38 protein-coding genes are annotated in these 56,025 nt (G+C 75.1%); 19 read left to right on the top strand and 19 right to left on the bottom strand.

The genetic code is table 11. The features are described from left to right. The coding region (locus tag ACYVGT_RS22330; protein ID WP_460861795.1) for an ABC transporter permease at nt 1-1,623 on the top strand (1,623 nt) is incomplete at its 5' end. Between the two features lie 71 nt (nt 1,624-1,694). On the opposite strand, the gene ACYVGT_RS22325 is transcribed toward ACYVGT_RS22330, so the two are convergent. Together ACYVGT_RS22325 and ACYVGT_RS22320 are read right to left on the bottom strand one after the other, a co-directional pair. Further along, the gene (locus ACYVGT_RS22325; RefSeq protein WP_460861793.1) at nt 1,695-2,279 is read right to left on the bottom strand and encodes a GTP-binding protein; all 585 of its coding nucleotides are present in this window, start codon (nt 2,277-2,279) and stop codon (nt 1,695-1,697) included. 296 nt (nt 2,280-2,575) lie between these two features. Continuing rightward, complete coding sequence (locus tag ACYVGT_RS22320; protein WP_460861791.1) at nt 2,576-4,045, bottom strand: uracil-xanthine permease family protein; 1,470 nt, start codon at nt 4,043-4,045, stop codon at nt 2,576-2,578. 733 nt (nt 4,046-4,778) lie between these two features. Between ACYVGT_RS22320 and hisS the strand changes: the two genes are divergently transcribed. The 4 genes from hisS to ACYVGT_RS22300 all read left to right on the top strand — a co-directional run bounded on the left by hisS (nt 4,779) and on the right by ACYVGT_RS22300 (nt 13,034). Next, nucleotides 4,779-6,101, top strand: coding sequence for a histidine--tRNA ligase (hisS, locus tag ACYVGT_RS22315; protein WP_460861787.1), 1,323 nt, complete (start codon nt 4,779-4,781; stop codon nt 6,099-6,101). Between the two features lie 203 nt (nt 6,102-6,304). Then, entirely contained in the window at nt 6,305-8,704 is a 2,400-nt protein-coding gene (locus ACYVGT_RS22310; RefSeq protein WP_460861784.1) for a LuxR C-terminal-related transcriptional regulator, read from the top strand. A gap of 359 nt (nt 8,705-9,063) precedes the next feature. Further along, complete coding sequence (locus ACYVGT_RS22305; protein ID WP_460861781.1) at nt 9,064-11,700, top strand: LuxR C-terminal-related transcriptional regulator; 2,637 nt, start codon at nt 9,064-9,066, stop codon at nt 11,698-11,700. A 569-nt stretch (nt 11,701-12,269) separates the two neighbouring features. Then, nucleotides 12,270-13,034: an AMP-binding protein gene (locus ACYVGT_RS22300; protein WP_460861778.1), complete on the top strand. Its 765-nt coding sequence runs from the start codon at nt 12,270-12,272 to the stop codon at nt 13,032-13,034. 232 nt (nt 13,035-13,266) lie between these two features. Here the strand turns inward: ACYVGT_RS22300 and ACYVGT_RS22295 are convergent, their stop codons facing one another. Together ACYVGT_RS22295 and ACYVGT_RS22290 are read right to left on the bottom strand one after the other, a co-directional pair. Next, complete coding sequence (locus ACYVGT_RS22295; protein WP_460861775.1) at nt 13,267-14,229, bottom strand: alpha/beta hydrolase; 963 nt, start codon at nt 14,227-14,229, stop codon at nt 13,267-13,269. Nucleotides 14,230-14,456: 227 nt separating this feature from the next. Then, entirely contained in the window at nt 14,457-14,957 is a 501-nt protein-coding gene (locus ACYVGT_RS22290; protein WP_460861773.1) for an ATP-binding protein, read from the bottom strand. 338 nt (nt 14,958-15,295) lie between these two features. Here ACYVGT_RS22290 and ACYVGT_RS22285 point away from each other — a divergent pair, with 338 nt between their 5' ends. The 5 genes from ACYVGT_RS22285 to ACYVGT_RS22265 all read left to right on the top strand — a co-directional run bounded on the left by ACYVGT_RS22285 (nt 15,296) and on the right by ACYVGT_RS22265 (nt 22,076). Next, nucleotides 15,296-16,303 (top strand): ATP-binding protein, encoded by a 1,008-nt coding sequence (locus ACYVGT_RS22285; protein ID WP_460861771.1) that lies wholly within the window; start codon nt 15,296-15,298, stop codon nt 16,301-16,303. 524 nt (nt 16,304-16,827) lie between these two features. Continuing rightward, on the top strand, nt 16,828-18,417 hold the full coding sequence (locus ACYVGT_RS22280; RefSeq protein WP_460861769.1) for an ABC transporter substrate-binding protein: 1,590 nt from the start codon (nt 16,828-16,830) through the stop codon (nt 18,415-18,417). A 106-nt stretch (nt 18,418-18,523) separates the two neighbouring features. Next, nucleotides 18,524-19,477, top strand: coding sequence for an ABC transporter permease (locus ACYVGT_RS22275; RefSeq protein ID WP_460861766.1), 954 nt, complete (start codon nt 18,524-18,526; stop codon nt 19,475-19,477). After that, nucleotides 19,474-20,376, top strand: coding sequence for an ABC transporter permease (locus tag ACYVGT_RS22270; protein WP_460861763.1), 903 nt, complete (start codon nt 19,474-19,476; stop codon nt 20,374-20,376). Before ACYVGT_RS22275 ends, ACYVGT_RS22270 begins: the two co-directional genes overlap by 4 nt. After that, entirely contained in the window at nt 20,376-22,076 is a 1,701-nt protein-coding gene (locus tag ACYVGT_RS22265; RefSeq protein WP_460861759.1) for an ABC transporter ATP-binding protein, read from the top strand. Before ACYVGT_RS22270 ends, ACYVGT_RS22265 begins: the two co-directional genes overlap by 1 nt. 289 nt (nt 22,077-22,365) lie before the next feature. Here the strand turns inward: ACYVGT_RS22265 and pta are convergent, their stop codons facing one another. Further along, nucleotides 22,366-24,444 (bottom strand): phosphate acetyltransferase, encoded by a 2,079-nt coding sequence (gene pta / locus ACYVGT_RS22260; RefSeq protein WP_460861756.1) that lies wholly within the window; start codon nt 24,442-24,444, stop codon nt 22,366-22,368. A gap of 300 nt (nt 24,445-24,744) precedes the next feature. Here pta and ACYVGT_RS22255 point away from each other — a divergent pair, with 300 nt between their 5' ends. Together ACYVGT_RS22255 and ACYVGT_RS22250 are read left to right on the top strand one after the other, a co-directional pair. Further along, nucleotides 24,745-25,491, top strand: a complete 747-nt coding sequence (locus ACYVGT_RS22255; protein ID WP_460861754.1) for a hypothetical protein — start codon at nt 24,745-24,747, stop codon at nt 25,489-25,491. Between the two features lie 59 nt (nt 25,492-25,550). Next, on the top strand, nt 25,551-26,075 hold the full coding sequence (locus tag ACYVGT_RS22250) for a hypothetical protein (RefSeq protein WP_460861752.1): 525 nt from the start codon (nt 25,551-25,553) through the stop codon (nt 26,073-26,075). A 33-nt stretch (nt 26,076-26,108) separates the two neighbouring features. Here the strand turns inward: ACYVGT_RS22250 and ACYVGT_RS22245 are convergent, their stop codons facing one another. From ACYVGT_RS22245 to dxr, 5 genes are all read right to left on the bottom strand, one after another. Next, a complete protein-coding gene (locus tag ACYVGT_RS22245) occupies nt 26,109-26,954 on the bottom strand; it encodes a GNAT family N-acetyltransferase (protein ID WP_460861749.1) in 846 nt (281 codons plus the stop codon). 172 nt (nt 26,955-27,126) lie between these two features. Then, nucleotides 27,127-28,824: an alpha/beta hydrolase gene (locus tag ACYVGT_RS22240; RefSeq protein WP_460861747.1), complete on the bottom strand. Its 1,698-nt coding sequence runs from the start codon at nt 28,822-28,824 to the stop codon at nt 27,127-27,129. Nucleotides 28,825-28,989: 165 nt separating this feature from the next. Beyond that, nucleotides 28,990-30,147: a flavodoxin-dependent (E)-4-hydroxy-3-methylbut-2-enyl-diphosphate synthase gene (gene ispG / locus ACYVGT_RS22235; protein WP_460861746.1), complete on the bottom strand. Its 1,158-nt coding sequence runs from the start codon at nt 30,145-30,147 to the stop codon at nt 28,990-28,992. 292 nt (nt 30,148-30,439) lie between these two features. After that, the gene (locus ACYVGT_RS22230) at nt 30,440-31,792 is read right to left on the bottom strand and encodes a M50 family metallopeptidase (protein ID WP_460861742.1); all 1,353 of its coding nucleotides are present in this window, start codon (nt 31,790-31,792) and stop codon (nt 30,440-30,442) included. Nucleotides 31,793-31,839: 47 nt separating this feature from the next. Beyond that, a complete protein-coding gene (gene dxr, locus ACYVGT_RS22225; RefSeq protein ID WP_460861800.1) occupies nt 31,840-33,039 on the bottom strand; it encodes a 1-deoxy-D-xylulose-5-phosphate reductoisomerase in 1,200 nt (399 codons plus the stop codon). A gap of 237 nt (nt 33,040-33,276) precedes the next feature. On the opposite strand from dxr, the gene ACYVGT_RS22220 reads away from it, so the two are divergent. After that, the gene (locus tag ACYVGT_RS22220) at nt 33,277-34,305 is read left to right on the top strand and encodes a trypsin-like serine peptidase (protein ID WP_460861739.1); all 1,029 of its coding nucleotides are present in this window, start codon (nt 33,277-33,279) and stop codon (nt 34,303-34,305) included. An 87-nt stretch (nt 34,306-34,392) separates the two neighbouring features. Here the strand turns inward: ACYVGT_RS22220 and ACYVGT_RS22215 are convergent, their stop codons facing one another. The 3 genes from ACYVGT_RS22215 to ACYVGT_RS22205 form a co-directional block, all read right to left on the bottom strand. Further along, entirely contained in the window at nt 34,393-35,847 is a 1,455-nt protein-coding gene (locus ACYVGT_RS22215) for a sodium/glutamate symporter (protein ID WP_460861737.1), read from the bottom strand. A 593-nt stretch (nt 35,848-36,440) separates the two neighbouring features. Further along, complete coding sequence (locus ACYVGT_RS22210) at nt 36,441-37,865, bottom strand: aldehyde dehydrogenase family protein (RefSeq protein WP_460861734.1); 1,425 nt, start codon at nt 37,863-37,865, stop codon at nt 36,441-36,443. A 274-nt stretch (nt 37,866-38,139) separates the two neighbouring features. Further along, nucleotides 38,140-39,546, bottom strand: coding sequence for a cytochrome P450 family protein (locus ACYVGT_RS22205; RefSeq protein WP_460861731.1), 1,407 nt, complete (start codon nt 39,544-39,546; stop codon nt 38,140-38,142). 367 nt (nt 39,547-39,913) lie between these two features. Between ACYVGT_RS22205 and dacB the strand changes: the two genes are divergently transcribed. The 3 genes from dacB (at nt 39,914) to ACYVGT_RS22190 (ending at nt 45,813) form a co-directional block, all read left to right on the top strand. Continuing rightward, nucleotides 39,914-41,545 carry a D-alanyl-D-alanine carboxypeptidase/D-alanyl-D-alanine endopeptidase gene (gene dacB, locus ACYVGT_RS22200; RefSeq protein ID WP_460861729.1) on the top strand — a complete coding sequence of 544 codons (1,632 nt, stop codon included), beginning with the start codon at nt 39,914-39,916 and terminating at the stop codon, nt 41,543-41,545. A gap of 1,336 nt (nt 41,546-42,881) precedes the next feature. Beyond that, complete coding sequence (locus tag ACYVGT_RS22195; protein WP_460861726.1) at nt 42,882-44,660, top strand: hypothetical protein; 1,779 nt, start codon at nt 42,882-42,884, stop codon at nt 44,658-44,660. A gap of 220 nt (nt 44,661-44,880) precedes the next feature. After that, nucleotides 44,881-45,813 (top strand): 3-methyladenine DNA glycosylase, encoded by a 933-nt coding sequence (locus ACYVGT_RS22190; RefSeq protein ID WP_460861724.1) that lies wholly within the window; start codon nt 44,881-44,883, stop codon nt 45,811-45,813. Between the two features lie 548 nt (nt 45,814-46,361). On the opposite strand, the gene ACYVGT_RS22185 is transcribed toward ACYVGT_RS22190, so the two are convergent. Continuing rightward, nucleotides 46,362-47,009, bottom strand: coding sequence for a response regulator (locus ACYVGT_RS22185; protein WP_460861721.1), 648 nt, complete (start codon nt 47,007-47,009; stop codon nt 46,362-46,364). Next, on the bottom strand, nt 47,006-48,343 hold the full coding sequence (locus tag ACYVGT_RS22180; protein WP_460861718.1) for a sensor histidine kinase: 1,338 nt from the start codon (nt 48,341-48,343) through the stop codon (nt 47,006-47,008). Before ACYVGT_RS22180 ends, ACYVGT_RS22185 begins: the two co-directional genes overlap by 4 nt. A gap of 158 nt (nt 48,344-48,501) precedes the next feature. Between ACYVGT_RS22180 and ACYVGT_RS22175 the strand changes: the two genes are divergently transcribed. After that, nucleotides 48,502-49,659, top strand: coding sequence for a hypothetical protein (locus ACYVGT_RS22175; protein WP_460861714.1), 1,158 nt, complete (start codon nt 48,502-48,504; stop codon nt 49,657-49,659). A gap of 75 nt (nt 49,660-49,734) precedes the next feature. Here the strand turns inward: ACYVGT_RS22175 and ACYVGT_RS22170 are convergent, their stop codons facing one another. Both ACYVGT_RS22170 and ACYVGT_RS22165 read right to left on the bottom strand, forming a co-directional pair. Continuing rightward, complete coding sequence (locus ACYVGT_RS22170) at nt 49,735-51,399, bottom strand: serine hydrolase domain-containing protein (RefSeq protein WP_460861711.1); 1,665 nt, start codon at nt 51,397-51,399, stop codon at nt 49,735-49,737. Nucleotides 51,400-51,533: 134 nt separating this feature from the next. Next, nucleotides 51,534-52,181 carry a hypothetical protein gene (locus ACYVGT_RS22165; RefSeq protein ID WP_460861709.1) on the bottom strand — a complete coding sequence of 216 codons (648 nt, stop codon included), beginning with the start codon at nt 52,179-52,181 and terminating at the stop codon, nt 51,534-51,536. A gap of 234 nt (nt 52,182-52,415) precedes the next feature. On the opposite strand from ACYVGT_RS22165, the gene ACYVGT_RS22160 reads away from it, so the two are divergent. After that, entirely contained in the window at nt 52,416-53,303 is an 888-nt protein-coding gene (locus tag ACYVGT_RS22160) for a hypothetical protein (protein WP_460861707.1), read from the top strand. Nucleotides 53,304-53,392: 89 nt separating this feature from the next. On the opposite strand, the gene ACYVGT_RS22155 is transcribed toward ACYVGT_RS22160, so the two are convergent. Together ACYVGT_RS22155 and ACYVGT_RS22150 are read right to left on the bottom strand one after the other, a co-directional pair. Continuing rightward, entirely contained in the window at nt 53,393-53,713 is a 321-nt protein-coding gene (locus ACYVGT_RS22155; protein WP_460861797.1) for a nucleotide pyrophosphohydrolase, read from the bottom strand. Nucleotides 53,714-53,784: 71 nt separating this feature from the next. Next, nucleotides 53,785-54,696 carry a transcriptional regulator gene (locus ACYVGT_RS22150; RefSeq protein ID WP_460861705.1) on the bottom strand — a complete coding sequence of 304 codons (912 nt, stop codon included), beginning with the start codon at nt 54,694-54,696 and terminating at the stop codon, nt 53,785-53,787. A 305-nt stretch (nt 54,697-55,001) separates the two neighbouring features. On the opposite strand from ACYVGT_RS22150, the gene ACYVGT_RS22145 reads away from it, so the two are divergent. Next, the gene (locus tag ACYVGT_RS22145; protein ID WP_460861702.1) at nt 55,002-55,730 is read left to right on the top strand and encodes a hypothetical protein; all 729 of its coding nucleotides are present in this window, start codon (nt 55,002-55,004) and stop codon (nt 55,728-55,730) included. The last annotated feature ends 295 nt before the right edge of the window (nt 55,731-56,025 follow it).

Genomic DNA, 56,025 nt, shown 5'->3' with positions numbered 1-56,025 from the left:
GGGCGGCCGCTGGTCGCGCTGCTGCCGGTCGAGCTGCGCGGCGACGGCGCCGCGCCGGAGCCCCCGGCGGTCCCGGCCGAGCCGGTCGCGCTGGTGCTCGCCTTCGGCACCGGCTGCGCGGTGGCGATGGCCGGCGTGTGGGGACCGGCCCGCCGCATCCGCCGGGTGCAGCCGGTGGAGGCGCTGCGGGACGCCTCCGTCGACACGCACGCGATGACCGCCGGCCGCTGGGTGCTCGGCGCCGGCGCGGCCGCGGCGACCGCGCTGTCCGGGTACGGGCTGGCGCGGGCGGAGGGCGACGGCATGGTCCCGCTGTCGGTGCTGACCGGGATGGGCGCGATCCTCACCGCGGCGTTCCTGGCGCCGGTGGTGATCCCGCCGCTGGCGCGGCTGCTCACCGCGCCGCTGTCCCGCCTGCCGGGCGCCGGTGCGGTGCCGCAGCTGGTGCGGGAGAGCATGACGGCGTCGGTGCGGCGCACGGCGTCGCTGTGCGCACCGGTGCTGCTGACCGTCGGCCTCACCGGGGTCCTGGCCGGCCCGGTGGCGGTGACCTCGGCGGCGTCCGCCGCGGCCACGCTGCCCTGGACCGCCGCCGACGCCACGGCGACCGCGTCCGGCGCCGCGGCGAGCGGCGACGGCCAGGGCGGCGGCGGTGTCCCGGAGCGGCTGCTCGCCGCACTCGCCCGGGGCGGCGCGGAAGTCGCTGAGCTGCGGGAGATCGACGTGGCGCCGGTCGGTGCGGAGCCGGATGCCGCCCCTGCACTCGACGGGACCGCCCTGGCGGTCGACCCGGCCGCGATCACCGCCGCCATCGACCCGCCGGCCTCCGATGGCGCCTTCGCCGACCTGGCCCCGGGCGGTGCGGCGCTCGCCGAGGGGGACGCCGCGGCGCTGGGTGCGGCGGCCGGGGACACCGTCGAGGTCCGGATCGGCGCGGGCGGGGACAGCGTGCGGCTGCGCGTCGACGCGGTGCTCGCCGCGGGCCCGTGGAACGGCTTCAGCTACATCGCCCCGCCGGACGGCATCGGCGGCGGTCCGGTCCGGTTCGCCTATCTGGGCGCGCCGAGTGGCGCCGATCCGGAGGAGGCGCGCGCCGCGTGGGCGGAGGCTTCCGGCGGGGCCCCGGTCCGGATCGACGCGGCGGGTGCCGTGGAGCCGGGGCGGGAGGGGAACGACCGGCTGGTGCGCCTCTTCGGAGCGGTGCTGCTCACCGCGGTGCTGCTGAGTTCGTGCACGGCGATCGCGGGGACGCTGGTGATGTCGGCCGTCGACCGGCGGCACGACCTGGCCGCGCTGCGCCGCGCGGGTGCGTCGCGCCGGCAGGTGCTGGGTGCGGTTGCGGGCGAGGCGCTGGGGGTGACCGCGGTCGGCGCGCTGCTGGGCACCGGGGTCACCGTGGCCGTGCTCGCCGTCCTGAGGTCGGCGCTGACCGCCTGGGCGCCTGCGGTACCGCTGGCGGTGCCGTGGGGGCTGCTGCTGGGCCTCACTGCGCTGTGCACGGTGATCGCGCTGCCCGCGGCGGTGCTGCCGGTCAACGCTGCACTGCGCGCGGCCGACCGCGACGCGGGCCTGAACCGGCGGATGCGCAACCGGGCGCCCGCCGACCGGGGGCGGTCGCGCTGACGGGGCGACCGCTGCCGCAGGACGCTCCGAGAGGCGCCCGCACCGTTGCGCCAGGACCGGGGCGGGCCGCCTCAGGTCACCAGCTGGCCGCCGCGCTGACGCGCCTCCACCGCCATCGCACGCTTCACCAACGCCACCAACGTATCCAGCACCGACTGACGATCCCGCGCATCGCAGTGCACAATCGGCACACCCGCATCGAGGTCCAGCGCATCACGCAGGTCGTTATCGGCGTACGGCGACCCCTCCGCGAAGTCGTTCACCGCGATGAGGAACGGGAGGCGGTACTGCTTCTCGAAGTAGTCGATCGCCTGGAAGGAGTCCTCCAGGCGGCGCACGTCGACCAGGACGACGGCGCCCAGGGCGCCGCGCACCAGGTCGTCCCACATGAACCAGAAGCGCTGCTGGCCGGGCGTTCCGAAGAGGTAGAGCACCAGGTCGGTGTCGAGCGAGATGCGGCCGAAGTCCATGGCCACGGTGGTGCTCTGCTTGTCCGGTGTCTGGGACAGGTCGTCGATGCCGACGCTGGCGGCCGTGACGGCGGCCTCGGTGCGCACCGGAGGGATCTCCGAGATCGCGCCGACGAACGTCGTCTTGCCGACTCCGAACCCGCCGGCGACGATGATCTTGGTGGAGAGCTTCGGTGACTCGTTCACTGCGTCCTCAGGGTCCTCACGGCTCCGGCTGCGGCGAATCGGGCGGCTGCCCCGGCAACGGCCCCCGATCCAGCGGGGCCGGCCGGGCCTCGTGCGAGGCGCCGGCGGGACGGAAGCGCCGAAAACCGGGATCGCCCGCCACAAAAGGGATACGGCCCGCGCAGTTTCGCGCGGGAGGCCGTCCCCGTGAACCTAGCACCGTCAGGTCGCGCTGTGTGACCGGTTGGGAAGGTTCGCCGGAATCGCGGCGCGGGGCGCGCTTTCCCGCGCCGCGGCCCCGCGGGCGCGCGGGCAGGTCAGCGGCGCCCCGTGCCCGATTCGGGACCTTCGTCCCCGTACGGACTCGAATCGGACTCGGTGCCCCCGGATGGGTCCGCGGCGCCTTCCGCGCCGCTTTCCGCCCCCTCCACGGCGTCCACTCCGGTTCCGAGGACGGTGCCGGCGCCCCCGCCCGGGGTAGCGGACGGGCCGGCGGGCTCCGGCCGCATCGACTCCGGTGCCAGCCAGTAGAGCGCGTGGTATCCGGCCAGCGTGATGATCGTGCCGAGGGCGATGCCCTCGACCACGAACGCCTCGGTGAACTCCAGCTGCACGCCGCCGATGCCCGCGATGAGGCCGCCGGCCAGCGGCACCAGCACGATCGGGTTGCCGAAGTCGACCCGGTTCTCCACCCAGATCTTGGCGCCGAGCAGGCCGATCATGCCGTAGAGCACGACCGTGATACCGCCGAGCACGCCCTCGGGGACGGCGGCGATCAGCGCGCCGAACTTGGGGCAGAGACCGAACAGCACGGCGACGACGGCCGCGCAGTAGTAGGCGGCGGTCGAGTAGACGCGGGTCGCGGCCATGACGCCGATGTTCTCCGCGTAGGTGGTGGTCGGGGCGCCGCCGACCGCGCTGGACAGGGCAGTCGCCACGCCGTCGGCGGCGATCGCGCGCCCCATGTAGGGGTCCAGGTCCTCGCCGGTCATCTCCTGCACGGCCTTGACGTGGCCGGCGTTCTCGGCGATCAGCGCGATCACCGCGGGCAGCGCGACCATGATCGCGGAGAGCTGGAACTCCGGCGCATGGAACTCCGGCAGGCCGACCCAGGCGGCGTCGGCGACGCCGGACAGGTCGACGCGCGGTTCCCCGGCCCGGGAGAAGGTGTCGGCGATCAGCGAGGCGGCGAAGCCGAAGACGAGGCCGAGCAGGATCGTGATGCGGCCGAGGAAGCCGCGCAGCAGCACCGTCGCCAGCATCACGAAGGCCATGGTGGCCAGGCCGATCCACTGGTCGAAGGGCCAGTAGCTGTCCGCCACGACCGGCGCGAGATTGAATCCGATCAGCATGACCACGGCGCCGGTGACCGCCGGCGGGAAGGCGGCGAGCACCGCCTTGGGGCCGAGCAGGTGGATGGCGAAGCCGGACAGCGCCAGGACGACGCCGGCCACGCAGACGGCGCCGGTGATGACGGCGGGGCCGCCGCCGCCCGCGGCGATCAGCGTCGCCGCGCCGACGAAGGAAGCGCTGGATCCCAGGTAGCTGGGGATCCGGTTGTTCACGACGAGCAGGAAGAGGATGGTGGCCAGGCCCGACATCATGATCGCCAGGTTGGGGTCGAGCCCCATCATGACCGGGAACACGAACGTGGCGCCGAACATGGCGACCACGTGCTGGGCGCCGAGGCCGATGGTCCGGCCCCAGGAGAGCCGCTCTCCCGGCGCTACGACCTGGCCGGGCGGCGGGGCGCTGCCGTCCCCGTAGAGCTTCCAGCCCACCCTCACCGCTGCCTCCGCCGTGTCGTCGCCGCCATGGCCACTCCCGCTCCCGCCCGCTGCCGCCGAACGCCTGCCAGCTATGCCGTTTAACGCCTGTTTTATGCATCTTTGCAGACCCCGCCGGGCAGCGCACCGCCGTGCGCGGCGCCCTGGCCTGCGGCCCGCGGCGCAGGCCGCACCGCGGGGCACGCTCCTACCACTCCCCTGCACCGCGGGGGCAGTGTGCTGCGAGGACTTTATGACATTGTGAGCGGCCCATTTCGGCCGCCGGGATCGGTGTCCGCGGCCGGTGCCGAGGTCTACCGTGGTGGGCAGAGGCCGCCGACGCGGAGCCCGGCGATCGCAGAACTGGCACAGCGGTAGCGCAGAGGGCATCCGGCCGGACCGGTCCTCACCGTCGCACAGACGGACGGCCCACGCGGCCGACACCTTCTGCGCCCGGTGGCCCCACCGGCCCACATACCGTCCATGTGGGCCGGTGGCGGCGCTGTACCGGCGCCGCCGCCCAACCGTCCAGCCGGTTGGCGGCACCGCGCAGCATCCGCGCGCGCAGGCCGCCCCGAGCGGACCGGCGGGCGCGCATCCGCACCTCCCGCGGCGCCGCCCCGCGGCACCGCGGCCGCACCATTAGCCGCGCGGCCCTGCAGCGCCGCGCCCCGCTCCCGACCGCGCGGTCCCCTACCAGGGCCTACCATGGAGCGCAGTTCCACCAGCCGGTCCAAAGGAGACCCGTCTACCGATGTCCGATCAGCGCATCGTCCGTCCGACCCCCATCAGCGGCTTCCCCGAGTGGCTGCCGGAGATCAGGGCCGAGGAGCAGCGCTGGCAGGACCATATCCGGGCCGGCTTCGAGCGGTACGGGTTCGCCTCGGTCGAGACGCCGTCGGTGGAGAACCTCGACGTGCTGATGGCCAAGGGCGAGACCTCCAAGGAGGTCTACACCCTGCACCGGGTGCACGACGGCGGCGACGACTCCGAGGCGCGGCTCGGCCTGCACTTCGACCTCACCGTGCCGTTCGCGCGCTACGTCGCCCAGCACTTCAACGACCTGGCGTTCCCGTTCAAGCGCTACCAGATCCAGCGCGTGTGGCGCGGTGAGCGCCCGCAGGAGGGCCGGTACCGCGAGTTCACCCAGTGCGACATCGACGTGATCAACGTCGACAGCGTCCCGCTGCACTTCGACGCCGAGCTGCCGCGGATCGCGCACGAGGTGCTGAGCGGCCTGAACCTGCCGCCGTGGACGCTCAACATCAACAACCGCAAGGTCCTGCAGGGCGTCTATGAAGGACTCGGCGCCCCGGATCCGATGGCGGTCATCCGCGCCGTCGACAAGCTGCACAAGATCGGCGGCGGCGCGGTGCGCGCGCTGCTGACCGAGGAGGCCGGGCTCACCGTCGCCCAGGCCGACACCTGCCTGGAACTCGCCCAGATCCGCGGCGCCGACCGCTCCGTGGTGGAGTCGGTGCGCAAGCTCGGGGTCTCCTCGGAGCTGCTCGACACCGGCCTGGACGAGCTGGGCTTCGTGCTGGACTCGCTGGCCGACCTGCCGGAGGGCAGCGCGGTGGCCGACCTGTCGATCGCCCGCGGCCTGGACTACTACACCGGCACCGTCTACGAGGCGGCGTTCGACGACGACCCCGGCTACGGCAGCATCGTCGCCGGGGGCCGCTACGACGACCTCGCCGGCCAGTTCATCCGGCGCCGGCTGCCGGGCGTGGGCATCTCGATCGGGCTCACCCGGATCTTCGCCAAGCTCGTCGCCGAGGGCCGGCTGTCCGGCGGGCGCGCGACACCGACCCAGGTCCTCGTCGTCGTGCCGTCCGACGAGCGCCGCGCAGACGCGCTGCGCACCGGGGCCGCGCTGCGCCGGCGCGGGGTCAACACCGAGGTGTTCCACAGCGCCGCCAAGGTGGGCAAGCAGGTGCAGTACGCGTCGAAGAAGGGGATCCCGTTCGTGTGGTTCCCGCCGTTCGGCGAGGACCGCGGCCACGAGGTCAAGGACATGGCGACCGGCGAGCAGGCCCCGGCCGACCCCGCGGCCTGGCTGCCGGCCGACAACTGACCCTGGTCCGGAACGGCTGCGGCCCCGCCGCCCGGTCCGGGCGGCGGGGGCGCGGCCGTTCCGGACCACCCGCCTCCATCCCGGCACCACAGCCGGATTCGGCCATTCCCGGAATCGCACGGACCCCCCGTGGGACACTGTCCGCGTCACGGCTCCCCGCCTCTGCCGAGGCAGGGCCCACCTGCCGTCCAGTGAACGAGGCCATGTCCGATCCTCGCAACAACCTGCCTGCCAGCGATGGGCTGATCGGCCGCGAGCGCGACGTCGAGGAGCTCGCCGCGCTCGTGGCGGACACCCGGATGGTCACCCTCACCGGCGCCGGCGGCATCGGGAAGTCGCGGCTGGCGCTGAGCGCCGCAGCGCGGCTGGCCGGCGGGTTCGCCGACGGCGCCTGCTTCGTCGACATGAGCCGCATCGAGTCCCCCGAGGACGCTCCCTCCCTGATCGCGCACGTCCTGGGGCTGCCGGACACCGGTTCCGCCGACTCGCTCGCCTTCTCGCTGCGCCCGCTCCACCTGCTGCTCCTGCTGGACACCTGCGAGCGCCTCTCCCCCGAGCTCGGCGCCCTGTGCACGGAGCTGGTGCGCGCCTGCCCGCGGCTGCACATCCTCGCCACCGGTACCGAACCGGTGCGCGCCCAGCCGGAGACCGTGTGGCGCGTCCCGCCGCTCACCCTGGCGCCCGCGCCGGCTCCCGGCGCGGCCCCCTGCGCCCCCGAGAAGGCGCTGGAGTACGGGGCGGTCCAGCTGTTCGTGGAGCGCGCCCGCGCGGCCCGGCCGGGGTTTGCGCTCACCGCGGAGAACACCCCGGCGGTGCTGGATGTCTGCCGACGCCTGGACGGCCTGCCGCTCGCGGTGGAGCTGGCCGCCGCCCGCATCCGGGTGCTCAGCGCCGAGCAGGTGCGCGAACGGCTGGAGAACCGGTTCCGGCTGCTCTCGGCGGCCGGCGGCGGCAGCGCCGCGCCGAACCGGCAGCAGAGCATGCGCGCGGTGCTGGAGTGGAGCCACGACCTGCTCTCTCCGGGCGAGCAGGCGCTGTTCCGGCGGCTGGCGGTGTTCTGCTCCTGGGTCTATGACCTGCTCGGCCCGGTCTGCGGGTTCGGCGCACTGCCGGCCGGAAAGGTCGGCGAAGCGCACGCGGCGCTGCTCGACAAGTCCCTCATCACCGAGGAGTACGGCGCCGCGCCCGGAACGATGTACCGGATGACCGAGACGGTGCGGCTCTTCTCCGAGGAGAAGCTCGCGGTCTCCGCCGACGAGACCGAGGTGTGGAGCCGCGCGCTGGGCACCGCCGCGGAGTGGATGGAGGGCATGGGCGCCGCGATGAACGCGGCCACACCGTGGCCGGAGCGGGTCGGCATCGTGCGGCTGCTCGACTCCTGCCTGGAGAACACGCTCAAGGCGCTCGACCACGCGGGGCCGCTCGGGCTGGCAGAGCCGGGGCTGCGCATCTGCGTCGCGCTGCGCTTCCACTGGTTCCTGCGCGACCTGCAGCCGCAGGGCCGCTCCCGGCTGGAGAAGCTGATGGGCAGCGTCGGCCCGGGCCCGCTGCGCACCCTGGCCGCCTCGGTGCGCGCCGAGATGATGCTGGACCAGTTCGGTCCGGACCGCGCCGAACAGGCAGCCGAGGAAGCGCTGCGCGCGGGCCGGACCGGGTCCGGCGGCGCGGCGGCGGCCACCGCCGAGGCCGTCGCGCGCACCGCGCTGACCGCGGCCGCTGCCCGGCGGGGGGATGCCGGGGCGGCCCGGTCCCGGGGGCCCGCGGCGCTGGCGGCGGCGGAGGCGGCCGGCGACCTGTTCGGGCAGGCGGCGCTGCTCCTGCAGCTTGCCGACGCGGCCTTGGCCAGCGGCGACGCACCGGGCGGACGGGGCCTCCTGGAGCGGGCGCTGGCCCTCGGGCGCACGGTGGACGACCGCTGGACCGTAGGCCGGGCCCAGGCCGCCCTCGGTGAGCTGGACCTCGCCGCGGGCGCGCTGGAGGCGGCCAGCGAGCGGCTCGCCGAGGCGCTGCAGCCCGCGGCCGAACTGGACCTCACCGCCGACATCGCGCGGTGCACGGCCGCGCTCGGCCGCCTCGACCTGGCCCGCGGCGACCTCTCCGGCGCGCGCCGCCGGCTGTCGGAGTGCCTGCGGCTGAGCCTGCCCAGCGGCCGACCGGCCGCGGTCGCCCGGGCCCTGGAGGGGCTCGCCGACCTGGCGGCCGCCGAGGAGCAGCCGGAGCGGGCGGCCTCGCTCGCCGGGGCTGCCGACGCGCTGCACCCGTCGGCGCGGGCAGCGGAGCTGCGCCGCCGGGCCGGCGGGCACCTCGCCGACGACGTCGCAGAGAAGTGCTGGCTCGCCTGGCGCGAGCTGCCGCTCGAAGCGGTCATGGAGCGGGCTCTGAGCTTCCCGCCGCGGCGCGCGCACCCGTCGCTGCTCACTCCGCGGGAGCGGGAGATCTCCGCGCTCGTCGCCCAGGGCCTGTCGAACCGCGCGATCGCCGAGCGGCTCGTCATCAGCCAGGCGACCGCGGCGCGGCACATCGCCAACATCTTCCGCAAGCTCCTGTTCACCTCGCGCACGCAGCTCGCCGAGTGGGCGCACCGGAACGACCTCGACCGCTGACCCCGCCCGCGGCCCGCGCGTTCCGCCCCGTATGGGCCCGTGGCGCCGTCCTGCACTGATCCGTTCGGGGCCGCCCCGGCCTGTACCGTCTCGCACCGCCGCGCCGTCGCCCTGCGTGCACCGATTGCTGCGTATCGCTTGCACCGGCCCGATCCACCTACTAAGAACGGAGCACGGCCCCCCTGCACCGGCCGCCGCCCCGCTCCCCCCGTGGAAGCACCCCGGGCGGAACCTCCGGAGCGGCCAGCCCGCAGACCGACCGCGCGGACCCGCGCGGCCGCCGCACCCGATCCCCACGCAACGCCCTTACCCTCAGGCAAGGTGAGAGCGGCCCCCGACCGCCTGCTCGCGTGATGGCCATGGCACCTCGATCCGCGCCGGCTCGGCACAACCTCCCCCGGCAGGCCGACGCCTTCGTCGGCCGGGAACGCGACCTCAGCGACCTCTTCCGCCTACTCGCCGCCGATCGCGCCGTCACCCTGTGCGGGGTGGACGGCATCGGCAAGACGCGCCTTGCCCTGCGCGTGGCCGCGCAGGCCACCGGGTCGTTCCCGGACGGGGTCTGGCTGGCTGAGCTGGGCGGAGTCGCTCCGGACGGCGCCGGATTCGCGATCGCCGCACGGGTCGCGGCGGCCGTCGGGGTGACCGAGGAGCGGTGGCGCCCGCTCGACCGGACCCTGCTGGACGCGCTCAGCGCCCGGCGCGCACTCATCGTCCTGGACGACTGCACCGCGGTGCGCGCGGAGGCGGCGGCGTTCGGCGCGGCGCTGCTCGCCTCCTGTCCGCAGGTGTCGCTGCTGATCACCTCGGCGGTGCCGGTGGGGCTGTCCGGAGAGGCCATCTGGCGCGTCCCGCCGCTGGCCGTGCCCGGCGAGGGCGCGGGGCCGGAGGAGACCGCCGCCTCCGAGGCGGTGCGGCTGCTGCTGGAGCGGTGCGGCCGGAGCGCACCGGAGGAGGGGGCGCCAGAGCGGCTCGCCGCGGCGGCCCGCATCTGCCGGGCGCTGGACGGCATCCCCCTCGCGATCGAACTGGCCGCGCCCTGGCTGCGGGACGGGCCGCCGGCCGCGGCCGCGCGCCTCGCCGAGCAGTGCACCGGCGGGGCGCCCGCCCAGGGGCCGGCACCGCGGGCGCAGGTGCTGCGCACCGTGCTCGAAGAGGTCCACGGACAGCTCTCCGGACCGGAGCGGGTGCTGCTGCGGCGACTGTCGGTCTTTGCCGACTGGACGCTGGAGGCGGCCGAGCAGGTGTGCGCGGACGCCCCGGCCGGAGCCGCGCCGTCCCCCGCGCTGCCGGCCGGCGGGCCGCGCGGATCGGCGGTGCGCGGCGAGCGGATCGCCGAGGAGGAGGTGCTCGACCTCGTCTCGGCACTGTCCGAGCGGTCGCTGACCGCCTTCACCCGCGAGTTCCAGGGCCGCGCACGCTACCGGCTGCCCGCGCCGGTGCGGGCGTTCGCCGCCGAGCTCAGCGCCGCCTCCGGCGAGGAGGAGGCCGTGCGCGCGCGGCACCGGGAGCACGTCCTCTCCATCGCCGGCCAGATCGGCACGTCCGCCGTTGCCGGGCGGCTGATGCCCTGGGCGGAGCGGTCGTCGCACTGGGAGTCGGCGGAGGCGGAGTACGACGACATCCGCGCCGCGCTGCAGTGGTCGGCGGACCGGTGCGACGTCGAGGAGGGACTGCGGCTCTGTGCCGGGCTGCGCCCCTTCTGGGGCACCGGCTACCACTTCACCGAGGGGATGGGCTGGTGCGAGCGGTTCCTCGCACTGCCCGGCGGCACTGCCGGCGCCCGGGCCCGCGCGCACGCCGGAACGGCCGAACTGGCCTGGGCCCGGGGCGACCAGGATGTCGCGCGCCGGCACGCCGAGCGGGCCCTGCCGCCCGCCGAGGAGGCCGGCGACACCGCCACCGCCCATGCCGCGCGGAACATGCTGGCGCTGGTCGCGCTGCGCGCCGCCGACACCGAGCAGGCCGACCGCATCCTGGACACGCTGATCCCCGCTGCCCGCCGCACCGGGGACCTGTGGAACGAGGCGATCGCGCTGTGCACCCAGGCCACCGCAGCGGCCCGCCGGGGCGAGGCGGGCAACGCCGAAGGACTGTTCAACGCGTCGCTGATGATCCTGCGCGGGATGGACCACCGGTGGGGCGTCGGCGTGGCGCTGATCGCCCAGGCCACCGCGGCCGAGGCGGACGGCGACCTCGTCACGGCCGACCGGTGCTACCGGGAGTCGCTGGACATCCAGCGCGAGTCCGGCTCTGCTCCGGAGCTGGCCCGCTGCCTGTACGGGGTGGGCCGCGTCGCGCAGGCGTTCGGCGCCACCGACCAGGCCTACGACTACCTCGCCGAAGGACTGCTGCTCAGCCAGAACACCGGCCAGCTGACCGGTGTGGCGGTGGGGCTCAGCTCGATCGCGCGCGCTGCGGCTCCGGCCGGCGAGGTGCGCTCGGCCGCTCTGCTGTGGGGTGCCGCCGCCGGGCTGCGGGCCCGCGCCGAGCCGCACCGCCCGCACCGTCCGAAGGCGCCGCGGGGCGACGCCTTCGGTGTGGACGCGGCGACTCTGGCCGCCTGGCTGCGCGAGGGCGGCAAACTCACCGCGGGCGACGCGGTCGAGCTGGCGCTCCAGGTGACCGAAAGCGGCCGCCCGCGGGCGCGCAGCGCTCCGCCCGCCCTCCCCTCGCCGGACTCCCCCGGCGCGCTGCGCACGGCTGCGGGCACCGACCCGCTGGCGCCGGCGCGGCCGCGCCGGAAGCGCAGGGTGCGGCCGGCCCCGATCCCGGAGCAGGCCGCCCTCACTCCGCGCGAGGAGGAGATCGCCTTCCTCGTCGCGGAGGGGCTCGGCAACCGCGCGGTCGCCGATCGGCTCTCCATCGCCACCGCCACCGCCGCCCGGCACATCGCCAACATCAACCGGAAGCTCGGCGTCACCTCCCGGCTCCAGATCACCGAATGGGTCCGGCGCCGCGGCGGCGCCGGCACCGCGACCGCTCACCCCGACTAGCGGCCGGCCGGCACGGCGCACACGCCGCCGGGGGCGGCGGGAGCGCGGCGCCGAGTGCACCGGAGCCACCTGCGCCGACGGCCGCTCAGCGCCACCGGGAATCCTCAGAATGCCCCCGCCGGGCGAAAAATACATATGCAGCTGCACACGTGTATGCATGTGCAAACGGCTGCGATCGCGCTAGTGTCAGGGACATCGGGACGCGCCCCGCCCCGCCCCGCCCCGCCGGTCCGGCGGAGGAGGAGGGCGTCCCCGCGCCTCCGGAGGTGCGCGTCTCCGGGGGTTCAGCGGATCGGGGACGGGTGCACACCCGGCACGTCCGCACCGCTCGGCCCGGTTCTCGGGGGGAGGCGGGGCGGCAGCGGGCATTCCCGGCGGATCCGCTGGGGAACCGGCCGTGCCCGGAGCGCGTCGAGGGGAGGCGCTCCGGGGCGGCGGCCAGGGCACTGCCGGACTCGCCACGCGGAGGGGGCGTGGCGAGTCCGGGAGGCGCCGATCGAGCACCGCCGGCACGGCCCGCCAGGGACCGCAGTACGCGCGGCGCCCGGATGCCGGATCGAGGGAGACAGATGACTCCGCAGCAGCGCGGCGCCGATCTCGCGGACCCCGCGGCGTTTCCCGGCGGACTGCTGGACCGGCTGCGCGCGGCCGGGGGCGCTCCGGCCGTCCACACGGCCGGCGGCGGGCGGATCTCCGGCATCGCGTTCGCGGCCACCGCCGAACACGCCGCCGCGGGCCTGCGCCGACGCGGCGCGCGGAGCGGAGACACGGCGGCGGTGCTGTGCAGGCCCGGCGCCGACCGGCTCCTCGCCTCGCTCAGCGTGCTGGCGGCGGGCGGCACGGCGCTGCCGCTGCACACCGCGGCCGCACCGGCCGACTACGCCGCGCTGCTGTGCGCCTACGACACCCGCGTCCTGATCACCGACGCCGCCGGGGCCCGCACGGCCCTGGCCCTGGCGGAGCGGTCCCGGGTGCGGCAGGTACTGGCGTTCAGCGGCGCGCCCGGCACCACGCCGTTCGACGACCTGCTCCTGCCCGGGGCGCCGGATCCGGCCGCCCCCGCGCCGCCGGGCGCCCTGCTCTCGGTCGCCGCGGACGGCTCGCTGGCGACCCGGTCCGGTGCACAGCTCGCTCAGCGGTGCGCCGAGTTCGGCCGCCGCCTGGCTCCCGGCCCGGCCGACCTGGTGGCCGTCGACCCGCGCCTGCCGGACGCCGACGCCCTCGCTCTCACCGCTGCCGCCCTGGGCGCCGGCGCCTCCGTCGCCGTCCCCGGCGCCGACCAGGGCAGCGCCACGGTCCAGGGAGCCCCGCCCACCCGCTCGGCCGCCGGCTGACTGCCGCCCGAGCGGGCTGCCCCGCCGGTCGCACGCTCTCCCGATGCTCTGCCGAACCCCGCTGCGCCGCCCGGATGCCGTTCGGACATCCGCGGCGGGACGGACGGAACGGCGCCATGCCGCCGTGAACCCGCGCGGAGCGGCCGTGGAACTGCGGACCCGGGCAGGCAGAGGTCCATCGGCGGGCCTGCGCGCCGCGCGGTGTCCCGTCCGGCGCCGCGGCAGGGCCGGGTCAGAGGTGGCGGGCGAAGGCGGTGAACGCGTCCTCGGCCGCGCCGCGGGCGGCGGGGACGGCGTGCATGCAGCGGAGGAAGCCGTGCATGAGGCCCGGCCCGGGGAACAGGCCGACGGGGATTCCGGCGGTGTCCAGCGCCGCGGCGAGCGCCTCGCCCTCGGGCCGGAGCGGGTCGTACTCGGCGGTCAGCACCACCGTCGGCGGCAGCCCGGGGAAGCCGCCGGCCGCGGCGGCGAGCAGGTGCGCGGCGAACGGCTCGGGCGGCGGCCCGCCGAAGAACGCGGTGCGGTAGAAGTCCAGTTCCGCCGCGCTCAGACCGAGGTCCGCGGGCGGGTCCTGGGCGCCGGAGCCGGAACCGGTACCGCCGAAACCGGTGGCCGGGTAGACGAGGAGAAGGGCTTCGGGCGGCGCAGCCCCGAGCGGCGGGACGGTACCGGGAGCGCCCAGCGCCTCGCTGAGCGCTAGGAAGGCACCGGCGCTGTCGCCCGCCAGAGCCACCCGCCCTGGCGCGGCTCCGAGCTCCTCGGCGGCGCTGAGCAGCCACCCGCGGGCCGCGCGGACGTCGTCCACAGCGGCCGGGTAGCGGTGTTCGGGAGCCAGCCGGTAGTCGACGGAGGCGACGACGGCGCCGGTGCGCTCGGCAAGGAGCCGGACGGCGTTGTCGTGGGTGTCGCGGCCGCCCACCACGAAGCCGCCGCCGTGCAGGTAGAGGACCGCGCTGCGGTCCGCAGCGCGGGCGGCGCCCGCCGGGGTCCCGGGGGTGTAGACGCGCACCGGCACGTCCGGTGCGCCGGGCGGGCCGGGGATCTGGAGGTCGCGGACGGCTGCGCCGGCGATGCGCGGCGCGGCGAGCGCCTCCGCGCGCTCCCGGGCGCGCTCGGCGGGAAGGTCGAGGGAGCCGTCGAAGACGCCACTGGGGAGGGTCTGCAGGTACCGCTCCAGTACGGGGTCGACAGCCATCGGTGGGGCCCTTCTCTCAGCAAGCCTCGCGACGCGGTTGCGGTCACCGCGGCCGCAGCGGTGCGGCTGCGGCCGGGCAGCGCCCGCTGCGGGCGCACTCCGACGCTACCGCCAGGCGTTCCGCCCGCCCCGGCCGGGCCCGGGCTGCGCACCAGGCCCCGCCGCCGGGATCCCCGGTGCCGCCGGACGGCGGCCGTCCGGTTCCGGATGGTTCGGAGGGCTCCGGTTCAGCGGACGGGCACGTCGATCTCGAACCAGGCGACGTGGGTGGTGTCGGTGACGTACTCGCCGCTGCGCGAGGTGCAGCTCTCGATGATGAGCTTGCCCCGGCCGTAGTCGCCGTCGGCCTCGCGCAGGGATCCGTCGGTGCTGTGCGCGTCGGCGTGCTTCTCGCCCTGGTCGGCGACTGCGACGCGGGCCGCCCCCGGGTCGGTCCGGATGAACAGCGTCATCACACCGCCCACCTGGCCGGAGCGGGAGTGCAGCAGCGCGTTGGTGGCGAGCTCGCTCGCCGCGAGCTCGGCGTCGTCGACCGCGCCGCCCGGCCCGTAGGCGCGCTCCAGCACGTCGCGCACGCGGGCCCGGATGGACCGCACCGCGGTCAGGTTCCCGACGCAGCTCCACACCGTGTGGTCGGTGGCGCCCGCCGCGAGCGCCTCTCCGCCGGGCCGGTCGGCCGCAAAGGGGTCAGTGGCCGCGTGGTCCCGAAGGCGCTGCGATTCGGTCATCCCCGTGTCACTCCCATCACCGGCCGACGGCACCCGCTGGCCTCACCTTAGACAACGGCGCACCGTGTCCAGGACAGCACACCTCACCCCGCAGGGCGCCGGATCCCTCACAAAACGCACGCCCGTGTCCCTTCGGATTACGACAAAGGACTCCGCCCCGCGGCCGGCGCCCGGCACACCAGCGCCGTCCGCGCCGCCGGCGGCCCGCCCGACCTGCACGATCACGCGCCGGGCGCGAGCGGTCGGCAAAACTTCCGCACTCCTCAGCCGAACGCCTGACAGAGCCCGGCAGTGCAAACGATAATCGTTGTCATCACTGACACCGAAGGGAACCGGTCATGAAGATCGCATTCGCGGGCAAGGGCGGCAGCGGGAAGACCACCCTCTCCGCACTGTTCACCCGCTACCTCGCCGAGGCGGGGCGCCGCGCGGTGGCCATCGACGCCGACATCAACCAGAACCTCGGCCAGGCGCTCGGGGTGCCGGAGCGCGACCTGGACGGGCTGCGGCCGCTGGGCGGCGGGCTCACCGAGATCAAGGAGCTGCTGCGCGGCGCCAACCCGCGGATCCCGGCGGCCGCGGACATGATCAAGACGACACCGCCCGGCCGCGGGTCGCGCCTGCTCGACCTGGAACCGGACAACCCGGTGCACCAGGCGTTCTCGGTGCCGGTCCCGGCCGCGCCGGGCGCCCGGCTGATGGCGACCGGCCCGTTCGCCGAGAGCGACCTCGGCGTCGCCTGCTACCACTCCAAGGTCGGCGCAGCCGAGCTGTACCTGAACCACCTGGTGGAGGGGGCGGACGAGTACGCCGTCGTCGACATGACGGCCGGCGCGGACTCCTTCGCCTCCGGCCTGTTCACCCGTTTCGACGTGACGTTCCTGGTCGCGGAGCCGACGCTGCGCGGCGTCGGCGTCTACCGGCAGTACGCCGAGCACGCCGCGGAGCACGGGGTGCGGATCGCGGTGATCGGCAACAAGGTGGAGGACGAGGCCGACGAGGAGTTCCTGCGCGCGCACACCGGCGGCGCGCTCGCCGCCTGCTTCGGCCGCTCCCGCTGGGTCCGGGCGATGGAGAAGGGCGGCCACCCGCCGCTGAGCGAGCTGGAGGACGCCAACCTGGCCGCGCTGGCCTGGATGCACGCCGCGGCCGAGTCGGCCGAGCAGGACTGGGAGCGGTTCACCCGGCTCGGCGTCGAGTTCCACCTGCGCAACGCCGATGCGTGGGCGCAGCGCGGAACAGCCGCCGACCTGCGCGCCCAGGTCGATCCGGACTTCACCGCGGGGCCGCAGGCGCTGGCCGAGTCGCGCGCCCTGCTGGACGGCCCGGTACCCGCGCCCGCCTGACCGGACCGGCGGCCCCGCCGCGCACACAGCCGCTCACCGCCCGCCAGGGCGGGCGCGCGGCGGGGCCGCGCCACTGATCCGCGACCCAATCCGGACCAGCAATACCGACAAAAGAGACATAACGGACAAAAGTAAAGCCAAACCTCAAGGTTCGACGTCCCGGTGACATCGATTCGATCACGACCCGCGGCCCCGGAATGACAGCAGACACGCCGTAGGCCACTCTTCCGCCATCCGGATCGGTACGCAGACACCACAACTTGCGATAATCGCATAATCCCAGGTTGGCGCCGCAATTGTTACCCAAGGTAGCGGAGTGAAACAGGGTGCCCGGCTCGTCCGCGCGCACGTACTGCATCCGCTTCGACACGGTTTGACGTGGTCCATCGGGGTGATGACTATCGGTTGGGTCGGCGCGGATCAGGGTCCGCCCGACGGGGTGCCCTGCCCCGCCCCGGTCCCTCCCCGCACCCGGACCGGCCCCGGGCACCCGTGACCCGAACCGAGCCTGAACGAGGTGTCCCGTGTCGTCCCAGCCGTACGAAACCGAGTCCGGCCATCATCAGCCCGCCTCCCCCGACTCGGCGCCGAGCCGACGCACCGTCCTGATGGCGGGCGCCGCCGGCGCCGTCGTCGTTCCGGTACTCGCCGGCTGCGGCGGCGGTGGAGGCTCCAGCGAGGGCGGCGGCCGGCTCCGCGTCGGTGTCGCCGGCGGCTCCTCCAACGACACCCTCGACGCCCACCAGCCGGTGGACAACCCCGACATCGCACGGGTGCACAACCTGCACGCGGGCCTGTGCGGGTTCGCCCCCGACTTCTCCATCACGATGGCGCTGGCCGAGTCGGTCGAGCCGAACGAGGACGCCGACGTCTGGACGGTGACGCTCAAGGACGGCCTGACCTTCCACGACGGCAGCGCCATCGACGCCGACGCGGTCATCGCCAGCTTCGAGCGGATCACCGACCCGGACAAGCCGGGTGTCAGCGGCGAGCAGCTGTCCACGCTCAAGCGCGACGACATGAAGAAGGTCGACGACCGCACCGTCGAGATCCCCTTCGACGGCCCGCTGGTCACCTTCCAGGAGCTGTGCGCCGAGTACGCCACCGGCATCGTCCCGCCGGACTTCGACCCGGAGAACCCGGTCGGCGCCGGCCCGTTCCAGTTCTCCGAGTTCACCAAGGGCGAGCGCAGCGTCTTCACCGCGTTCGACGGCTTCTGGGACGGCCGCCCCACGATGGACGAGCTGGAGATCATCAACTTCGACGACGACAGCGCCCGCGTCAACGCGCTGATCTCCGGCGAGGTCGAGGTCATCGCGCAGGTGCCGCACAGCCAGATCGAGGTCATCGAGAGCAACGAGGCCACCGCCATCCTCGAATCCGAGTCGGGCATGTGGCTGCCGTTCACGATGCGCGTCGACAAGGAGCCGTTCGACGACGCCAAGGTCCGCGAGGCGTTCCGGCTGATCGTCGACCGCGAGCAGATGGTCGAGCAGGCGCTCAGCGGCTACGGCCTCATCGGCAACGACGTCTACGGCCGCTTCGACCCGTTCTACAACGAGGAGCTGCCGCAGCGCGAGCAGGACATCGACAAGGCGCGCGAGCTGCTCAAGGAGGCCGGCTACGAGGACGACCTCGAGGTCGAGCTGGTCACCGGCCCGATCAGCGCCGGCGCCGAATCGGCCGCCCAGGTCTTCCAGGAGCAGGCCAAGGAAGCCGGCGTGACCGTGAAGCTGAAGAAGGTCACCAGCGAGGAGTTCTACGGCGACAACTACCTCGAGTGGACGTTCGCCCAGGACTTCTGGGCCGGCCGCCACTACCTGTCCCAGGCCGCGCAGGGCACCTACCCGGGCGCCCCGTTCAACGAGACGCACTGGGACGACGAGGAGTGGATCGAGACCGCCGACAAGGCCCGCGGCACCGTCGACGACGACGAGCGCAAGAAGCTGGTCCAGAAGGCCATGGAGATCGAGTACGAGCGCGGCGGCTACATCGTGTGGGGCTTCCCCAGCCTCATCGACGGCATGTCCTCCCGCGTCAAGGGCATTGAGCCCACCGTGACCGGCCACCCGCTGGGCGGCTACAACTTCAACGCGGTGACCCTGGAGGGCTGACCGGGGCCGGGCGCTCCCGCACCCCCAGTACCACCGGGGCCGGCAACGGTGCCGCCGCCGCATCCCCCGTTCACCTGAATACTGTCCTCCCGTTGAAGGTCGTTACATGACTCGCATGATCCTGTATCGCCTGGGCTACGGCGTGCTGACCCTTTTCGTGGTCTCGCTCGTCGTGTTCGCGGCGACGCAGGCGCTTCCCGGCGACCCGGCCCAGGCCATCCTGGGCCGGGACTCCGCCGATACGGCGCGCCTGGAAGCGCTGCGTGAACAGCTCAACCTCGACCAGCCGCTCGCCGTCCAGTACGGAACCTGGCTGCTGTCTGCGCTGACCTGGGACTTCGGTATGTCGCTGAGCGGCGGGATGCCGGTGTCGGAACTGCTCGCCCCGCGCATCCAGGCGAGCCTCACCCTGATGCTGATCACCGCTGTGATCGCCGCCCCGATCGCGATGGCGATCGGCGCGTTCGCGGCGGTGCGCCGGGACCGCGGCTTCGACCACGGCTCCTCCATGGTCACCCTGGTCGTGGCCGCGCTCCCGGAGTTCGCGGTCGGCATCATCCTGATCCTGCTGCTGTCCACCGGCGGGCTGAAGCTGTTCCCCGCCGTCTACGCGGGCAGCTCAGAAGCCGTCCTCGACCGGCCCGAACAGCTCGTCCTCCCGGTGCTCACGCTGGCGATCGCGGTCAGTCCGCCGATCATCCGGATGATGCGCGCCTCGATGATCGAGGTCTTGGAGAGCGAGTACGTCCAGCAGGCCCGGTTGAAGGGCCTCAGCGAGCGCACCGTGCTGCTGCGGCACGCCGCACCCAACGCGATCGGCCCGGTGGCGCAGGTGATCGCGGTCCAGCTCGGCTGGCTCGCCGGCGGCGTCGTCGCCATCGAGTTCCTGTTCAACTTCCCCGGCATCGGCAAGGCGCTGATGGAGGCCATCGAGGCCCGCAACATGCCGGTCATCCAAGCGGTGACACTGCTGATCGCCGCCGTGTACGTGGTGGTCAACCTGCTCGCCGACATCGTGGGCCTGGCTGCCAACCCGAAGGTGAGGGTGTCGTCGCGATGACCACCGCCAACGCTGCTGCCGCCCCCGGGGCCTCCGCTCCGGACGCCGCGCCGGCCCGCCGCCGCGGACTGTTCCGCACCGCCTGGGGCTACCACCGCACCAAGCTCGGGATCCTGCTGGCCGGCCTGGTCGTGGCGATCGCCGTGATCGGCCCGTTCATCAGCCCGTTCGGCCCGACCCAGTCCGCGGGCGGCGTCCCCAACAGCACCGACGTCGCCGGCACCCTGTTCGGCACCGACGGAGTCGGCCGCGACGTGTTCAGCCGCTTCCTGCACGGCGGCTACACGCTGGTCACGATCGCGGTCGCCGCGGCGCTCCTCGGCGTCGCGGGGGGCGCACTGGTCGGCATCGTCGCCGGCTACCTGCGCAACTGGGTCGACGAGCTGATCATGCGCACCAACGACATGCTGCTGGCGTTCCCGCAGCTCGTCCTGGCGCTGCTGCTGCTGTCGATCCTGGGTCCGCAGGTCTGGCTGATCGTCGCGATCATCGCCATCTCGCACGCCAACCGGGTCGCCCGGGTGGCGCGCGAGGCGACACTGAAGGTCGTCGAGCAGGACTTCGTCAAGTCCGCCGAGGCCATCGGGGTGCCCCGGTGGCGGATCATGGCCGCCGAGATCCTGCCGAACATCTCCAGCCCGCTGCTGGTGGAGCTCGGCCTGCGGATCACCTACTCGGTCGGTCTCATCGCCACCCTGAGCTTCCTCGGCATGGGCCTGCAGCCGCCGACCGCGGACTGGGGCCTGATGATCAACGAGGGCCGGGTGGCCGTGACCGTCCAGCCGTGGGCGGTGATCCTGCCGGTGTCCGCCGTGGCCGTGCTGACCATCGGCGCCAACCTGATCACCGACGGGCTCTCCCGTGCGTCCATCGGCATCGACCGAGGGGTGGAGAAGTGATGAGCCGCAACGGCAGTACATCCGAGAGCGCCGGCGCCCGCGAGGACGCCGGCGGGGAGCTGGCGCTGAGCGTCGCGGGGCTGACCGTCATCGGCCGCCCTTCCGACGTGGACATCATCTCCGGCATCGAGCTGACCGTCGCCCGCGGCCGCATCTGCGGCCTCGTCGGGGAGTCCGGCTCCGGGAAGACCACGCTGGGCCTGTCCCTGCTGGCGCACACCAAGCGCTCCACCGAGGTCACCGCGGGCGAGATCACCGTCTCCGGCACCTCGCTGACCGGGCTCAGCGAGCGGCGGGTGCGGCGGCTGCGCGGCCGCGCGGTCGCCTACATCCCGCAGTCGCCGGCCTCGGCGCTCAATCCGGCGCTGCGGCTGCGCACCCAGCTCGCCGAAGCGCTGCACGAGTGGGACGAGGAGGCCGACGGCCCGGCCGCAGAGCGGGTGCGCGCGGTGCTGCGCGAAGTCGCGCTGCCCGACGACGACGCGTTCCTGGCCCGCTACCCGCACCAGCTCTCCGGCGGGCAGCAGCAGCGCGTCGCCATCGCGATGGCCTTCGCCGGCCGCCCCGACGCGATCGTCATGGACGAGCCGACCACCGGCCTCGACGTGACGACGCAGGCGCACGTGCTCGACACCATCCGGCGGATGACCCGCGAGTACGGCACGGCCGGTGTCTACATCAGCCACGACATGGCGGTCGTCGCCGACCTGGCCGACGACATCGCGGTGATGTACCAGGGCGAGGTGGTGGAGCGCGGCGCCGCTGCCCGCGTCCTCGCCGACCCGGAGCACCCCTACACGCGGCGGCTGCTGCGCGCGGTGCCGCTGCTCAAGACCGAGGGCCACCCCGAGCAGGAGGAGCCGGCCGAGCCGCCGCTGCTGAAGATCTCCGGCCTGCAGGCCGGGTACGGCTCGAACACGGTGCTGCGCGGCATCGACGCCGAGATCCACACCGGCGAATGCGTGGCGCTGCTCGGCGAGTCCGGCTCGGGCAAGACCACCCTGTCCCGCTCGGTGGCCGGGCTGCACACGCAGTTCACCGGCGGCCTGGAGTTCGACGGCGACGCGCTCGCGCCGAGCAGCTACCGGCGCACGCCGGAGCAGCGCCGCCGGGTGCAGTACATCTTCCAGAACCCCTACGAGGCGCTCAACCCGCGCAAGCGGGTCCGCGACCTCATCCTGGGCCCCTACACGCACCTGGCGGGCAAGCCGGAGAACCCGGACGCCGTGGTCGGCGAGGCGCTGGAGCGGGCGGCGCTGCCGGCGTCCTACGGGTCGCGCTTCCCCGAGCAGCTGAGCGGCGGCGAGCGGCAGCGGGTGAGCATCGCCCGCGCCATCGCCACTGGGCCCGACCTGCTGATCTGCGACGAGATCACGTCCGCGCTGGACGTCAGCGTGCAGGCGGAGATTGTGCAGCTGCTGCGCGCGCTGCAGGACGACGGGATGGCGCTGCTGTTCGTCACCCACAACATCGCCCTGGTCTCCAACATCGCGCAGAAGGTGGCGATCCTGAACAAGGGCGAGATCGTGGAGTACGGGCCGGTGGGCCGCGTGATGTCGAGCCCCGAGCACGACTACACGCGGGCGCTGATCGCCGACACCCCTGACTTCGAGTTGTCGTTCTCGGAGTCCCCGCTGCACCGCACCATCCAGGACGGAACCCCGGCCGAGCCCGCCCGGACCAAGCGCGCCGACGGCTGACCCGCGGCGGGCGGCGGGCGGTGCCGGGCAGCACCGGAACGCTCGCGCAGCGCGGCCCGGCCCCGGAGACGGCGTCCGGGGGCCGGGCCGCGCTGCTGTGCCCAGCCGCCGGCGGCCGCCGCCCCAGGGCGGGTTTGGTGAGCAGCTGTCCTGCTGCGCGGAGCCCTGGCACGCCCCTCGCGGCGTTCTCCTCTCCGCAACGGGAAGACCCGCCCTGACTCCCTCGCCGGCCGTGCGATGAACGCACCTCCGGCACCGCTCGCGACAGACGCCATCCACCCACCACGCCCTAGCGCGTGCCGCCCTGCGCCTGGACCGCGGTGATGGCGACGGTGTTGACGATGTCCTGCACCGTCGCACCGCGGGACAGGTCGTTGACCGGACTGCGCAGGCCCTGCAGGACCGGGCCGACGGCGATGGCGCCGGCGCTGCGCTGCACCCCCTTGTAGAGGATGTTGCCGGTGTTGAGGTCGGGCACGATGAACACCGTGGCCCGGCCGGCGACCTCGCTGTCGGGAAGCTTGGTGCGCGCCACGCCGGGATCGATGGCGGCGTCGTACTGGATGGGGCCCTCGGCGGGCAGGTCCGGCGCGTGCGCGTGCACCAGGTCGGCCGCCCGGCGCACCTTGTCGACGTCGGCGCCGCTGCCCGACTCCCCCGTCGAATAGGACAGCAGAGCCACCCGGGGGTCCACCCCGAACCGGCGCGCCGTCTGCGCGGAGTCGGCCGCGATCTCGGCGAGCTGCTCGGCCGTCGGGTCGGGCACCACGGCGCAGTCGGCGTAGACCAGCACCCGGTCGGCGAGGAGCATCAGGAACGCGCTGGAGACCAGGCCGCTGCGGAGGATCTCGAAGGAGGGCCGGATGGTCTGCGCGGTGGTGTGCACGGCGCCGGAGACCATGCCGTCGGCCAGGCCGCAGTGCACCATGAGGGTGCCGAAGTAGGAGATCTCCCGGACGGTGTCCCGGGCCAGTTCGGCGGTCACGCCGCGGTGTCCGCGCAGCCGCACGTACTCGTCGGCGAACCGGTCGAGCAGCTCCGGCGCGTTCTCCGGGTCGATGAGCTCGGCGGCCCCGATCCTGAGTCCGAGGTCGTCGGCGCGGGCCGCGATGTCCCGCGGCCGGCCGAGCAGCACCAGGTCGGCGGCGTCCCGGCGGAGCAGCACGTCGGCGGCGCGCAGCACCCGCTCCTCGGTGCCCTCGGGCAGCACGATGCGGCGCCGGTCGGCGCGGGCCCGCTGCAGCAGGGTGTGCTGGAACATGGCCGGGGTGACGACGCTGGAGCGCGCCACCTGGAGCAGCTCCAGCAGCCGCGGACCGTCCACCGAATCGGAGAACGCGGCCAGCGCCGCCTCGATCTTGGGGCCGGCGTCGGGGGCGATGCGGCCGCGCGTGCCGGCGATGCGGGTGGCGGTGTCGAAAGTGCCCAGCTCGGTGGCGATCACCGGCAGCCGGATGTCCATGCCGCTGAGCAGCCGCCAGACCGGTTCGGGCATCTCCGCGCCGCCGGTGAGCACCACTCCGGCCAGGGACGGGAAGTCGGGCGAGGCGTGTGCGGCGCTGACCGCGGGCAGCAGCGCGCTCGCCCGGTCCGACGCCATGATCACCACGCCGTCCGGCTGCAGCCGGTCGAGCAGCCGCGGCAGCGCCATCGCCGCCACCACCGATCCCCCGGTCTCGCGGCTGAGCCGCCGCTCCTCGCCGAACAGCAGCCGCCCGCCGCAGGCTCGGCGCAGGTCGCTGAGGGTGGGCGCGCGCAGCCCCGGCACCTCGGGCAGGACGAAGCCGTCGCCGCCGAGCACACCGCGCAGGCGGTCGGCGTCCGCGGGGTCGGCGCGGTCCACCACGGTCGCCACCGGCGCGGCGTAGGTGCGTTCGGCTTCGGTGCGGGCCAGCGCGACGGCGTCGCGCACGTCGTCCGCGGTGCGGCCGGCCGCCGAGACCAGCAGCAGGACGGGGGTGCCGAGGTCGGCGGCGAGCCGCGCGTTGAACGCGAACTCGGTGGCCGTGGAAACGTCGGTGAAGCCGGTGCCGACCACCACCATCGCCGCGCGGCCGGCGGCGACCGCGTGGTAGGCGTCGACGATGCGCTCGCGCGCCAGCTCGGGATCGGCGCGCGCCTCGGCGTAGGTGGTGCCCACGCAGTCCTCGTAGGCGTCGGCGATGCCGAACCGCTTGCGGAGCGTCTCCACGACGGGGTCGCGGCCGCGGTCCTGCACGACCGGCCGGAACACGCCGACCGAGCGCACACTGCTGGAGAGCAGCTCGGCGACGCCGAGCGCGACGACGGCCTGCTGGCTGTCGCCGCCGGTCGCGGCGATGTACACGCCCCGGGTCATCGGCGCCTCCCGTGCGGCGTCTTCGGTCACCCCCACGCTAATCGGCGCCGCCAACCGCCCGCCTCCGGCGCGCCCGGGAGCGGCCCGCGCCGCCGTCCGGTCCGCTGCCCGCCCGCTCCCGGGCGGGCAGCGGACCGCGGACGGCCCAACGGTGACCTGGGGCCCTGTCGCTGACCGGCGCGGTGTCCGATAATCGGCATCCCGTGCCGGAGCCCCTCCGGCCCGCCGAGCAGCGCCGCTCGGCCGAACCCCGCCCCCCGGCCCCGGGGCACTTCGCACCGCGCCCGGACCCGCGCGCACCGGCCACCGACGCCGCACCGACGGAGCGGTATGGAACTCGAACGCATCGCCCTCGGCATGGTCACCGCCGCACTCCTCCCCTACTCGATCCCCGCCATCCGGCCGCGGCTCTACGCGGCGCTGCCGCTCACCGCGGCCTATGCGCTCTACACCCTGGCCCCGTCGCTGCTGTCGTGGGGGACGCTGGTGCTCCTGCCGGCGTCGGTGGCGGCGTCCTGGGTACTGGGCCGGCTGGCGCGCGGCGACACGCGCACGCAGGGCTCACCGCGCATCCTCAATCCGGACGGCGCGGCGGCCGCGATCTTCGTGCCGCTGGGCCTTGCCGCGGTGCTCGCCGCCGCCGCTGCGCTGGTCAGCGAGGGCGCCGACGCGCTTGCGGCGGCGCGGGCCCTTATCCTGGACGACGCCTATGCAATTGCGCTTTCGGGGTTCCTGATCGCGACGTTCATCGGCGGAGAGGTGGTCACCCACACGCTCCACCCGTTCTACGCCGAACTGAAGAAGGCGGAAGCCGACGAGATGGCCCCCCTTGCCGGGGCCGGCACCGCTATCGGCTGGCTGGAGCGCTCCCTGACCTTCACCTGCACCGTGGCCGGGCGGCCGGAGGCCGTGGCCGTGGTTGTCGCCATCAAGGCGCTGGCGCGCTTCCCCGAGCTGCAGAGCCACCAGAAGCGGTTCGCGGAGTACTTCCTGATCGGCTCGCTGAGCAGCATCGGCTTCGCCCTGGTCACCGCAGCCGCCGTACGCCTCCTCTGGGGCGTGGGTGCACTGGGGTGACTTCGGCCCGGGCCGGAGGGGGAGCCGGACCACCGCTATTGCACCGAAGGAGGCGCGCTGTGCACGGCAGCAACCGCAACCCCGCGCCGCGTGGCGACCGGGACCCCGGCGCAGAGGCAGCTGCGCGGCTGGCGGACCATCCGCTCTTCGCTGAACTCCGCAGGCTGGACCTGCCGGCCGGCGACTACATCATCGCCGGAAGCGGGCCGCTGCTGGCGCACGGGATCCGCCGCGAGATCGGCGACCTCGACGTGGTGCTGCGCGGCAGCGCGTGGCGGCGGGTCAGCCGCCTGGGCCCGGTGGGCACCGCACCGTGGGAGGGCGTGAACCGGGTGATGCTGGCCGGAGGCCGCTTGGAGATGCTCGACGGCTGGTTCCCCTCCCTGTGGGACACCGACGAATTCATCGACGCCCGGACCACGGTGGCCGGGATCCCGTTCGCGCCCCTGGAGCGGGTGCTGCGGTGGAAGCGCAGACTCGGCCGGGCGAAGGACATCGCCGACGTGAACAACCTGATCGAATACCTGGCGGCGACCGCCGACCTCGGGCTGCCCCCGCTGGACGAGATCGGGCCGCTCCGCTGACCTCCCGGCGGCCGGTGCCGCGCAGCGCGGTACTCAGAAGAGGATCGACATGACCTCGCCGACGTCGCGGAAGCCCACCCGGTGGTAGACGGCGCGCGCGGGCACGTTGTAGTCGTTGACGTAGAGCGTGACGCGCGGCGCGATCTCGGCGCGCGCCAGCTCGGCCACCGCGGCCATACCCGCCGCAGCGTGGCCGCGGCCGCGGAGCGCCGGGTCGGTCCATACGCCCTGCACCTGGCAGACGCCGGAGGCGACTGCGCCCACCTCGGCCTTGAAGACCACGCGGCCGTCCTCGATCCGGGCGAACGCGCGGCCGGCGCGCACCAGCTCCTCGACCCGGGCCCGGTAGAGCGCGCCGCCGTCGCCGGCGTCCGGCGGCACGCCGACCTCCTCGGTGAACATGGCCACGCAGGCGGGGAGCAGGACGTCGAGCTCGCCGATGCCGACCCGGCGCACCAGCGGGTCCGGCCGCACGGCCGGATCCGCCGTCAGCTCCATCACCGGCTGGTGCGCCCGGACGGCGCGGGCCGGCCCCCAGACCGGGCCGAGCCGCTCCCACAGGTCGGTGACGGCGCCGACCGGCCCCACGATGGAGGAGCAGCGGCGGCCCCGCCAGCGCGCGTGCTCGGCGAACCGGCGCACCGCGTCCGGGCCGGCCTCGATCGGCACCAGGTTGGCGCCGGCGTAGCAGAGCGCGGTGATGGCGCCGTTCTCGACGTAGCCCCAGACCTCGGCGCCCAGCCGGGCCGGTTCGAGGCCGTGCGAGCGCAGCCGGGCGCTGACGAAGACGTTGCCGACCGGGTCGGCGTCGAGCAGCGCGTGCACGGCCTCGCGGTCGCGGCCGTCGAGCACGCGTACCGCGGGTGAGGTCCGCAGCACTCGCATCACCTCGTCCGCCTCATCCGGCCGCCGCCGCGGCGGGAGCTCCGGGCCGCCCGGGCCCGCGCCCCGGCGGTGCGGAGCGCCGGCACCGTACCGGTCCGAATCCAGACTAATCGAACGGCTGCACCGCCGTGTGCCGCGTTCCGGCACCCGGGCCCTGCCGCGGCCGTCACCGGCCGGGCACCGGCCGCGGTGCGGAGCCGGCGTCGGCCTGCCCGGCGGCCGCGGGCGCCTCGGCCTGCTGGCCGGACTGCGGTTCGCGGCCGCCCCCGTCCGGCTCGGGCAGCGGCGGCGCCTGGCAGACCAGGTCGGCCGCGCCGCCGCCGGCCTCGTCAGGCAGCGTTCCGTCGCGCAGGTAGGCGAGCACGGCGCCGTCCACGCACTCGTCGCCGCCGAAGGAGACGCCGTGGTCGTAGCCGTCCTCCTGCAGCACCAGCCGCCCGCCGGGGAACCGCTCGCGCATGGCGAACGCTCCGTCCTGCGGCGTCGCGCCGTCGCCGGTCGCCTGGATCAGCAGGGCGCCGCCGGTGCCGGAGCCGTCCACCTGGGTCCACGGTCCGGCGTCGCTGGGCCAGAACGCGCACGGCGCGTTGTACCAGATGTTGTTCCAGCCCTGGAAGGGGGCCTCGGCGTGCGCGGCGCGGCCGTCCCGGCTCCACGTCGCCCAGTCCGCGGGCCACGGCGAGTCGGTGCACTCGGTGGCGAGGTAGGCGCCGTATCCGGCGTCGTCGTCCTCGCTGTCGCCGAACCGCTCGTGCAGCCGCACCAGTGCCTCGGGGTCGGCCCCGGACGCGTAGTCGGCGAGGGCGCGGGCCGTGTCCGGCCAGACGGCAGTGGTGTAGGCGGCGGTGATGGCTGCGTTCTCCAGCTCGGTGGGGCCGACGGTCTGGGCGAGGGGCTGTTCCGCCAGTTCGGCGCGGATCGCCTGGTAGGCCGCTTCGACCTCGGCGCCGTCGGTGCCCAGGCCGTAGGCGGCGTCGTGCCGGGCGGCCCAGTCGAAGAAGGCCTTGCCGGCTCCGTCGAGGGCGCGGCTCTGCGCGAGGTTGCTGGCGTACCAGGGCCGGTCCGGGTGGACGACGCTGTCCAGGACCATCCGGTCGACGCGCTCCGGGTAGAGGGTGGCGTAGACGCCGCCCAGCAGCGTCCCGAAGGAGTAGCCGAGGTAGTCGATCTGCTCGGCGCCGACCGCCGCGCGGATCCGGTCCATGTCGGCGGCGATGTCGGTGGTGCGCATGTGGTCGAGCAGCCCGGACGGCGCGGTGCACGCACCGGCGTAGTCCTTGGCCCGGTCGACGAGGTGCGCCTCGTCGGCGCGCGAGGCGGGCACGGTGTCCGGGCGCACCGGCGTGAAGTAGCCCGGGTCGCAGGAGATCCCCGGGGTCGAGGCGCCGCTGCCGCGCGGGTCGAAACCGATGACGTCGTAGTGCTCGCGCAGGTCCGCGGGGAGCGCGCCGGCGGTGTGCGAGGCCCAGATCCGCCCGGGGCTGCCGGGCCCGCCCGGATTGACGAACAGCACACCCTCGCGGGTGCCGGTGGCGGGCACCCGGGACAGCGCGAGCTGCACGGTCGCGGCCTCGTCGCGGGCGGTGCCGGCCTGCTGCGCGCCGGTGTCCATCGGCACGTCCAGGGTGGCGCACTCCGGCTCCGGGCCGTCGCCCGGGTCGAGGTCGCCGCAGGCCCCCCAGTCCAGGCCGGCGCCGGCACCGCGGCCGGCGTCGGCCGCCGGAGCTTCCTGGGCCGGCCGGGCGGGCGCCGCCTCCGCCGCCTCGGCGGCCCCTGCGCCGCCCGGTCCCGCCGGCAGGGCCGGGAGCAGTACCGGAACCAGCAACGCCGCCACCGCGGACCGCGGCACGCGCCCACCCCGCATCGCACTCTCCTCACCGTCAGTAGTGGGGAACATTCTCTCCGGAGTGGGGCCGATGCGGACGGCGCGACACGACGCGGCCGCCGCGGCGGGTGCCGCGGCGGCCGGAGGCACGTCCCGGAGCCCGGAGCGCCGGGCGAGACAGGGAGGGCGGGCAGGCCCGCGGAGTCAGCCGGCGACGGAGACGGACGGCTCGCCCGACTCGGCGCCTTCGTCCTTCATGCCCTCGGCCAGGCGCATGGCCTCGTCGATCAGGGTCTCCACGATCTTGGACTCGGGCACGGTCTTGATGACTTCGCCCTTGACAAAGATCTGGCCCTTGCCGTTGCCGGAGGCGACGCCGAGGTCGGCGTCGCGGGCCTCGCCCGGGCCGTTGACGACGCAGCCCATGACGGCGACGCGCAGCGGCACGTCCAGGCCTTCCAGGCCGGCGGTGACCTCGTCGGCGAGGGTGTAGACGTCGACCTGGGCACGGCCGCAGCTGGGGCAGGAGACGATCTCCAGGCCGCGCTCGCGGAGTCCGAGCGACTCGAGGATCTGGGCGCCGACCTTGACCTCCTCGGCCGGCGGCGCGGACAGCGAGACCCGGATGGTGTCGCCGATGCCCTCGGCGAGGAGCGCCCCGAAGGCCACCGAGGACTTGATGGTGCCCTGGAATGCCGGGCCGGCCTCGGTGACGCCGAGGTGCAGCGGGTAGTCGCAGGCGGCGGCGAGCTGGCGGTAGGCGTTGATCATCACGACGGGGTCGTTGTGCTTGACCGAGATCTTGATGTCGCGGAAGCCGTGCTCCTCGAACAGCGAGCACTCCCACAGCGCCGACTCCGCCAGCGCTTCGGGGGTGGCCTTGCCGTACTTCTCCAGCAGGCGCTTGTCGAGCGAGCCGGCGTTGACGCCGATCCGGATCGGCACGCCGGCGTCCGACGCCTCCTTGGCGATCTCGCCGACCTTGTCGTCGAACTTCTTGATGTTGCCCGGGTTGACCCGGACCGCCGCGCAGCCGGCGTCGATGGCCTGGAAGACGTACTTCGGCTGGAAGTGGATGTCGGCGATGACGGGGATCTGCGACTTCTTGGCGATGATCGGCAGGGCCTCGGCGTCGTCGGCGCTGGGCACGGCCACCCGCACGATCTGGCATCCGCTGGCGGTGAGCTCGGCGATCTGCTGGAGGGTGGCGTTGATGTCGGACGTGACGGTGGTCGTCATGGACTGGACGGACACCGGGGCGTCGCCGCCTACTGGGACGTTGCCGACCATGATCTGCCGGGATTTGCGCCGCTGCGCCAGCGGGCGCGGGCGGGCGACAGGAATGCCAAGATCGACGGTCACGCGGTCTCACCTCGTGGGCCGCCGGGCGGCGCCGGCGGCGTCGGTAGAAGTCTCAAGAAGTCTGGGGTGCAGCTGTCCGGGGCGGCGGTGCTCGGGGCGGTGCCGGGGGCACCGCCGGGGGCACGCGGATCCGCGCCCGCCGCGGACCGGCGAGGGGGAGCCTGGCCGGCACTCGGCCGTCCGCGCGGTGCCCAGCGTACCCGCCGCCGGCGCAGGGCGGTGCCAAAGCGGCAGAAGCCACACTGGCCGGACACCCTGCGGATACCGGCCGTCCCCCGGCCGCTTCCGGCCGCTACTGCATGATGCGGACCGGGTTGATGACGTCGGCGATCAGCAGCATGACGCTGAAGACGAGGAAGCAGGCCACGACCACGTAGGCCACCGGCATCAGCTTCGCCACGTCGAACGGGCCCGGGTCGGGGCGCTTGAACACGCGGGCGAAACCGCGGCGCAGCCACTCCCAGAGCGCGCCCAGCATGTGGCCGCCGTCCAGCGGCAGGATCGGCAGCATGTTGAAGGCGAACAGGAACAGGTTGACGCCGGCGAGCATGTTGAGCATGAACGCGGCCCGGTCCAGCAGCGGGATGGGCTGCGCCAGCACTTCGCCGCCGATCCGGGAGGCGCCCACGATGCCGACCGGGGAGTCGGCACCGCGCTCCTCGCCGAGGAAGGCCGCGCGGAACACGTCGTCCACCTTGGACGGCAGCGCGATCAGGGCCTCCACCACGCCGACGACGGTGTCGCCCATGTAGCGGGCCGAGTCGGCGAATCCGAGCGGGGCGCGCTCGTTGGCGAAGGTGATGCCGAGGAAGCCCGCCTTCTCCGTCTCCGGCACCTGGTAGCCGTCGGCATCGGTGACCGGCTCGCCGTCGGCGCCGGTCTTGACGATGACCTCGCCGTCGGCGTCCCGGGCGACCACGTCGTTCTCGATCAGGTCCGCGGTGACCTCGATCCGCTCGCCGCCGCGCTCGACCGTGAAGTCGGTGGGGCCCATCGCGTCCCGGATGAGGTCGTTGGCGGTCTCCCAGTTCGGCGCGGGCTCGCCGCCGACCGCGACGATGGTGTCGCCGGGGCGCAGGCCGGCCGCCATGGCCGGGCTCTCCGGTGCGTCCGCCGGGCAGTCGGTGCTCGCCGCGGTCGCGGGCAGCACGCATTTGGCGACGGTGTCGACGGTGCTGCTCGGCTGCGGGATGCCGATGCCCATCAGCACGATCACGAACAGGATCGCGGCGAGGACCACGTTCATGCCGGGCCCGGCGAACATGACGATCAGGCGCTTCCACGGCGCGCGCTGGTAGAACTGCCGGTCCTCGTCGCCCGGCTCCATCTCCACCGTGCTGGCTTCGCGGGCATCCTCGATCATCCGGCCGATGCGGCCCAGCGGACGGGCGCCCTCCTTGCGCTTGGCCGGCGGGATCATGCCGACCATGCGCACGTAGCCGCCGAGCGGCACCGCTTTGACGCCGTACTCGGTGTCGCCCTTCACCCGCGACCACAGCGTGGGTCCGAAGCCCACCATGTACTGGGTGCACCGGATGCCGAACATCTTCGCGGTGCTCAAGTGGCCCAGCTCATGCCAGGCGATCGAGAAGAGCAGGCCGAGGAAGAAGAGCACGATCCCCGCGATCGTCAGTGCCAGCTCCAATGTCGCTCCTCACCTCGTGGCAGCCTGCGCCGCCCCGTCACGCGCGCTCAGCGGGTCCGCGCACACAGCTCTCTGGCGCGCGTGCGCGCCCAGGCGTCTGCGGAGCGGACACCGTCCAGGGTCAGTGAGCCGGGTGCCGGGTCCGCCGGACGCTCCGAGACTACCGCCGCCACTGTGTCCACGATCGCGGGAAATGCCAGGCGTCCGCGGAGGAAGGCGTCGACCGCCTCCTCGTTGGCCGCGTTGTAGACGGCCGGGGCGGTGCCGCCCGCGGCGCCGACCTCGCACGCCAGCGCCACCGCCGGGAATGCGGCGCCGTCCAGCGGCTCGAAGGTCCAGGACTGGGCGCGGGTCCAGTCCAGGCCGGGGGCGGCGCCGGCGACCCGGTGCGGCCACGCCATGCCGTAGGCGATCGGGATGCGCATGCTGGGCGGGCTGGCCTGGGCCAGGGTGGAGCCGTCGGTGTAGGTGACCATCGAGTGGACGATGGACTGCGGGTGCACGACGACCTCGATGCGCTCGAAGGGCACGTCGAACAGCAGGTGCGCCTCGATCACCTCCAGGCCCTTGTTCACCAGCGTCGCCGAGTTGACGGTGATGACCGGGCCCATGCTCCAGGTCGGGTGGTTCAGCGCGTCCTCGGGCCGCACGTCCTGCAGGTCGGCGCGGCTGCGGCCGCGGAACGGCCCGCCGCTGGCGGTGACCACGAGCCGCGCCACGTCGCCGCGGGCGGCGTCCACCTGCCCCTGCGCGAGGCTGGTGAGCCGGTCGGCGGGCTGGCGCGGGAAGCACTGGGCGAGCGCGAAGTGCTCGGAGTCGACCGGCACGATCTGCCCGGGCTCGGCGGCATCGCGCACGAGCGGGCCGCCGATGATCAGCGACTCCTTGTTGGCGAGCGCGAGGAGGCGGCCGGCGCGCAGCGCGGCCAGCGTCGACTCCAGGCCGAGCGCCCCGGTCACGCCGTTGAGCACGGTGTCGCAGGGGCGGGTGGCGAGTTCGGCGACGCCCTCCGCACCGGCCAGCACCTCGGCTCCGCAGCCGCGCTCGCGGAGCAGGCGCGCCACCTCGGCGGCAGCGCCCTCGTCGGCGACCGCGACCGCCGCGACACCGAACTCGGCGGCCTGGTCGGCGAGTTCGGCGGGGCGGCCGCCGCCGGCGGCGAGGCCGGCGACCCGGAACCGGCCCGGGGCGCCGCGGACGACGTCGAGGGCCTGGGTGCCGATGGACCCGGTGGAGCCGAGGATCACGACCTCGCGCACGTCAGAGGGCGCGGACTTCTCGAGGAGCTGTTCGGCGATTCGCACCCGGCCATTCTCGCGCACGGCGCGCGGTGCCCGGCTACGGCCGGGGGCGCGGGAACGGCCAGGCCCTGACCGGGTGCGGGCGCCACCGATCCAGATTCGGTCCCCGATCTTTCCGCGCCACGCCACTCCGAAACTCAAAGTACGGACACGGCTACACTCCGTGTGGCAGGATCGCTGCCCATGACATCGTCCCTTGTCCGCGCGGCGATCGCGCCCCTCGCGGCGGCCGCCATCGCGGCGTCGGCCGCCGGCGCCGCCGCAGAGAGCCCGCCCCCGCAGCCGACCGAGCCCCGGCAGGAAACGGTCAGGCACACCGCGTCCGAAACCCCGGAGGACGTCCTCGCCTACTGGACCGGCGCGCGCATGGCGGCCGCCGAGCCGATCGAGCGCGTCCTCGGCGGCGTACTGGCACCCCCGGGGCAGGACGGCGCACCGGAGGCGCCGCAGGACGGGGCCGCACCGGAGGGTGCGGCGGGCGCCTCCCCCGAGCCGCGGCCCGACACGCACTCCCAGGCCGCGGCGGGAGACACCGCCGGCAGCCGGTGGTCCGGCGGCGGCAAGGTCGCCCGCACCACCGGCCGCGTCTTCCTCTCGATGGACGGCCGCGACTTCACCTGCTCGGCCTCCACCGTCCCGGCCGGCAACCGCGCCACCGTCGTCACCGCGGGCCACTGCCTGAAGGACGGCACCGGCGCGTGGGCGTCCAACTGGGTGTTCGTGCCCGGGTACCGCGACGGCGAGGCCCCGCACGGCAAGTTCGCCGCGCGGGAGATGCTGGTGACGCCGGAGTGGTCCGGCAAGGGTGACGACAGCCACGACTTCGGCGCGGCCGTGCTGGAGCCGAACGGCGCGGGCGAACAGGTCCGCGAGGCGGTCGGTGCGCAGCGGATCGCATTCTCCGGGGAGGGCGCGGCCTCGGTGCACGCCTTCGGCTACCCGTCCCGGCCGCCCTACGACGGCACCGCGCTCTACTACTGCGCCGGGCCGACGACCGCCGACGACGGCGGAACGACGGCGCGCGGGATGGACTGCGACATGACCGAGGGCTCCAGCGGCGGCCCGTGGTTCTCCGGCTTCGACGCCGGGGAAGGCACCGGAACACTGGTGTCGGTGGTCAGCTTCAAGTACGCCGACAAGGACGGCGTCCAGTACGGGCCGGTCCTCGGCGCCAGCGAGAAGGGCGTCTACGAGGACGCGGCCGCCCTCTGACCGCGGGCGCCGGGCCCGTCCGGCGCGATCGCCCGCGGGCGGCGGAACCGGTCCGGCTCCGCCGCCCGCGGGCGCTGCCACCCGGGGTCAGCGGTCGGCCGGCGCCTCCGCCCGCTCGCCGGACGCGGCGCGGGCGGCCCTGCGGCGCAGCACCACCAGGCCGAAGAACATCGCCACCGCCATCGTGGCCGCCATCATCCCCAGGAAGCCCCACGGGCCGACCTGCGGGCTCACGATCAGCGGGATCGCGGCGGCGGTGATCAGGCCGCCGCCGAAGAACGGCTCGAAGACGAGCTGCTTGTAGCCGAACGCCGAGTAGGCCGGAGTCTTGAGCTCGGGGTCGACCACGCGCATCAGGACCATGCCGGTGGCGGTTACGCCAAGGGACTGCCCGAACTCGCCGATACCGCGCTCGAACCAGTGCGAGGGCATCATCCGCGGCGCCAGCACCAGGAAGGCGAACAGGCACCACAGGATGCCCGCCACCGCGAGGAGCGCGAACGGCGCGAAGTTGTCGGCGATCGACTGGAGGGACAGCGTCGCCATCGCGGCGATGATCAGCACGTCCAGCGAGAAGCCCTGCACCCGGGCGACGGTCTGCTCGTCCAGCACCCGCTTGCGGTCGAAGCGGTCGGCGACCGCCTGGACGATGATGCCGCCGATCATGGCCAGCGGGAACAGCGGGACGTAGGCCATGATCTCGATGGCGTCGGCCCAGAGCAGCTGCTCCAGCGCCTGCAGGCCCATCAGGATGAGCTGGCCCAGCAGCACCGCGAGCGCGATGAGCCCGAAGTGCAGGGTGAGCGGGTCCAGTGACGAGGGATGGACCGTCATCGTCGCGCCCGGCGCGCGGTTGCCCTGCTCGATGAGGCCGGCCTGCTCGTCGTCGGTGCCGCGGTCCTCGGAACTGAGCACCGTGGTCTTCTTGGTGCGCACCCCCCAGTTGATCAGGATGATGCCGACCACGATGCCGGTGAGGAGGCCGACGGTGGCCATGCCCACCGCGAGGTCCTGGCCCTCGGCCCAGCCGACGCGCTGGAAGGTGTCGCCGAGGCCGGCGGCGGTGCCGTGCCCGCCGAGGAAGCCGATCTCGATCAGCGCGCCGGACAGCGCCGGCAGGTTGAACAGCGGCACGATGACGATCAGCGCCAGCAGCAGGCCGATCACGTACTGGCCGCTGGCCACGGTGACGCCGAAGGCGATGTTGGGGCCGGCGAGCTTCGCCGCCTGGCGCATCTTCGGCAGCGGCTTGCCGAGGAAGAGCCCGGCGAACACGACCGAGATCAGCAGGCCGGGCAGCGCGGCCCACACCTCCATCACCGCGGTACCGAACAGGCCGCCCTCCGCGAACCGGTCGGTGCCGGCCCACGCAGCGATCCGGCCCAGCACATCCGGCCCGAGCAGCAGGGCGATCGCGCCGCCGATGATCGACACCGGCAGGTAGAGGGTCTGCATCAGCCGCCATTTGACGCGGATGTACTTGGCGGCCAGCAGCAGCACTCCCAGCAGCAGGAGCGCGAGCCCGACGGTGTTCGGCGACATCACTACCTCTCCGTTGAACGATGCTCACCCGGCGTGGCCGCCTGCGGGCGGCACGCAGCACGTGACCGCCTCAGGCACCGCCCGCACGGGCAGGGATCTGCAGGGGGGGGAGGGGGGTGCGCACGGAGTCCGTGCGACCGGTCGCCAGGGGCGCCGGGACCGTGCCCGCGGGCACGGAGGAAGGGGCATGGGCACCGCCACCCCGCCCGGCCCGGGGTCGAACCGGACGCCGGGAGCAGAGTGCGGCTCAGCACCTCGAACAGGGTGCCACGCCACATCTACTGCTGGGTAACCCGCGGGGGCCGCCGCCGGCCGCGCACTGCAGCCGGCGGCGGCCCCCGCAGCGCGCTGAACCCGCGAAATCCCCGCTCATGGCGGCGTCCGCGGCGCGCGGCGGCGGGCCGCGAAGCGCCCGGGACCGCCATTCGTGTCGCTTTTCCCACAGCGGGAAGTGGCCCATGTCCCCGACGGCGCGGCGCCGGGCGGGGGTCCGCGGCCGGCCCGGAGCCGCCGGCGCCGGGGACGCCCGAGCGGCGGCTGCGGCCGATCGGGCCGGGCCGCCGCCGGGGTGCGTCAGCAGGAGGGCTGCGGCCTCACAGCTGGACGCCGGTGAGGACCAGCACCCGCTCGTAGGTGAGGTCGTCCATCGCGGCGCGGACGCCCTCCTTGCCGACGCCGGACTTCTTCACCCCGCCGTAGGGCATCTGGTCGGCGCGGAAGGTCGGCACGTCGCCGATGACGACGCCGCCCACCTCCAGCTCGCGGTGGGCGCGGAAGGCCGTCTGCAGGTCAGCGGTGAAGACGCCGGCCTGCAGGCCGAAGTCGGAGTCGTTGACCGCCGCGAACGCGGCACCGGTGCCGGAGGTGCGCTGCACGACGAGCACCGGTCCGAAGACCTCGTCGCGGACCACCTTCGCGTCGGCCGGAGCCTCGGCGAGGACGGTGGGCGCGACGGTGGCGCCGTCGCGGGTACCGCCGGTGAGCAGCTTCGCGCCGCCGTCGACCGCCTCGGCGACCCAGTCGGCGACCCGCTCTGCGGCGGCCTCGTTGATCATCGGGCCCACCTGGACGGCCGGGTCGGCCGGGTCGCCGGTGGCCAGCGCCTCGACCTCCGCGACCAGGCGCGGCAGGAACGCGTCGTAGACGTCGGCGTCGACGATGACCCGCTGCACGCCGATGCAGACCTGGCCGGCCTGGCTGTTGCCGAACTGCGCGATGCGGGCGGCGGCCCGGTCGAGGTCGGCGTCGGGCAGGACGACCGCCGCCGCGTTGCCGCCGAGCTCCAGTGTGACGTGCTTGTGCGGGGCGCGGCGCTGCAGCTCCCAGCCGAACTGGCCGCCGGTGAACGAGATCACCGGCAGGCGCTCGTCGGTGATCAGCGGCGCCGCGCGCTCGTTGGGCATGGGCAGGACGGAGAACGCCCCGGTCGGGAAGCCGCACCCGGCCAGCACCTCGCCGAGCAGGAGCGCGGAGAGCGGGGTGCCGGGCGCCGGCTTCAGGATGATCGGCGCGCCCACCGCCAGCGCCGGCGCGACCTTGTGCGCGACGAGGTTGAGCGGGAAGTTGAACGGGGCGATGCCCAGCACCGGGCCCTTGGGGACGCGCCGGACGAGCGCGATGCGGCCCTCGCCGCCGGCGTCGGTGTCGAGCCGCTGCAGGTCGCCCCCGTCGCGGCGGGCCTCTTCGGCGGCGATCCGGAACACCGAGACGGCGCGGCCGGCCTCGCCCCGCGCCTGGGCGATGGGCTTGCCGCTCTCGGCGGTGATCAGCTGCGCGAACTCCTCCGCCCGCTCGGCGATGCGGCGGGAGGCTTCGGCGAGTGCATCGGCGCGCCGGTAGGCGGGCTGCCCGGCGAACGCGGCCGCTGCGCCGTGCGCGGCCTGCACGGCTTCCTCGATCTGCTCCGCGGTGGGAACCGCGGCGCTGCCGGCGGCGGCGCCGGTGTAGGGGTTGGTCACCAGAATCTCGGTGTCGCCGGTCCGGGCTTCCCCGGCCAGCCAGAACGCACGTGTCGGCATGGCAGCGACGCTAGCGCCGGCACGGCCCCCGATCCTCGGCTGGAATGTCCAAGAATCCTTCGACTTTTGTCCGTGGTGGACTATTCGACCCGATCAACCGCCGGGGGCTGCCGCACCGCCGCAGTCGGGGCGGCCGGGCGGCCGCGGGGGCCCGTGGCGGGCCGGTTCCGGCACGGGCCGCGCCGGAGCGGCCGGATACGGCGGCCGGCCGAGGCCGGTGCACGTCGGCTCAGCCTCCGCCGGCACGGACCCGAGCGGGAACGCCCTGGATCGCTCAGTCGAGACCGGCACGGCGGCGGCCGGACCCCTGCCACCAGCGGAGGAGGCGGGACAGGAGGTCGTCGTCGCGGTCGGCGCCGCGGCCGGCCGCCGCGGCGGCCGGCCTGGGCTTCGGTACCGGGGTGCGGTCCGGGGCCGCCGACGGGGTGAACTCCACCGGCAGTGCGGAGAGGCCGTGGCCGAAGACCGTCGGTGTCCAGCGCAGCTCGGCGAGCGGCACGGCGCACTGCAGTCCGGGCAGCCGCTCCAGGGCGCGCTCGACGCCGACCGCGACGAGCTGCTCGGCCAGCGCGCGGGCCGGGCAGCGGTGCTCGCCCACGCCCCACATCAGGTGGGCGCTGTTGCGGCCGGTGGGCAGCGCCGAGGCGGTGGCGGTGCCCCGCCCGTGCCGCAGCCGCGGGTCGGCGTGGGCCGGACCGAAGCCGATGACCAGCGGCTCGCCCTCCCCCACCGGGGTTCCGCCGATGACCACGTCGCGGGTGGGGAAGCGGGCGGCGAGCGCCTGCATCGGCGGCTCCGTCCAGATGACGTGGTTGACCACCTCCTCCAGCGGCAGGCCGCCCGAGCCGAACGCGGCCGCGGTCTCCGGCTCCGCCAGCAGGGCGCGCAGCACGTTGCCGAGGAGGTTGCCGGTCGGCAGGTGGCCGGCGGAGACGATGAGGATGAGCTGGTCGACCGTCTCGGTGTCGGTCATGCCGTGGGCGGGGTCCATCATCCACGAGGTGACGTCGTCGCCCGGCGCGGCCCGCTTGCGCTGCACGAGGCCGCCGAAGTAGCTGCGCAGCTGGGCCGCGCACTCGACGGCGCTGGCGGCGTCGTTGCTCCAGATGCCGGCGCTGATGTCGCCGAGCACGTGCCCGTAGGCGTCCTCCAGGCCGAAGAGCCGGTTGACCAGCAGCGCGGGCAGCGGCATCGCGAACTCGGCCACGAGGTCGGCGCTACCGCGGGCGCAGAACGCGTCGATGAGCCGGTCGGCGACGTCGACGATGTCGGCCCGCAGCCGCTCCTCGGTGACCCGGCCGAGCGAGGCCCGGATGGGCGCGGCCAGCCGGGTGTGCTCGGCGCCGTCGGCGTAGAGGGCGTTGGCGCGGTAGGCCATGGACGGGCGCAGGCCCTCGGTGGACCGGCGGCCCTCGCGGATCTCCCGCCACCTGCGGGTGTCCCGCGAGTACGTCGACCAGTCCCGCATGACCGCGAGGTTCTCCTCGTAGCCGAGCAGCAGCCAGCCGCGGATTCCCGGGTCGATCCACACCGGGGCGACGGCGCCGAACTGCTCGCGCATCCGCTCCCACAGTTCGGCGCCGGCGACCCCGCTCTCCTGGAGGTCGTGCAGGGGGACCGCGCCGTCGCGCAGGGGGCAGCCGCCGGCGGTGCGGACGCGGTCGTCGGTCGGGTCGGTCACAACTGCCTCCGGGCGCCGAGGAGTCGGGGCCCGTACGGCCCCGGCGATCCGGGGGCCGATCGCACGATGAGACTAGCGTCACACCGGCGGCGCTCACCAGGTGTTCGCGCAGACTGTGCCGCCCGGCGGAGCCGGACGGCCGGCGGAGCGCCAGTTCAGCGACGTCCGGCCCGCTCTGCCCGCCGTTCTGCCGCCGGCGTCCGCGCCGGCCCGCGGGGCGCGGTCCGGCGCGCCGCGGCCGGACCCCCTCCCCCGCACCGCTGCGCCCCGTTATCGTTCCGGCACGTACCGCGTGCAACGGTACGCCGGATCCGGGACGGCCGCCCGGCCTTCCCGCACGACTGCGAACTGGAGAGGACCTCCACCGATGGCCCGTCCCCCGCTAGCGCATCCCCCCACCGGCTCCGCGCGGCCACCGTGGCGCTCCGCCGCGATCCGCGCGGCGCCGGCGGGTGCCGCACTGCTGCTCGCCGCCGGGCTGGCCGGCCCTGCGGCACCGGCCGCTGCGTCCACCGCCGGGGCCGACGACCTGCGCGCCGACATCGACGCCCTCCTCGACGACCCGTCGCTGGAGGGCGCGGTATCGGGTGTCGTCGTGCGCAGCCTCGACAACGGAGACACCCTGTACGACCGCGACGCCGCAACCAGCCTCATTCCGGCGTCCAACATGAAACTGCTGACCTCGGCGGCCGCCCTGGAGGTACTCGGCCCCGACCACCGGTTCACCACCGGCGTCACCGCGGACTCCGCCCCGGAGGGCGGCACCGTCGAGGGCGACCTGCACCTGGCCGGCGGCGGCGACCCGACGCTGACCGCGGAGGCGCTGGACGCGCTCGCAGCCGACGTTGCGGCGGCCGGCGTCACCAGCGTCTCCGGCGACCTGGTGGCCGACACCGGCTACTTCGACGCCGAGCGCTACCACCCGGACTGGGACGAGGCCGACGAGCCGTACTACTACGCGGCCAAGATCGCGGCCCTCACCGCGTCGGCCAACGACGACTACGACACCGGCGCGGTGACGGTCGGCGCCGAGCCGGGTGCGGCCGAGGGCGAGCCGCTGGACATCGGGCTCACGCCGATGAGCCCGAACCTGACCGTCGTCGACGAGGCGTCGACCGGCCCGGCCGGCGGCGAGCCCACGCTGAGCGTGGACCGTCCGGCGGGCACCGAGGAGTTCACCGTCTCCGGCACGTTGCCGGCGGGCGGGGACGCCTACGAGGACCTGCGCACGGTGGACGACCCTGCCCTGCACGCGGCCGGCGCCTTCGCGTCGGCGCTGGAGGACAACGGTGTCGCCGTGGCCGGCGAGGTCGTGGCCGGCGACGCTCCGGAGGGCGCGGCCGAGGTGGCCGACCGCTCCTCGGAACCGCTGTCGGAGCTGCTGGTGCCGTTCATGAAGCTGTCCAACAACGGCCACGCAGAGATCCTGATGAAGGCGATGGCCGCGGAGTCCGCGGGCGCGCCGGGCAGCTGGGAGCAGGGCGCGGCCGAGGCGCAGACGGCGCTGAAGGCGATCGGCCTGGACACCTCCGCGGTGGCCCAGACCGACGGATCGGGGCTGGCCCGGACCAACGAGCTGACCGCCGACACCCTCGCCGACCTCCTCGCGGCGGTGGAGGACGAGCCGTGGGCACAGGCGTGGACCGCCTCGCTGCCGGTGGCCGGCGACCCGGACCGGATGGTGGGCGGCACGCTGACCAACCGGATGCGCGGAACGGCCGCCGAGGGCAACGTCGCGGCCAAGACCGGCACGCTGTCCGGGGTGAGCGCGCTGTCGGGGTATGTGACCGGCGCGAACGGTGAGCGCCTCGCCTTCTCGATCGTCAACAACGACGTGCCGGGCGGCGCGCCGCTGGAGGTGCAGGACAGCATCGCCGTGCGCCTCGCCGAGTTCGACCGGACCACCGCCACCTCCGCCAGCGCGGACTCCGGCGCCCGCACGTCGATGTCGGCGCAGGAGGGCGGCTCGCTCGAATGCACCTGGGACGGCACCTGCTGACCCCGTCCCGCGGCGCCTGACCGGCGCCGTCCACCCCGGCGGGGCCGCCGCGCACGGCGGCCCCGCCGCTGCTTTCCCGGGCTCCCCGCCCCAAGGGCCGCAGCCGGACGGCCACCGGCGGCGGGGATCGGCGGCGGGCAGAACCGGGCTGCAGGCGGGCGGCACGGCCCACCCCCGGCGCGGAAGGGCCCGGCTCGCCCGGCAGCGCGCCGGCCCGCGCTCCTGCCGCCGGCGCGCGGACGGCCCGTCTTCGGGCCGCGGGACGGGGCCGGGCCGAGGTGTATCGCGGCCGGGCCGGGGCGGCGGACGTGCGACCGCGGCAGCACTGGGGCGTGCCGGGTGGACAGCAGTCCTGCCGCGCGGAGCCCTGGAACGCCCCCGCCGCATTCTCCTCTCGCGAGAGGAGAGAACCCGCCCTGTACTCCCTCGTCGGCCGTGCGGCGAGGGCACCGCCGGCACCGCTCGCGGCACCGCCACCCACCCGACACGCCCGAGGCCCGGGCGCCCCGCACGGGCCCGCCCAGCCCGGGCCGTCCGCACCGGTCAGGACACCGCGGGCCCCCTGCCGGCACCCGCACCGCACCGGGCACGGCACTCGGGGGCTACCGCAGACGCCGCGGCCGACCATCCGCAAGCGGGGCCGCGCACCCCGCGGAGAACGCGGCGGACGGGGCCCAGCCGCAGAACCGGGCTCCCCGCCCCGGCCAACCGCGGGGGCGGCCGTCTCCGGCGGGCCCGCCCTCCGGATGCCGCCCAGGCCCGAACGCCGCCAGGGCCCTGCCCCAGCGGCCTGCCCGCACCGGTCAGGACAGCGCACACCCCGACCAGGCGGTACCCGCACCACGGCGGCGGGCACGGCCGGCGCGCGGCCGCGCAGGAACCGGGCTCCCGCCGCAGGGCGGAACGCCCGGGCCCCCCACTGCGGCGGGCCGCCTCCGGCAGACCCGGGGCCTGGACTGCGGGCTTGCGTGGCGGTCCGGGGCGAATCCCGGCTCGGCCGGCCGTGCAGAGCAGCGGCAGCGGAGGCGGCGCGACGCGCATTCTCCGGGCCGGCGCCCGGGGTCGGGCAGAGCCGCGGCGGGCCCCGGCCGCTGCCGGGCTTGCGCCGCGCCGGGCACCGGAACGGCCCGCATGGGTCCCGGCCGCGGGCCGATCTGCTGCGCACACCGGGCACCGGCACGCAGGCGATCGAGAGGTGTGTCCGGTTTCGGACCGAAAGGGCCGCCCAGGGGCGTCCACAGATCCGCCGTCGGCGCTGGTGCCGCCGCAGTCGTTGAGCCACAGTGGGGGGAAGGCCCGTAGCGGGCAGCGCCGAGGGAGCGGAGGCCGTACCGGGGTGTCGCTCGTGTACCGCAGCATCACCAGCACCGCACTCGACACGGACATCTCCCGCGAGGCTGCGGCGGCGCTGTCGGAGTGGCTGTCCCGGCGCGGCAGCACCGGCGCCGCGGTCGACTTCACCCGGACCGGCCGCTACCAGCTCTCCTCCCGCGCCCGGGCGGCCGTCATCCGCCGCGACGAGGACGCCCGCACCCTGCTCCGGCTCACCACCGAGACCGAGCGCCAGGACGCGCGCTGGCGGACCACCGTCACCGTCGCCACCGGCACCGACCGCACCGGCGGCCACCTCTGGGCGGACATGACCGCCCACCCCGCCGCCGGCGGACCGGGGCGGATCGAGGCGTCGCCGCCCGAGGCGGTCCGGATCCTGCTCTCCCGGCTCGACTGCCGCGACGGACGGCACCCCGTCTCCGGCGAACCGCGCATCGTGCGCGGCCGCAGCGAGGACGCCGTGCGCCGCCTGGCCGACGCCGTGCGCGATCCCGACCGGCGGCTCGCCCTGGTGGTGGCCGGCCGCCCCGCCCGCGGCACCGTCTCCGACTGGCGCGCGGCGCTCGCCAGCGCACTGTCCCGGTCAGCGGGGATGTACACCGGCTACGTCCTGGACGGCGCCGCACACGACCGCCTGTACGGGCTGCTCCCGCGCGACCTGCGGGTGCCGCGCGGCGGCATCCGCACCTACCTGCCCCGGGTCCAGCGGGACGCCGCTGACGACGCCCGCCGCCACCCGCTGATGAGCCCCAGCACGGTCGCCGCCGCCTCGGGGCCCGACGGCCGGCTGCACGGCTGGGCCGCCCGCACCCTCACCCGCGCGATCCGGGAGACCGCCCTGGCCGCGGCGCTGCCGGCCGAGCTCCAGCAGGTCGACGCCCTGCTCAACGAGGCCGAGCTGGACGCGTTCCTCGGTTCCGCCGGCCCCGACACCGGCCCGTCCGCACCGGCCACCTCCGACGCGGAGGCCGCAGCGCACATCGCGCTGCTGCGCCGCCGGCTCGCCGCGGCCTCGCGCGAGGCCGGGCGGCTCGGCGCAGAGGCGGAGCGGCAGGGCGCCCGCGCCCGGCGGCTCGGCGAGCAGGCCGAGGCGGCCGAGGCGGAGCGCGATCGGCTCTGGGCGGACCTGTCGGAGACCGAGGAGGAGGTGGACGCGGCACGCTCCGCCCTGCAGTCGGCGCGCGGCGAACTCGCCTGGCTGCGCGGGCGGCTCCGCGAGGAGGGCCTCCACCGGCTGGCCGGCGAGCGCCCGCCGGCCGACCACCTCTCCAGCGTCCCGGAATCCGTCGAGGAGCTGCTCGACCGCATCACCGACGGCACGGCGCTGCCGCACCTGTTCTTCACGCTCGCCGACCGGTCCACCGTCCGCGAGCTCACCGACAGCAACAAGGAGGGGCTGTGGGCGCGGCGCACCTGGGAAGCGCTGCGCGCGCTCGACGACTACGCCCGCTACCAGCTGGAGAACCCCGGTACCGGCCTGGGGCTGCACGAGTACCTGCGCCAGCCGCCGGACGGCTACGCGGCGGTGCCGGTCCGCCGGCTGGCCTCCGGCGAGAGCGATTCGGTACGCCGCCGCGACAAGCTCAGCGACAAGCGCATCTTCCCGGTCCCCGCCGAGGTCGACCCGAGCGGCGAGGCGCCGATGTACGCCCACTTCCGGCTGGACGGCGAGTACGGCATCTGCCCCCGCCTCTACTTCCTCCCCGATCTCGGTCCCGGCACCACCAACCGCATCTACATCGGCTACATCGGCCGCCATCTGCCGGTGCACAGCACCAACTAGGGCGTGCCGGGCGGATGGCGCCCGTCGCCAGCGGTGCCGGCGGTGCACCCGCCGCACGGCCGGCGAGCGAGCCGGGGCGGGCCCGCTCTCCCTCCTCGCCTCGTCGCGGAGAAGAGAACGCCGCGAGGGGCGCGCCAGGGCGCCGCGCAGCAGGGCGGCGGTCGGCCGGTGCGCACCGGGGCGCGTCCCGCGCGCGGCGGCGCGGATAGGCTCGGGGGCGATGAGCAGCGCACTCGACCACGGCACCGCGGAGGCGGCCGTCCTCCGTGCGGCGGACTGGCGCGCACGCCGGGACCGGCACGCGGCCAGGGCCGACGCCCTCACCGCGGCGTACCGCCGGCGCCGCGCCGCCGGAGAGCGCCACCCGGTCGAGGACTTCCTGTTCACCTACTACAGCCACGCGCCGGCGAAGCTGCGCCGGTGGCACCCCGGCGCCGGCGCCGTGCTGGAGGGCGCCGACCCGGCGGACGACGGCGGCCGCTGGTACCGCGCGGCGACACCGGAGCGCGACGGCGCCGCCGGCGCGGTCCTCGACACGGAGGCGTTCCGCGCGAAGAAAGGCTCGACGATCGGGTTCGTGCTGGGCCTGCTGCGCGCCGTGCAGGGCCGCCCGGCGCACCTGGGCTGCTTCGGGCTGCACGAGTGGGCCATGGTCTACAAGCTGGAACAGGACGAGGTACGGCATTCCTCGGTACCGCTGCGCCTGGGCCAGGAGGGCACCGACGCGGTGGTCGAGGCGCACCCGGTGCGCTGCTCGCACTTCGACGCCTACCGGTTCTTCACCGACGCAGCACGCCCGCTCAACCGGCTGCGCCCGACGCGGGAGTCCCAGCCGGCGATGGACCAGCCGGGCTGCCTGCACGCCAACATGGACCTGTACAAGTGGTCCTACAAGCTGAGCCCGCTGGTGCCGTCGGAGCTGGTGGCGGACTGCTTCGAGCTGGCGCGGGACGTCCGCGCGCTGGATATGCGCGCCTCGCCCTACGACCTCGCCGACTACGGCTATCCGCCGGTCCGCATCGAGACCCCCGAGGGCAAGGCCGCCTACATCGCGGCCCAGCGCACCTTTGCCGACCGCGCCCGCAGCCTGCGCGAACGCCTCATCGGCGTTCTGTCCCCGCACGAGCCCGCGGGCCCCGCGCCGGATCAGTAGGCGGGCAGCTCAGGGCCGTGCGGCGCAGAGGAAGGCCGCGTGCCGCGGAGGCACGGGCAGGAACGGAATCCGTCCCTGCCCCGCGCAATGAACCCGCCCGCTGGGGCGGCGCCGGTCACTGCGCGGGAGCACCGCCCAGAAGCAGGACTCGCGGACGTTCGGCATGACCGACGCGTAGCTGTACAGCCACTGCTTCCCATCGCCGCACGGGCGGCGCGGGGTGGTGTCGAGCGGGCCCATCAGCATCACGCCCCGTTCGGAGTAGCACGCTGTCCGCACCGCCGCATCCGAGGACGGGGTAAGGGGAGATTCCGCCGTTGCTGACGTTCCAATGCTGGTAGATCGCTCGGTTGCACGTGCCGTCCTCACTGACCTGGCCGTCGCCGCGCGGATGGAAGGCCATGTCCTCGCCGCGGTCTCCGTTCTCGTGCGTGAGGCGAATCGGCACGAGGGGCGCACAGTCTCCGCGGAATCCCTGACCCCGGCTCCGTACACGACCGCCAGAGGCCCCTTCCTGGCCGCCGTCCGACCATGCGGCGCCCCGCACGTCAGCGCGGGGCGACCAGGCCGGAGTCGTAGGCGGCGATGACGGCTTGGGTCCGGTCCCGGACAGCGAGCTTGGCGAGGATGTTCGAGACGTGCGTCTTCACCGTCTCCACACCGACGTAGGACTCGGCGGCGATCTCGGCGTTGGAGAGGCCGCGGGCCATCCGGGTCAGGGTGTCGGCCTCGCGCCCGGTCAGGTTCGCCACGGCGCGGGCCGCGTGGCTGCCGCCGGATGCGTGCGCGGCGGCGAGGCCGCGGATGGCGGCGGGGAAGAGCAGCGAGTCGCCGCCGTGCACGACGCGGATCGCGGCGAGGATCTCCTCCGGCCGGCTCCGCTTGAGCAGGAACCCGGAGGCCCCGGCGCGCAGCGCGCCGTACACGTGGTCGTCGCTGTCGAAGGTGGTCACGACGACCACCTTCGGCGGCCGGTCGAGCGTGCCGACGAGGTCGGCGGTCGCCTGGACGCCGTCGACGCGCGGCATGCGGACGTCCATCAGCACCACGTCGGGCCGGGTGCGGCGCACCAGGTCGACGGCGCCGACGCCGTCGTCGGCTTCGGCGACCACCGCCATGTCCTCCTCGGCGCCGACCAGCGCGGCAAGCCCGCCGCGGATCAGTGCCTCGTCGTCGACCAGTGCGACCCGGATCATCGGTCCTCCGCTTCCGAACCCTCGGCTGCCCCGTCCACTCCCCCGCCGGTCCGGCCCGAGGCGGTGGCCGCCGGAAGCGGGACCTCCGCCCGCAGCGTCCAGGTCCCGTCCCGGGCGCCGGAGCAGAGCGTGCCGCCGAGCAGCCGGACCCGCTCCGCAGCGCCGGCCAGCCCCCGCCCGCCCTGCTTCGCCCGGGCCCGCCCGCGCCCGCCGACCGCGTTGGCGACCGCCACCCGCGCCGTCCCGCCGCCGACCGCCACCCGGATCTGCACCGCCGCCCCGTCCGCACCGTGCTTGAGGGCGTTGGTGAGCCCTTCCTGGGCAACACGGTAGAGCTCCCGGGACAGCACCGCCGGCACGCCGCCGACCGGCCCGTCGGCGGTGTAGTCCACCGGGGTTCCGGCCGCGCGGCCCGCTTCGGCGAGCCGTTCCAGGTCGGCCAGCCCGCGCTGGGGCGTGCGTGCGCCGCCGCGCTCCTCGCGCAGCAGCCCCAGCACGTGGTCGAGCTCCCCGGTCGCGGTGCGGGCCTGCTCCGCGATCGCGTCGAGGGCTCCGCGGGCGAACGCGGGGTCGGCGTCGAACAGCCGGGCGGCCGTACCGGCCTGGAGGGAGACCACCGACAGGGCGTGCCCGATCGAGTCGTGCAGTTCCGCGGCGAGCCGGTTGCGCTCGGCCAGCTCATCGGCCCGGTCCTGCAGCGCGGACAGCCGGTCGGCGGCCGAGGCGCCGAGCAGTGCGGGCGCCAGGCGCGCCGCCCCGGCCCCGGCCGCGGCCACCACCGCGACGAGCGCCGCGACCAGGGCAGCTCCGACCAGCGGGTCGAGCAGCACGGCGCCGCCGAGCACGCCGTAGTCGACCGGGAGCACGGCGACCCCCTGCTCCCCGCCGGCGGGGCGGCCGGTGAGCGGGTTGAGCGCCAGCGTCGCCGCGTCGGAGAGCAGCACCATCGTCAGCAGGCAGACCGCGAGGCCGACGGTGAAATGCAGGAAGGTCCAGGCGGCCGCCCGCGCCCGGGCGGCCGCGCCCGGCGTGCGCACCGCGGGCTGGTCGGCGAGCGGGCCGCCGACCAGCAGCCGCGCGAGGTGCACCAGCTGGGTGTACACCCCGGGGATGAAGGCGAGCCCGCAGCCGAGGGCTGCCGCAGCGAGCGCTGCGGGGCCGGCGCGGAACGGGGACTGCGCCTCCGCTGCGTCCATCGGCGCGGCGATGGTGAGCAGCACCAGGACGGCCATCGCGAACGGGACCAGGAGCACGCCGCCGAGCAGCAGGTAGACCCAGCGCGTGTAGGTGTCCGCGCTGAGCAGCGGGGCGGCGGCGGTCTTGAGGAGCCTCACACCGGAAATCGTGCCACGGCGGCTCCCCCGCGCACGTCCCTCGCACGGGGGAGCCGCACACGCGGGACTCCCCTTCCTCCGGGAGGTGCCGGCCGCAGCGCAGGAGGACCGTCGTGGGTGACGGCGGGGCCGCCCCGCCGGTCCCGGAAGGAGCCCTCATGCACACCCATGACCCGCTGGAGGTGCCGGACGCACCGCCGGCCGAGCGCGGTGCACCCGGTGCGCCCGCACCGCACCGCAGGATGCTGCGCTGGGCGGCTCCGGCCGCACTCGCCTGGTCGCTCGGCGCGGCCGCGCTGGCCGCCGGATGGGCCGCGGGCGCCACCCCGACGCCGTTCGACGACCGCGAACCCTTCCAGATCGGCGCGCTCTTCAACGGCACCGACCCCCTGGTGGGGACGGTGTTCGTGCTGGTCACCGGTTCTGTCGCCGCTGCGGCTTCGGCCGTGCTGGCAGCGGGGGGCTCGCGCCGCGCGCTGCGCCGTGCGGGGGCCGCCGCCGGCGCCGCGGCGGCGGTGGCGGCAGGGGGCCTGCTCTACGGGTCGCTGCTGTCGGCTCTCGGCTATCTGCCGCTGGTCATCGTGCTCGGCGCCGCGCAGCCGCACCTGGCGTCGGCCTTCGCCGTGCAACTGGTCCAGCCGCACATGCTGTTCCAGCTCTACGCGCTGGTCTGGTCGGCGCTGCTCGCCGCCGCGGCGGTCGTGGGGCTGCGGCGCGGGCGGGGCGCCTGCGCCGACTGCGGACGTCTGCCCGGCCGGACGCCGGAAGAGGAGCGGGCCGCACGCGCGAGCGCGCTGCGCACCGCGCGCACCGCGGTCACCGTCGCGGTCGCCGCCTCGCTCGTCTACCCCGCGATCCGGCTGCCGTGGATCTTCGGCGTGTTCCCCGGGTTCAGCGCCGCCGATGTCGCCGAACTGCGCAGTGCGGACGCGGTCGCCGTCGGGATCGGGCTGGGCCTGGCCGGCCTCGCCGGCGCCGTACTGATGACCGGACTGGTGTCGGGGTGGGGCGTCCGCTTCCCGCGCTGGATGGCCGGGCTGTCCGGGCGCCGCGTGCCGGTCTCCCTGGCCGTGGTGCCGGCGGCGGTCGTGGCGGCGGCGCTCATCGCCATCGGCAAGGCCGCGGGCGTCGCCTGGTACATGACCCTGACCGGCGACCCCCGCCTGATGGGCGGCGGGGAGGCCCTGCACACGGCCGCGTTCGCCGCGATGCCGGTCTGGGGCGCCGCGCTCGCCGTCGCCACCGCGGCCTACGCGATCCGCCGCCGCGCCGAGTGCGCGGCCTGCGGCCAGGGCCTGCCCGAGCCGCGGCCCTGAGACCGGCGCGGAGGCCGGCCTCGGTCCGGAGCAGCACGGGGGCTGCTCCGGACCGTCCGCCCGCCGGGGGCGCGGTCAGGGTGCCGCGGCGAGGGCAGTCGCGGTGAGCGCCAGCACGGCGGCCGACGCCAGCAGGGAGAGCCCGAAGAAGGGGTAGTGGAGCCAGCGCCACCGGGCGTTGTTCCAGGGGACCCGGCGCCAGTACGACGCGAGCACCAGGGCGGAGCCGGCGACGGTGCCGACCGCGGCGGCCCAGACGGCGGGCGGGAGCACCGACCACGCACCGAACGGCAGGGCCGCCGCGACTACGGCCGCGGCACCCAGCGGCAGGGAGAGGATGCGCATGCGGTCGATGCGGCGCTGTCCGACGAGCGTCTTGCGGCGCACCGCGAAGCCCAGCACGAGCAGCGCCGGCAGCACCGCGGCCGGAACCGTCATGGCGAGATAGGCCGCAGAGGAGCCGGTCCCGCCGGCGGAGTCCGCTCCGGCCGCGGCGTCCATGCCGACGAGCTCCTGGCTGACCGCCCCCGGCATGCCCGAGATCCCGGTGTTGGCCAGCACGGCGGCCGCGCGCCCCTCTTCGCGGTCGATGGCGATGAACGCGGAGCTGCCGTAGGTGCTGCCGTCGTGCACGGCCGCGGTGGTCCCGTCCTCGGCCGGCACCAGCAGCCATGCCAGCCCGTGCCCGCCGTCCTCGCCGATGGGCGAGGCGTGACCGGTCGGGTCGAGGGCGGACAGGCCCGGCGCGGTGCCGTCGAGGACCGCGGAGGCGAACCGCTCCATGTCGGCGAGGGTGGTCCAGGTGCCCACGCCCGCCGGCGCGTACTCGGGGCTGCGCCACGGTTCGACGGTCCGCCCGGGGAGCGCGTGCGGCAGGGCTGCGCCCTCGGGCACGCCGGCGGTATCCGCGCCGGCGATCACGGTGGCGTCCATGCCGAGCGGGTCGAGCAGCCGCTCCCGCAGCAGATCCGGGTAGGGCGTGCCGGATTCGGCGGCCAGCGCTGCGCCCAGGGCCGCGAATCCGAAGTTGGAGTAGGCCCACTCGCCGCGGCCGGCCGGCTGTACCTCGGCGAGGGCATCCTCGACGGGCGGCAGCGCGCGGTAGGGGTCGGCGAGAAGGAAGGAGTCCAGCGTGGCCCGGGCCGGCGATGCGCCGGCGGCGCTGGGGAGCCCGGAGCGGTGTGTCGCCAGCTCCTCCAGCGTGATGTCCGCCGTCTCCTCGGACGCGAAGCCGGCGTCCGGGAACACCTCGCCCAGCCGCCGGTCGAGCCGGGTCTCCCCGCGCTCCACCATGTCGGCGAGGACCATCGCGGTGAACACCTTCCACACCGAGCCGGACTCGAACGGCGTCTCCGCTCCGACGGCGCCGCCGCCCGCGCCGGCCCGCGTGCCCGCGGTGGCCGTGCTCGCGCCCGCCGGGTCGAGGGCGAAAGCGGCGGCCCCCTGGTAGCGGCCCGGGTCGGCGAGGTGCTCGGCGAGCACCTCCGCCGCGGGGCCGCTGCCGCGCACCTCGGGTTCGGGCGGCGGGCGGAACGGCATACCCGCGAACGCCGCGGCTGCCGCGAGGACCGCGACCACCAGGGCGGCGGCCCAGATCCGGCCGCCGGCCCGCGGCGGCACCGGCGGCCGGACGCCCCCGGGTCCGGCCGGCCGGGCGGGCGGAGGAGGAAGGTCTCCGCCGCCCGGCCCGCTCCGCCCGCTGTCCGTGTGCTGCGCCACCGCGCTGTCGTCGCTGCCCATGCTCCGACGATCGCGCGGCGCCGGTCCGCAGCGGTAGACGGCGATGTCACCGCCGAGCACCCCCCGCTGTCAGGCGGCGGGCATGACAGCTGCCATGTCTCGACCTGATGGGCAGCGCACGGCGGGCGGAGGGGTCAGGCCGGCGACTCCACGATGTGGTCGAGCTCCTCGCGGAGCTGCTGGGCGTTGAGGGAGGCGTACAGTTCGGTCGGCATCTCCTCGTACTGCAGGAACGACGGGCATTCGAAGTCGTCGCTGGCGTCGGTGCCGCGGCCGTTGGCGCCGACGAGCTCGCCCTCGTGCAGGACGTCGCCGGTGGACAGCTCGTACAGCGTCAGGGTGAACTTCTGGCTGTGGAACGGCAGGGTCGTCTCCCCTCCGCCGCCCCGCTCGGAGAACGAGCACTCGCGCAGCTCGTCCTGCGGCCCGTGGCCGGTGAGGCAGAGCAGGAGCGCCTGGTCTTCGAGGGCCTCCGAGCGCCAGCCGTGGATCGGGCTGTCCTCGCTGTCCCCGTCGGGGTGCTGCGCGACCGGCGCGAACCCGGGCGCACCGCGCTGGACGTCGGCGCCCTCGGAGTCCTCGAAGATCGCCGTGGTGTGCAGGCCCTCGCCCTCGTAGGGAGCGGCGTCCTCCCAGCCGTCGCCGATGTCGGAGCAGAGCGCTCCCAGATCAGCGACTTCTTCGATATCCGGCCCCGGGGAGAGGGCGGAGGCGACGGCTCCGCAGCCGGTCGCCGCGAGCAGGGCGGGGACAGCGAGGATGGCGAGGCCGGACGTGCGCATGGGGGGAGGACTCCTGCGGTTTTCGGGGGAGGCGGGGCGCGGGAGCAGCGGCGCGGCCACCGCCGGACCGGCGGCGCGGCGCCGCTGCCCCAGGGGATTGCCCCCCGAACGTAGCGAACCGGCCGACTCCGGACAGCCGCGGTGCGCGCCTGAGGAAGATCGCTGCGCGTCTGGCAGAATCCACCGCCGGATCTGTGCCGTGCGTCTCCGACGCACCATCCCCGAGGAGCCCCCATGGCCGCGCCGCCCCCGCCGCCTCCGCCACCCCCGGCGGGCACGCCTCCGCCTCCGCCTCCTCCGCCCGAGCCGGGCGCGGGAGCGAAGCCGGCCACACGCCGGCGGAACCTGCTGATCGCCGGCGCGGTGCTGCTGCTGATCGCGGCCGGAGCGGGCGCTGCCGCCGCCGGCGCGGGCGCACTACCGGGCTTCGGGGCCGACGAGGACGGCGGGAGCCCGGGCGGTGCGGGGTCCGCGGCAGCGTCGGGGGACCCCTCCGGCAGCCCCGATGCGGAACCGTCCTCGGCGGACGGCGGCGGAGGGGCTGCCCAGCAGGACGTGGCCTACCGGAACGTCCGGCTGCAGATCCCCGACGACTGGGAGGTGCGGACCGCGGAGGTGGACTTCCGGTCTCCGGGCGGCCCGCCGGTTGCTGCGGAGGAGTGGACCGCGCTGATCCCCGACCCGGCCGCGTGCGAAGGCGAAGTCGACTACACCAACGACACGCCGGGGGCGTGCCCGCACGTGAAGCTGCTCGGCCCGGGAGGGATCGGGATGGCCTCGCACGGCGCCGAGCTGAGCCCGGACGGGCCCGCCGTCCCCTACGATCCCTCCACCAACCCGATGCCGTGCCCCGCCGGCGTGCCGACCCAGGCGGCGAGCATCACCGACGGCGCCGGCCCCGGCAGCTACGACACGCAGCCGTTCGGCGACCGGACTGCGGCCTACCTGGCCGGGCCGTCACTCTGCCTCGACGAGGAGAACCCCACCGCGGAGGACGGGAGCGTCGGGGTCCTCTCCTACGAGCAGCGCTACTGGTTCCTGCCCGAATCCGAGGTCCTGGTGGTGGACAACTACGGCGTGGACGGGCTCGACGACATCCTTGCCGCCGCCGAGGTGGCCTGAGGCAGCGCGGTGCCTGCGCCGATGCCAGCCGGGGCCGCGCGCCCGCCCTGCGGCTGCTCCGGCACACCGCTCAGGGGCGCTGGAGCCGGTCAGCCGTCCGCGGAGGCGGGGTGGGGCGCGGGGAACCGGTGCTCGTTGAGAGCGGTTTTGGCGCGCAGTGCCGCCTCGATGTCGACGTCGAGGACGGTGGCCAGGCGGAGCAGGTAGGACAGCACGTCGGCCATCTCGGAGCGGACCGCCTCGGCCTTGGCCGGATCGGCCATCACCCGGGCGGACTCCTCCTCGCTGAGCCACTGGAACTCGGCGACGAGCTCGCCGGCCTCGCCGGCGAGGGCCATCGCGAGGTTCTTCGGCGTGTGGTGGCGCTCCCAGTCGCGGCGGTCGGCGAAGTCGGCCAAGAGGTCCTGCATGGACTCGATACTCACGCGTCCTCTCTACCAGCTCTCCGCTGCCGCCCGGCAGCCGTCCGCTCCGCCGGCGCTCACACCGGGACCGCCCCGAGGACGCGGCCGGCGGCGCGCACGATGCCGGCCGGGCCGATCAGGTCGGCCGCGGTGAACTCGACGAAGCGCACGTCCGGGCGGGCGCGCCCGAGGAGGGCGCGCTCCTCGGGCGCGAGGAAGCCGCAGGGGTCGGCGACTGCGCCGCACGCCCACCACAGCGGCGCGAACAGCACGGCTTGGCCGGGCAGGTGCAGGGGGTGGTAGAGGCCGTCCGGGCAGAGGCCGGCATCGGCGCAGGCGAGGCGGATGCGCGTCTCCTCTGGGCTGCGCGCCCGCGGATCGGCGAGCAGCCACCACCCGCGCGACGCCGCACCGCCCGGGCGCTGCCCGCACAGGGCCGGCTGGGCGTCGAGCTCGCGCCAGCGCAGCAGCCCGGCACTGACCGCGGAGTCCATCAGGCAGACGGCGGTGGCCCGGTCGAGGGCGAGGACGGCGTCCCGGAGTGTGCGGTCGGGGCGGGTGAGCCGGATTCCGGCGAGGTCGGCGGTTTCGCTGCGGGCGACGGACCAGTGGTGGGCGCGCACACCCGGCAGGGCAGGCGGGCGCAGCGCGGCGGGCACGCTGACGTGGACGGTGCGGCCGTCCCACGGAGGCAGGCCGCGCATGCCCCACATCCGGGCCGCTGTGGTGCCGCACACGACGGCGGACGGCCCCACGGCGAGCCGGGCCGCGGTGGCCGCGCGGCGGAGCGGATCGGGGCGGGCGCCCTCGAGCACGGGGCGGACGGCGTAGACGCCGGGGAGGGCGGCAGCCCATTCGCGGCGGCGCAGCAGCAGGTGGACGCCGGTGTCGTCGACGCCGTGGTCGCGGGCTTGGCGGTGGGAGACGAGGCCGTACTGGCCGCGGGCGGTGTCCAGGAGGTCGGTGAGGTCAGCGGTACGCAGCACCATGCTTCCACGGTGCGCCGCGGACCGGCCCGGGCGAAGGGGCCGCCGGCATTCTGTGGACAACCGGCCCGGCCGGCTCGGCGGACGGGCCCGGTTTGGCCCGGAAACCCCGCAGCAGCAGGCACCCTGGGCGGCACGGCGGGGGGCGGACAGGAGTAGCATCGCGGGGTCGCCCCACCCCCTGGCCGGATGCGCTCCGCGCTCACGCGTCCGCGTGCCCAGGACGGCCCGGGGCGGACGCCACGGGACACGGGAGAGCCACGGGAACGGACGCCACATCACCGATGGACACCGAATCGACACAGGTCATGAGCAGGACCGGCCAGTTTGAGGCCGGCGACGGCTGGGAGCGGTCGGCACGCAACCGCTTGGGGGCGGCACTCGACCGGTTCGCCGGCCCGCTCGCCGAGCTGGCGGAACGCGACGCCAACGACGGGGACACGCGGCTGCTGGTCGCCGACATCCTCAGCTACGGACTGAATTTCAGCAAGTACGGCGAACTGACTACGGAGCACCGCACCGGCGGCGACTCGATCGACTACGCGATCGTGCTCGACGGCGCCCTGTTCGCGCCGGTCGAGGTCAAGCGCATCGGCGCGGAGCTGGATCCGCGCAACCTGCAGCAGGCGCGGCGCCTCGCCCTCGGCGAGGGCGCCGAATGGCTGCTGCTGACCAACGGCCGTGTCTGGCAGGTGTACCACCTGCGCCCGGACCGAAGCGACCGTGCGCCGTCGACCGAGTTGATCCTGGAGGCCGACCTGATGGACGAGGACCCCGCTGCGCACCCGCGCAACGTCGATGCGCTCTTCCACGTGACGCGCGAGGCGATCGCCCACGACCGGCTGGACGATCTGCGCAAGTGGCGGGAGGCGATGGAGCCAGCGCCGCTGGCCGCCGTGGTGCAGAGCGACCCCGTGGTGGACGCCGTGCGGGCCGAGCTGCGCCGGATCACCGGCCACGCGGGCCACGCCGGCGACGACGACGAGATCCGCGCCGCCCTCACCGACCAGGTCATCGCCCCCCGCCTCCAGTCCTGACTCCGGCCCCGGCCGAGCAGGCCGGCCGCCGGTCCAGGGGGAGAGCATCCGCTGCCCTGGCGGCCGCCGCTCGCTGCCGGCCTGGGGCGCGTCCGCGCAGATCAGACTGGACCGGTGCCGGCGATGCCGCCGTGCCGGCCCCTCGCCGGCCCGCGCGGCGTGCGGGGTCGGCTTCGCCCCCGTGCAGCTGGGCCGCTCCCGGGGTGCGCACGTCACCGCGCCGGCCCGGGCCGGCTCGGGCGGTTCGACGCGGTGCTGGACACCGCCGGCACCGGCCTGGCGGCCTACCGCCGGC

The organism is Nocardiopsis coralliicola, from assembly GCF_054779695.1.
This window is presented reverse-complemented; position numbering and strand designations above follow the sequence as displayed.

Excerpts from the sequence above, each read along its gene's own strand:
- ACYVGT_RS22210 (WP_460861734.1), bottom strand. The coding sequence starts at position 37,865 with ATGCCGACACGTGCGTTCTGGCTGGCCGGGGAAGCCCGGACCGGCGAC.
- ACYVGT_RS22265 (WP_460861759.1), top strand. The coding sequence starts at position 20,376 with ATGAGCCGCAACGGCAGTACATCCGAGAGCGCCGGCGCCCGCGAGGAC.
- ACYVGT_RS22305 (WP_460861781.1), top strand. The coding sequence starts at position 9,064 with ATGGCACCTCGATCCGCGCCGGCTCGGCACAACCTCCCCCGGCAGGCC.
- ACYVGT_RS22300 (WP_460861778.1), top strand. The coding sequence starts at position 12,270 with ATGACTCCGCAGCAGCGCGGCGCCGATCTCGCGGACCCCGCGGCGTTT.
- hisS (WP_460861787.1), top strand. The coding sequence starts at position 4,779 with ATGTCCGATCAGCGCATCGTCCGTCCGACCCCCATCAGCGGCTTCCCC.
- ACYVGT_RS22160 (WP_460861707.1), top strand. The coding sequence starts at position 52,416 with ATGGCCGCGCCGCCCCCGCCGCCTCCGCCACCCCCGGCGGGCACGCCT.
- ACYVGT_RS22290 (WP_460861773.1), bottom strand. The coding sequence starts at position 14,957 with ATGACCGAATCGCAGCGCCTTCGGGACCACGCGGCCACTGACCCCTTT.
- ACYVGT_RS22285 (WP_460861771.1), top strand. The coding sequence starts at position 15,296 with ATGAAGATCGCATTCGCGGGCAAGGGCGGCAGCGGGAAGACCACCCTC.
- ACYVGT_RS22185 (WP_460861721.1), bottom strand. The coding sequence starts at position 47,009 with ATGATCCGGGTCGCACTGGTCGACGACGAGGCACTGATCCGCGGCGGG.
- ACYVGT_RS22240 (WP_460861747.1), bottom strand. The coding sequence starts at position 28,824 with ATGCGGGGTGGGCGCGTGCCGCGGTCCGCGGTGGCGGCGTTGCTGGTT.
- ACYVGT_RS22270 (WP_460861763.1), top strand. The coding sequence starts at position 19,474 with ATGACCACCGCCAACGCTGCTGCCGCCCCCGGGGCCTCCGCTCCGGAC.
- ACYVGT_RS22190 (WP_460861724.1), top strand. The coding sequence starts at position 44,881 with ATGAGCAGCGCACTCGACCACGGCACCGCGGAGGCGGCCGTCCTCCGT.
- ACYVGT_RS22255 (WP_460861754.1), top strand. The coding sequence starts at position 24,745 with ATGGAACTCGAACGCATCGCCCTCGGCATGGTCACCGCCGCACTCCTC.
- ACYVGT_RS22155 (WP_460861797.1), bottom strand. The coding sequence starts at position 53,713 with ATGCAGGACCTCTTGGCCGACTTCGCCGACCGCCGCGACTGGGAGCGC.
- ACYVGT_RS22175 (WP_460861714.1), top strand. The coding sequence starts at position 48,502 with ATGCACACCCATGACCCGCTGGAGGTGCCGGACGCACCGCCGGCCGAG.
- ACYVGT_RS22220 (WP_460861739.1), top strand. The coding sequence starts at position 33,277 with ATGACATCGTCCCTTGTCCGCGCGGCGATCGCGCCCCTCGCGGCGGCC.
- ACYVGT_RS22310 (WP_460861784.1), top strand. The coding sequence starts at position 6,305 with ATGTCCGATCCTCGCAACAACCTGCCTGCCAGCGATGGGCTGATCGGC.
- ACYVGT_RS22165 (WP_460861709.1), bottom strand. The coding sequence starts at position 52,181 with ATGCGCACGTCCGGCCTCGCCATCCTCGCTGTCCCCGCCCTGCTCGCG.
- dacB (WP_460861729.1), top strand. The coding sequence starts at position 39,914 with ATGGCCCGTCCCCCGCTAGCGCATCCCCCCACCGGCTCCGCGCGGCCA.
- ACYVGT_RS22295 (WP_460861775.1), bottom strand. The coding sequence starts at position 14,229 with ATGGCTGTCGACCCCGTACTGGAGCGGTACCTGCAGACCCTCCCCAGT.
- ACYVGT_RS22150 (WP_460861705.1), bottom strand. The coding sequence starts at position 54,696 with ATGGTGCTGCGTACCGCTGACCTCACCGACCTCCTGGACACCGCCCGC.
- ACYVGT_RS22170 (WP_460861711.1), bottom strand. The coding sequence starts at position 51,399 with ATGGGCAGCGACGACAGCGCGGTGGCGCAGCACACGGACAGCGGGCGG.
- ACYVGT_RS22275 (WP_460861766.1), top strand. The coding sequence starts at position 18,524 with ATGACTCGCATGATCCTGTATCGCCTGGGCTACGGCGTGCTGACCCTT.
- ACYVGT_RS22145 (WP_460861702.1), top strand. The coding sequence starts at position 55,002 with ATGAGCAGGACCGGCCAGTTTGAGGCCGGCGACGGCTGGGAGCGGTCG.
- ACYVGT_RS22215 (WP_460861737.1), bottom strand. The coding sequence starts at position 35,847 with ATGTCGCCGAACACCGTCGGGCTCGCGCTCCTGCTGCTGGGAGTGCTG.